The organism is uncultured Tenacibaculum sp. (assembly GCF_947499065.1).
In the GTDB taxonomy this organism is placed as follows: Bacteria; Bacteroidota; Bacteroidia; order Flavobacteriales; family Flavobacteriaceae; genus Polaribacter.
On the sequence record NZ_CANMMT010000008.1, the window covers coordinates 57672 to 114681 of the forward strand.

64 protein-coding genes and 1 pseudogene (2 of these 65 only partly in view) are annotated in these 57010 nt (G+C 31.1%); 24 read left to right on the forward strand and 41 right to left on the reverse strand.

Annotated elements, in window-relative coordinates:
* Positions 1–612, reverse strand: the 5' portion of a protein-coding gene (locus tag Q0958_RS15025) for an AAA family ATPase (protein WP_150899328.1). The gene continues 378 nt to the left of window position 1, outside the view; 612 of the gene's 990 nt are visible here — the first part of the coding sequence; the start codon lies at positions 610–612; the stop codon falls past the left edge of the window.
* A 263-nt stretch (positions 613–875) separates the two neighbouring features.
* Between Q0958_RS15025 and Q0958_RS15030 the strand changes: the two genes are divergently transcribed.
* From Q0958_RS15030 to Q0958_RS15040, 3 genes are read left to right on the forward strand one after another with little or no spacing between them, the layout of a single operon-like run.
* Entirely contained in the window at positions 876–3875 is a 3000-nt protein-coding gene (locus Q0958_RS15030) for a TonB-dependent receptor (protein WP_299124490.1), read from the forward strand.
* Positions 3876–3892: 17 nt separating this feature from the next.
* Complete coding sequence (locus tag Q0958_RS15035; RefSeq protein WP_299124492.1) at positions 3893–4765, forward strand: hypothetical protein; 873 nt, start codon at positions 3893–3895, stop codon at positions 4763–4765.
* 10 nt (positions 4766–4775) lie between these two features.
* Positions 4776–5573 carry a hypothetical protein gene (locus Q0958_RS15040; RefSeq protein WP_299124494.1) on the forward strand — a complete coding sequence of 266 codons (798 nt, stop codon included), beginning with the start codon at positions 4776–4778 and terminating at the stop codon, positions 5571–5573.
* A gap of 92 nt (positions 5574–5665) precedes the next feature.
* Here the strand turns inward: Q0958_RS15040 and Q0958_RS15045 are convergent, their stop codons facing one another.
* Positions 5666–6430: a UDP-2,3-diacylglucosamine diphosphatase gene (locus tag Q0958_RS15045; protein ID WP_299124496.1), complete on the reverse strand. Its 765-nt coding sequence runs from the start codon at positions 6428–6430 to the stop codon at positions 5666–5668.
* Between the two features lie 94 nt (positions 6431–6524).
* Between Q0958_RS15045 and Q0958_RS15050 the strand changes: the two genes are divergently transcribed.
* Positions 6525–6971, forward strand: a complete 447-nt coding sequence (locus Q0958_RS15050) for a nucleoside deaminase (RefSeq protein WP_299124498.1) — start codon at positions 6525–6527, stop codon at positions 6969–6971.
* On the opposite strand, the gene Q0958_RS15055 is transcribed toward Q0958_RS15050, so the two are convergent.
* Both Q0958_RS15055 and Q0958_RS15060 read right to left on the reverse strand, forming a co-directional pair.
* Positions 6968–7453 carry a methylated-DNA--[protein]-cysteine S-methyltransferase gene (locus tag Q0958_RS15055; RefSeq protein WP_299124500.1) on the reverse strand — a complete coding sequence of 162 codons (486 nt, stop codon included), beginning with the start codon at positions 7451–7453 and terminating at the stop codon, positions 6968–6970. The two genes, Q0958_RS15050 and Q0958_RS15055, sit on opposite strands and share 4 nt — an antisense overlap.
* On the reverse strand, positions 7446–8210 hold the full coding sequence (locus tag Q0958_RS15060) for a TatD family hydrolase (protein WP_299124502.1): 765 nt from the start codon (positions 8208–8210) through the stop codon (positions 7446–7448). The genes Q0958_RS15055 and Q0958_RS15060 overlap by 8 nt, the downstream gene beginning before the upstream one ends.
* A gap of 76 nt (positions 8211–8286) precedes the next feature.
* On the opposite strand from Q0958_RS15060, the gene Q0958_RS15065 reads away from it, so the two are divergent.
* Positions 8287–8769, forward strand: coding sequence for a retropepsin-like aspartic protease (locus Q0958_RS15065; RefSeq protein ID WP_150899318.1), 483 nt, complete (start codon positions 8287–8289; stop codon positions 8767–8769).
* A 212-nt stretch (positions 8770–8981) separates the two neighbouring features.
* On the forward strand, positions 8982–9197 hold the full coding sequence (locus Q0958_RS15070) for a hypothetical protein (RefSeq protein WP_150899317.1): 216 nt from the start codon (positions 8982–8984) through the stop codon (positions 9195–9197).
* Positions 9198–9260: 63 nt separating this feature from the next.
* Here Q0958_RS15070 and Q0958_RS15075 read toward each other — a convergent pair whose 3' ends face one another.
* Positions 9261–10448, reverse strand: a complete 1188-nt coding sequence (locus Q0958_RS15075) for a pyridoxal phosphate-dependent aminotransferase (protein WP_175578678.1) — start codon at positions 10446–10448, stop codon at positions 9261–9263.
* Between the two features lie 26 nt (positions 10449–10474).
* Complete coding sequence (locus tag Q0958_RS15080) at positions 10475–11566, reverse strand: acyl-CoA desaturase (protein ID WP_299124508.1); 1092 nt, start codon at positions 11564–11566, stop codon at positions 10475–10477.
* Positions 11567–11711: 145 nt separating this feature from the next.
* Between Q0958_RS15080 and rsmG the strand changes: the two genes are divergently transcribed.
* Positions 11712–12341 (forward strand): 16S rRNA (guanine(527)-N(7))-methyltransferase RsmG, encoded by a 630-nt coding sequence (gene rsmG, locus Q0958_RS15085; protein ID WP_150899315.1) that lies wholly within the window; start codon positions 11712–11714, stop codon positions 12339–12341.
* A 48-nt stretch (positions 12342–12389) separates the two neighbouring features.
* On the opposite strand, the gene Q0958_RS15090 is transcribed toward rsmG, so the two are convergent.
* The 5 genes from Q0958_RS15090 to chrA all read right to left on the reverse strand — a co-directional run bounded on the left by Q0958_RS15090 (position 12390) and on the right by chrA (position 16407).
* Positions 12390–13016: a protein-tyrosine-phosphatase gene (locus Q0958_RS15090; RefSeq protein ID WP_299124510.1), complete on the reverse strand. Its 627-nt coding sequence runs from the start codon at positions 13014–13016 to the stop codon at positions 12390–12392.
* An 11-nt stretch (positions 13017–13027) separates the two neighbouring features.
* Complete coding sequence (locus Q0958_RS15095; RefSeq protein WP_150899313.1) at positions 13028–13495, reverse strand: DUF6428 family protein; 468 nt, start codon at positions 13493–13495, stop codon at positions 13028–13030.
* Positions 13496–13544: 49 nt separating this feature from the next.
* Positions 13545–13874: a metalloregulator ArsR/SmtB family transcription factor gene (locus Q0958_RS15100; RefSeq protein WP_299124513.1), complete on the reverse strand. Its 330-nt coding sequence runs from the start codon at positions 13872–13874 to the stop codon at positions 13545–13547.
* A gap of 103 nt (positions 13875–13977) precedes the next feature.
* Complete coding sequence (locus Q0958_RS15105) at positions 13978–15210, reverse strand: DEAD/DEAH box helicase (protein WP_299124515.1); 1233 nt, start codon at positions 15208–15210, stop codon at positions 13978–13980.
* A 75-nt stretch (positions 15211–15285) separates the two neighbouring features.
* Complete coding sequence (gene chrA, locus Q0958_RS15110) at positions 15286–16407, reverse strand: chromate efflux transporter (protein WP_150899310.1); 1122 nt, start codon at positions 16405–16407, stop codon at positions 15286–15288.
* A gap of 309 nt (positions 16408–16716) precedes the next feature.
* Between chrA and Q0958_RS15115 the strand changes: the two genes are divergently transcribed.
* Positions 16717–17334, forward strand: coding sequence for a YceI family protein (locus Q0958_RS15115; protein WP_299124517.1), 618 nt, complete (start codon positions 16717–16719; stop codon positions 17332–17334).
* A 134-nt stretch (positions 17335–17468) separates the two neighbouring features.
* On the opposite strand, the gene Q0958_RS15120 is transcribed toward Q0958_RS15115, so the two are convergent.
* The 27 genes from Q0958_RS15120 to pruA all read right to left on the reverse strand — a co-directional run bounded on the left by Q0958_RS15120 (position 17469) and on the right by pruA (position 38605).
* Entirely contained in the window at positions 17469–18245 is a 777-nt protein-coding gene (locus Q0958_RS15120) for a hypothetical protein (protein ID WP_299124519.1), read from the reverse strand.
* A 115-nt stretch (positions 18246–18360) separates the two neighbouring features.
* Entirely contained in the window at positions 18361–18708 is a 348-nt protein-coding gene (locus tag Q0958_RS15125) for a hypothetical protein (protein ID WP_299124521.1), read from the reverse strand.
* Between the two features lie 56 nt (positions 18709–18764).
* A complete protein-coding gene (locus Q0958_RS15130) occupies positions 18765–19550 on the reverse strand; it encodes a hypothetical protein (RefSeq protein ID WP_299124523.1) in 786 nt (261 codons plus the stop codon).
* Positions 19551–19745: 195 nt separating this feature from the next.
* Positions 19746–20798: a nucleotide-binding protein gene (locus Q0958_RS15135; RefSeq protein WP_299124526.1), complete on the reverse strand. Its 1053-nt coding sequence runs from the start codon at positions 20796–20798 to the stop codon at positions 19746–19748.
* Positions 20799–21322: 524 nt separating this feature from the next.
* Complete coding sequence (locus Q0958_RS15140; protein WP_299124528.1) at positions 21323–21706, reverse strand: hypothetical protein; 384 nt, start codon at positions 21704–21706, stop codon at positions 21323–21325.
* A 193-nt stretch (positions 21707–21899) separates the two neighbouring features.
* Positions 21900–22922 carry a DUF4240 domain-containing protein gene (locus tag Q0958_RS15145; protein ID WP_299124530.1) on the reverse strand — a complete coding sequence of 341 codons (1023 nt, stop codon included), beginning with the start codon at positions 22920–22922 and terminating at the stop codon, positions 21900–21902.
* A gap of 160 nt (positions 22923–23082) precedes the next feature.
* Positions 23083–23487: a hypothetical protein gene (locus Q0958_RS15150; RefSeq protein WP_299124532.1), complete on the reverse strand. Its 405-nt coding sequence runs from the start codon at positions 23485–23487 to the stop codon at positions 23083–23085.
* Positions 23488–23593: 106 nt separating this feature from the next.
* Positions 23594–24025, reverse strand: a complete 432-nt coding sequence (locus Q0958_RS15155; protein WP_299124533.1) for a hypothetical protein — start codon at positions 24023–24025, stop codon at positions 23594–23596.
* Between the two features lie 134 nt (positions 24026–24159).
* Entirely contained in the window at positions 24160–24984 is an 825-nt protein-coding gene (locus Q0958_RS15160; protein ID WP_299124535.1) for a hypothetical protein, read from the reverse strand.
* Between the two features lie 143 nt (positions 24985–25127).
* Positions 25128–25535, reverse strand: a complete 408-nt coding sequence (locus Q0958_RS15165) for a hypothetical protein (RefSeq protein WP_299124537.1) — start codon at positions 25533–25535, stop codon at positions 25128–25130.
* A gap of 70 nt (positions 25536–25605) precedes the next feature.
* Complete coding sequence (locus Q0958_RS15170; protein ID WP_299124539.1) at positions 25606–26148, reverse strand: DUF2199 domain-containing protein; 543 nt, start codon at positions 26146–26148, stop codon at positions 25606–25608.
* 58 nt (positions 26149–26206) lie between these two features.
* A complete protein-coding gene (locus Q0958_RS15175) occupies positions 26207–26746 on the reverse strand; it encodes a hypothetical protein (RefSeq protein ID WP_299124541.1) in 540 nt (179 codons plus the stop codon).
* Between the two features lie 64 nt (positions 26747–26810).
* Positions 26811–27089, reverse strand: a complete 279-nt coding sequence (locus Q0958_RS15180; RefSeq protein ID WP_299124543.1) for a hypothetical protein — start codon at positions 27087–27089, stop codon at positions 26811–26813.
* A 185-nt stretch (positions 27090–27274) separates the two neighbouring features.
* Positions 27275–27697 (reverse strand): hypothetical protein, encoded by a 423-nt coding sequence (locus Q0958_RS15185; protein WP_299124545.1) that lies wholly within the window; start codon positions 27695–27697, stop codon positions 27275–27277.
* 31 nt (positions 27698–27728) lie between these two features.
* Complete coding sequence (locus Q0958_RS15190) at positions 27729–28214, reverse strand: RDD family protein (protein ID WP_299124547.1); 486 nt, start codon at positions 28212–28214, stop codon at positions 27729–27731.
* A 115-nt stretch (positions 28215–28329) separates the two neighbouring features.
* Positions 28330–28761, reverse strand: coding sequence for a hypothetical protein (locus tag Q0958_RS15195; protein ID WP_299124549.1), 432 nt, complete (start codon positions 28759–28761; stop codon positions 28330–28332).
* A 319-nt stretch (positions 28762–29080) separates the two neighbouring features.
* Positions 29081–29548: a hypothetical protein gene (locus Q0958_RS15200; RefSeq protein WP_299124551.1), complete on the reverse strand. Its 468-nt coding sequence runs from the start codon at positions 29546–29548 to the stop codon at positions 29081–29083.
* Between the two features lie 100 nt (positions 29549–29648).
* Complete coding sequence (locus tag Q0958_RS15205; protein WP_299124553.1) at positions 29649–30110, reverse strand: hypothetical protein; 462 nt, start codon at positions 30108–30110, stop codon at positions 29649–29651.
* A gap of 61 nt (positions 30111–30171) precedes the next feature.
* Positions 30172–30732: an RDD family protein gene (locus tag Q0958_RS15210; RefSeq protein ID WP_299124555.1), complete on the reverse strand. Its 561-nt coding sequence runs from the start codon at positions 30730–30732 to the stop codon at positions 30172–30174.
* A 110-nt stretch (positions 30733–30842) separates the two neighbouring features.
* Complete coding sequence (locus Q0958_RS15215; RefSeq protein WP_299124557.1) at positions 30843–31370, reverse strand: DMP19 family protein; 528 nt, start codon at positions 31368–31370, stop codon at positions 30843–30845.
* Positions 31371–31474: 104 nt separating this feature from the next.
* A complete protein-coding gene (locus tag Q0958_RS15220; protein WP_299124559.1) occupies positions 31475–32230 on the reverse strand; it encodes an alpha/beta hydrolase in 756 nt (251 codons plus the stop codon).
* A gap of 238 nt (positions 32231–32468) precedes the next feature.
* On the reverse strand, positions 32469–33602 hold the full coding sequence (locus Q0958_RS15225; protein ID WP_299124561.1) for an acyltransferase family protein: 1134 nt from the start codon (positions 33600–33602) through the stop codon (positions 32469–32471).
* Between the two features lie 90 nt (positions 33603–33692).
* The gene (locus Q0958_RS15230) at positions 33693–34568 is read right to left on the reverse strand and encodes a LytTR family DNA-binding domain-containing protein (RefSeq protein ID WP_299124563.1); all 876 of its coding nucleotides are present in this window, start codon (positions 34566–34568) and stop codon (positions 33693–33695) included.
* 181 nt (positions 34569–34749) lie between these two features.
* Complete coding sequence (locus Q0958_RS15235; RefSeq protein ID WP_299124565.1) at positions 34750–35304, reverse strand: hypothetical protein; 555 nt, start codon at positions 35302–35304, stop codon at positions 34750–34752.
* Positions 35305–35352: 48 nt separating this feature from the next.
* Positions 35353–35892 carry a hypothetical protein gene (locus Q0958_RS15240; RefSeq protein ID WP_299124567.1) on the reverse strand — a complete coding sequence of 180 codons (540 nt, stop codon included), beginning with the start codon at positions 35890–35892 and terminating at the stop codon, positions 35353–35355.
* Positions 35893–36040: 148 nt separating this feature from the next.
* Positions 36041–36838 carry a hypothetical protein gene (locus Q0958_RS15245; RefSeq protein ID WP_299124569.1) on the reverse strand — a complete coding sequence of 266 codons (798 nt, stop codon included), beginning with the start codon at positions 36836–36838 and terminating at the stop codon, positions 36041–36043.
* A gap of 141 nt (positions 36839–36979) precedes the next feature.
* Complete coding sequence (gene pruA, locus Q0958_RS15250) at positions 36980–38605, reverse strand: L-glutamate gamma-semialdehyde dehydrogenase (RefSeq protein WP_299124571.1); 1626 nt, start codon at positions 38603–38605, stop codon at positions 36980–36982.
* Positions 38606–38803: 198 nt separating this feature from the next.
* Between pruA and Q0958_RS15255 the strand changes: the two genes are divergently transcribed.
* Genes Q0958_RS15255 through Q0958_RS15270 form a run of 4 tightly spaced genes read left to right on the forward strand, consistent with a single transcriptional unit; the run spans position 38804 to position 43272 of the window.
* Complete coding sequence (locus tag Q0958_RS15255) at positions 38804–39490, forward strand: NRDE family protein (protein WP_299124573.1); 687 nt, start codon at positions 38804–38806, stop codon at positions 39488–39490.
* 54 nt (positions 39491–39544) lie between these two features.
* Complete coding sequence (locus tag Q0958_RS15260; RefSeq protein WP_299124575.1) at positions 39545–40216, forward strand: hypothetical protein; 672 nt, start codon at positions 39545–39547, stop codon at positions 40214–40216.
* Between the two features lie 4 nt (positions 40217–40220).
* Complete coding sequence (locus Q0958_RS15265) at positions 40221–41933, forward strand: hypothetical protein (RefSeq protein ID WP_299124577.1); 1713 nt, start codon at positions 40221–40223, stop codon at positions 41931–41933.
* 4 nt (positions 41934–41937) lie between these two features.
* Positions 41938–43272, forward strand: coding sequence for a hypothetical protein (locus Q0958_RS15270; protein ID WP_299124579.1), 1335 nt, complete (start codon positions 41938–41940; stop codon positions 43270–43272).
* 39 nt (positions 43273–43311) lie between these two features.
* Here the strand turns inward: Q0958_RS15270 and Q0958_RS15275 are convergent, their stop codons facing one another.
* The 3 genes from Q0958_RS15275 to Q0958_RS15285 are packed head-to-tail and all read right to left on the reverse strand — an operon-like array spanning position 43312 to position 46077.
* Complete coding sequence (locus tag Q0958_RS15275; RefSeq protein WP_299124581.1) at positions 43312–44412, reverse strand: DUF3667 domain-containing protein; 1101 nt, start codon at positions 44410–44412, stop codon at positions 43312–43314.
* A complete protein-coding gene (apaG, locus tag Q0958_RS15280; RefSeq protein WP_150900201.1) occupies positions 44412–44798 on the reverse strand; it encodes a Co2+/Mg2+ efflux protein ApaG in 387 nt (128 codons plus the stop codon). Before apaG ends, Q0958_RS15275 begins: the two co-directional genes overlap by 1 nt.
* A 52-nt stretch (positions 44799–44850) precedes the next feature.
* The gene (locus Q0958_RS15285) at positions 44851–46077 is read right to left on the reverse strand and encodes a DUF5103 domain-containing protein (protein WP_299124582.1); all 1227 of its coding nucleotides are present in this window, start codon (positions 46075–46077) and stop codon (positions 44851–44853) included.
* Positions 46078–46269: 192 nt separating this feature from the next.
* On the opposite strand from Q0958_RS15285, the gene Q0958_RS15290 reads away from it, so the two are divergent.
* The 12 genes and pseudogenes from Q0958_RS15290 to hflX all read left to right on the forward strand — a co-directional run.
* Positions 46270–46764 (forward strand): hypothetical protein, encoded by a 495-nt coding sequence (locus tag Q0958_RS15290; protein ID WP_299124584.1) that lies wholly within the window; start codon positions 46270–46272, stop codon positions 46762–46764.
* Positions 46765–46851: 87 nt separating this feature from the next.
* A pseudogene (locus tag Q0958_RS15295) lies at positions 46852–47144 on the forward strand (cytochrome-c peroxidase); the annotation flags it as partial.
* Between the two features lie 161 nt (positions 47145–47305).
* Positions 47306–48658 (forward strand): Na(+)-translocating NADH-quinone reductase subunit A, encoded by a 1353-nt coding sequence (locus tag Q0958_RS15300; protein WP_299124586.1) that lies wholly within the window; start codon positions 47306–47308, stop codon positions 48656–48658.
* 3 nt (positions 48659–48661) lie between these two features.
* Positions 48662–49867 (forward strand): NADH:ubiquinone reductase (Na(+)-transporting) subunit B, encoded by a 1206-nt coding sequence (locus Q0958_RS15305; RefSeq protein WP_150900198.1) that lies wholly within the window; start codon positions 48662–48664, stop codon positions 49865–49867.
* A gap of 2 nt (positions 49868–49869) precedes the next feature.
* Complete coding sequence (locus Q0958_RS15310; RefSeq protein ID WP_299124589.1) at positions 49870–50631, forward strand: Na(+)-translocating NADH-quinone reductase subunit C; 762 nt, start codon at positions 49870–49872, stop codon at positions 50629–50631.
* A 3-nt stretch (positions 50632–50634) separates the two neighbouring features.
* Positions 50635–51279, forward strand: a complete 645-nt coding sequence (locus Q0958_RS15315; protein WP_150900196.1) for an NADH:ubiquinone reductase (Na(+)-transporting) subunit D — start codon at positions 50635–50637, stop codon at positions 51277–51279.
* A gap of 31 nt (positions 51280–51310) precedes the next feature.
* Positions 51311–52048 carry an NADH:ubiquinone reductase (Na(+)-transporting) subunit E gene (gene nqrE / locus Q0958_RS15320; RefSeq protein WP_299124591.1) on the forward strand — a complete coding sequence of 246 codons (738 nt, stop codon included), beginning with the start codon at positions 51311–51313 and terminating at the stop codon, positions 52046–52048.
* 2 nt (positions 52049–52050) lie between these two features.
* The gene (nqrF, locus tag Q0958_RS15325; RefSeq protein WP_299124635.1) at positions 52051–53364 is read left to right on the forward strand and encodes an NADH:ubiquinone reductase (Na(+)-transporting) subunit F; all 1314 of its coding nucleotides are present in this window, start codon (positions 52051–52053) and stop codon (positions 53362–53364) included.
* Positions 53365–53769: 405 nt separating this feature from the next.
* Positions 53770–55125 (forward strand): DEAD/DEAH box helicase, encoded by a 1356-nt coding sequence (locus tag Q0958_RS15330; RefSeq protein ID WP_299124593.1) that lies wholly within the window; start codon positions 53770–53772, stop codon positions 55123–55125.
* The gene (locus Q0958_RS15335; protein WP_299124595.1) at positions 55125–55484 is read left to right on the forward strand and encodes a Na(+)-translocating NADH-quinone reductase subunit F; all 360 of its coding nucleotides are present in this window, start codon (positions 55125–55127) and stop codon (positions 55482–55484) included. The genes Q0958_RS15330 and Q0958_RS15335 overlap by 1 nt, the downstream gene beginning before the upstream one ends.
* A gap of 337 nt (positions 55485–55821) precedes the next feature.
* A complete protein-coding gene (locus Q0958_RS15340) occupies positions 55822–56394 on the forward strand; it encodes a uracil-DNA glycosylase family protein (RefSeq protein WP_299124597.1) in 573 nt (190 codons plus the stop codon).
* 27 nt (positions 56395–56421) lie between these two features.
* Positions 56422–57010, forward strand: partial view of a GTPase HflX gene (gene hflX / locus Q0958_RS15345; RefSeq protein ID WP_235275492.1) — the beginning only. Its footprint extends 611 nt past the window's final position; only the first 589 of its 1200 coding nucleotides appear in the window; the start codon lies at positions 56422–56424; the stop codon falls past the right edge of the window.

The window sequence follows — 57010 nt, forward strand, 5'->3', positions numbered from 1 at the left end:
TCCAAAGCTTCCATTTAAGTTTTGACGCATAATTATTTGTTCGTCTTGTAATTTAGGATAGTCAATTACAGTTTTCAACATAAAACGGTCAACTTGTGCTTCAGGAAGAGGATAAGTTCCTTCTTGTTCTACTGGGTTTTGAGTTGCCATTACTAAAAATGGTTCTTCTAATTTAAAAGTTTCATCTCCAATAGTAATTTGTCTTTCTTGCATTGCTTCAAGTAACGCAGATTGTACCTTAGCGGGAGCACGGTTAATCTCATCAGCTAAAACAAAATTGGCAAAAATTGGACCTTTTTTAATAGAAAAATCGTTTTCTTTTACATTGTATATCATGGTACCAACAACATCTGCAGGTAATAAGTCAGGTGTAAATTGTACACGGCTAAAACTTGCTTGAACAGCTTTTGATAATGTGTTTATTGCAAGTGTCTTCGCTAATCCAGGAACACCTTCTAATAAGATATGTCCGTTACCTAAAAGTCCAATAAGTAATCGTTCAATCATATATTTCTGACCTACGATAACTTTATTCATTTCTGTAGTTAGTAAATCTACAAAAGCACTCTCTCTTTCTATTTTTTCATTAATAGCTCTAACATCTATATCCATATGAATTGAAATATGTATTTTGAATTTTTGTGAAACAAAGCTACAATAATAAGAAAATAAGAGCTGTTAAAGTAAGGTTAAACCAAAAAAAAGGATTATGTAATAAAAACAGGGGTTTTATGTGTTTAGCTGTTAATGAAAGTTAATTTTATAAAGATAAAACATGTAATTTGTTATTTTTTTAAATAAAACGCACTAAAACATTGTTTTTCGTGTATTTAATTTAAATATTTGTTGAACTAATTAAATTTAAATAACAGTTCATGAAAAAAAACTCACTATTCAAAAAAATTCTAATTTTTAGTTTATTTTTTGTAACAATTTCTATGACAGCACAAACTGTGAAAGGCTTGGTCGTTGATGAAAACAAAGAGCCATTGCCCTTTTTTAATGTCTTAGAAAAAGGAACCACTAACGGTGTAACAACCGATGACAAAGGAGAATTTTCTATTAATGTAAAGAAAATTCCGACAACACTAGTAATCTCTTCTATAGGTTTTAAAACAGTAGAAAAACAAATTAGCTCGACTCAATATGTTACCATTGAAGTAAAAGAAGAGAGTGAAAACTTAGACGAAGTAGTTTTAGTAGGATCAAGAAACAAGTCAAGAACAGCGATAGATACCCCCGTACCAGTAGACATTATCGATGTAGCTGAATTAACAGCAACATCACCACAAGTTAACTTGAACCAAATCTTGAACTATGTAGCTCCTTCTTTTTCGTCAAATACACAAACAATTTCTGACGGTACAGATCACATTGATCCAGCTTCTTTAAGAGGATTAGGACCAGATCAAGTATTGGTATTAATTAATGGGAAAAGAAGGCATACTTCTTCTTTAGTAAATGTAAATGGAACATTTGGTAGAGGAAGTGTAGGTACTGATTTAAATGCTATTCCAGCAGCTGCAATTAAAAGAATTGAAGTTTTAAGAGACGGTGCTGCAGCACAATATGGTTCTGATGCAATTGCAGGAGTAATTAATATTGTACTTAACAACAAGACAAATGAGTTAAGTTTAGCTGTTACTTCTGGAGCGCATATTTCAAAAAATTCTGACAAGCAAACTGGAGGAATTGACGGAGAAAGTGTTAATGTATCTGCAAACTATGGAATTAAACTAGGAGATAAAGGAGGTTTTATAAACTTTACTGGAGATTTTGATTTTAGAAACCCATACAACCGTATGAAAGAGTATGAAGGTTCTATTTTTAATGCATATAATTCTGTAGAGTGGGTAGCGAATAACTCAGGGTTAGATATTTCTAATTTGTCTTTAGCAGATATCAAATTTGCTGCGCAAGGAGTAACACATTTTGATTTGGCTACTAAGAGTGCAATTAACAATGCTACTTCTTTAACAGAGATTTTTGGGGTTAATGCAGGGGCTAATTCAGTTAAAGGTATTTTATCTGAATTTACTAGAGATAGTGCTGGAAATGTTACAGGTATTGTAGGGATTAATACTACCGATGCAGAATTAGCTGTTCGTGGTTTAGATAGAACAGACTTTACAATGCGTGTAGGTCAATCGGCGCTTAGAGGAGGTCGTTTTTTTGCTAATATGTCTTTACCTATAGATGAAGAAGGTACTGAGTTATACTCTTTTGCAGGTATTAGTTCAAGAATAGGAAACTCAGCAGGTTTCTATCGTTTACCAAACCAATCAAGGACATATACGCCCTTTTATATCAATGGGTTTTTACCAGAGATTAATTCAAAAATAAGTGACATGTCATTTGCTGTTGGAATTAAGGGTAAAATCAAAGAATGGGATGTAGATTTAAGTAATACTTGGGGTAGAAACTCTTTCTTATTTGAGATTTCAAATACTTCAAATGCTTCAATGTTAAATAATTCACCAACTCGTTTTGATGCAGGAGGTTTTGCTTTTACTCAAAACACAACCAACTTAGATTTTTCGAATAATTACAAAGATATTTTTAATGGATTAAACGCTGCTTTTGGAGCAGAGTTTAGAAAGGAATTATACGAAATCGTAGCGGGAGAAGAAGAATCTTATACACAGTATGATGCAAATGGATTACCAGTAACAGCAACTACAACAGCTTCAGTTGATGTCTATGGAAATACAAGGCCGGGAGGAGCACAAGTTTTTCCAGGATTTAATGCAAAGAATGAATTGTCAAGAGACCGTAGTAGTTTTGCTGCTTATGCAGATTTAGAGGCAGATTTAACCGATAAGTTATTAGTAGGCTTAGCTGGACGTTTTGAAAACTATAGCGATTTTGGTTCAACATTTAATTATAAAGTTTCTGGTCGTTATAAGTTAAATGAAAATTTAAATATTAGATCGGCTTTTAATACAGGGTTTAGAGCACCATCGTTACACCAGTTAAACTTTAGTACTACATCAACCTTATTTGGTCAAAATGGAAATCCTGAAGAAGTAGGGACTTTCTCAAATGATAGTAGGGTAGCACAATTATTAGGGATTCCTAAGTTAAAGCAAGAAGAATCTGCAAGTATAAGTTTAGGTTTTACAGCTAAAATTCCATCGGCAAACTTAAAAATTACTGTAGATGGTTATTGGGTAGGAATTGAAGATAGAGTAGTTTATACTGGTCAATTCAGAACTAATGATAGTAACGCTAATCCAAATGATGATTCTGATTCTGAATTTGGTAAGTTGCTTAGAGAAGCAAATGCAACTGCAGCATCATTTTTTGCCAATGCAATTGATACAGAATCAAAAGGAATTGATATTGTTATTACACACAAAACAGCTTTAAATGATAAAATGAATTTAAAGTCAGACTTATCAGCAACGTTCTCAAAAACAAAGCAAGTAGATGATATTCATAGTTCAGAACAAATAGCGAATGCAGGATTAATAGATACTTATTTCCCAGAAGATAGTAGAGTGTACTTAGAGGAGGCAGTGCCAAGAACTAAGGTAAACTTATCAAATACTTTAAGTACTGAGAGATTTAATGTGTTTTTAAGAAACGTATACTTTGGTGAAGTAACTGAAGCAACAACTAATGTTAGTAGACAACAAGTGTTTGGAGGAAAAGTTGTAACAGATTTATCAGTAGGGTTTAAAGCTACGGAAGAATTAACATTTACTGTAGGGGCAAACAATATCTTAGACGTGTATCCAGATAGAGCAGCACAAGCTTTAGGAGATGGAGGAAACAACCGAAGTAGTGGACGTTTCGATTGGTCACGTAGAGCGCAACAGTTTGGAATTGGAGGTAGATTCGTATTTGCCCGTTTAAACTTTGTTATTAAGTAATATAATTTACAGAAGAAATGAAAAAAATAAAATTATCTATATATATATTGTTGCTTTCACTAGGGTTTGTTTCTTGTGAAAGTGAAACAACCGATCCTGTAGAGGGAATTGCTACGGCTACCGAACAAGTTGTTATCGGTTTTAGTGATACGAATTTAAAAACGAATGTACTGGAAAATGGAGGTACAGCTACTTATCAAATAAGTTTATCTAAACCATTACCAGTAGATGGAGTGGTTGTTTTTGATATTACATCATCAGATGGTTCTACAGAATCTACATCAGGTATAAATGAAGTGTCACATAATGAAGTAAGAATCGCTGCAGGAGAAACATCAGCGAGTGTAACTTTTACATTTTCGGATGATACTGTTGCAGATGCAGAGGAAATATACAGTGTTTCAATAAAAAACCTTAACGTTTCTAAAACTTTAATTAAGCACTTTATAACATTAAATGAAAAGAGTGGTGGAAGAAGTATTAATGTTTACGATACTTTACCTCTTGTAATAGAGGGACCAGTAGGTAATATGGATATTGTATTAGACTGGGCAGGTTCTGAAGATTTAGACTTGTATTTAAGGTCAGAAGCTAAAATTACTTCCACCGTAATTGCTAATAGTTGGTATTCACAACCAGAAAAGGTTACAATTACACAAGCGTTAGCTGATGGAGATTATTTTTTAGGGTTGGATAATTTTGATATTGCAACACCATATAATATTCCGTGTACTTTATCACTTAATTTCTCAGGAGGTAAAAGTGAAGTTCTTTTAACAAGTTTGGAAACCACTGCTACTGCACCAGCAAATGGAGAGCCAGATATTTGGTATAAGATTAAAAAAGAAACAGATGGTAGTAAAGTAACCTACACAGTAATCAAATTATAAGCTAATTAAAATGAAATATATATATAAAATAAGTTCTTTATTAATTTGTGCAATGCTTTTATTGAGTTCTTGTGCAGTTAATGATGATGATGCAATAGTCGTTAAGCAAGTAACGAATATTACAGCAAAAACAGAAGCGAAAATTAAACGTATAATGACTTCTGAAACAAGTTATGATGCGATAATTTCTTTTACCAGTCCAGTAACTAGTTTATCGAGGTTGATATATACATTAGATGGAGAAGAAATGTCTATTGATGCTATTCAAGGAAGTCAAAATGTAACGATTACTGTTGATATGTCAGACCCAGATGTTCATGTTAGAACATTGAAATTAGTAGATTTAAAAATCATAAATGCTAGCATAGATAGTGTAAAACCAGGGATATCTGAAGATTTAAATGAATTAAAGATAATCAAAGGAGAGAATACAGTTGTATTTACTTTTACTTGGAATGATGATAGTGATTTAGATTGTGGTACAATTACTAAAACTCCAGCTGTAACAGGAATAAATCTTTCTACAAGCACAACTTCTACTACTGAGGTAGCTGTTTTGCCTGATAATGTTGCTGATGGAGAATATTTCTTTGCAATTTTACCTTGGACAGTTAATAACAATTCTATTGAGTGTTATGTTAATGTATTAAATGGAACTACAGAAACAAATTATACAGGTAATTTGGTCGGGGCTACTCCTGGAGGGTTCTTTGGGTACACTACTGTTGCTGATTTTATTAAAATAACAAAATCAACAGATGCAGGTACTGGAGCAGTAACTATAAATTTAGAACAAGTTTTATTTTAATAAACAGAACTATGTTTTCATTAAGAAGTCGCCTAAAATTTTAGGCGGCTTTCTTTTTTGAGTATTGTTGTTATAATTAACTATATAACTTTTTATTTATACTCTTTTAAAGATAGTTTTTGATTTTCGAAAACTCCATAGGTAAAATACTTTACCCAATCGCCAGTGTTTATATACTCACTGTTTTCTTGTAGTTTAATTTCTAAAGGAAGATGACGGTGACCAAAAACAAAATAATCGTAATGTTTAGTTTCTAATTTACGTTTGCAGTATTGAACTAACCATTCATTGTCTTCTCCTAAAAATTTAGCGTCATCATCACCTGAAATCAATTTGTTTTTAACCGACATGTAATGACCTAAGCGTACACCTAAATCTGGGTGTAGCCATCTAAACATCCACTGAAAAGGTTTAAAAGTAAAAATCTTTTTCATTCGCTTGTAACCTTTATCACCTGGACCTAAACCATCTCCATGACCAATTAATAATAGTTTGCCGTTAATGGTAAATTCTTGTGGTTCGTGGTATACAGGAATGTCTAATTCTTTCTCAAAATAATCAGTCATCCATAAATCATGATTTCCAACAAAGAAATAAATAGGAATTCCACTGTCTTTAATTTCAGCAAGTTTACCCATAACACGAACAAAACCTTTAGGAACAACGGTTTTGTACTCGAACCAGAAGTCAAATAAATCACCTAATAAAAAAATAGCCTCAGCATCTTTTTTAACTTCATTTAACCAACGCACAAACCTTTGCTCACGTGGAAAGCTAGCCTCAGCTGTAGGGGCTCCTAAATGTTGATCGGATGCGAAATAAACTTTTGTATTCTCAGAAGTGTTAATTGATATCAAACTTGAAATTTTTGGTAAAAATAAGTATTTTAAGCAGAGTCTCTGCAATCAAATTTTATCTACATTTGTTTAAACATCCATTCAAATTATACTTATGAACCCATTTGACGACACTTACTTTATGAAAAAGGCCTTGCAAGAGGCTGAAAAAGCTTTTGATAAAGGTGAGGTTCCAGTGGGAGCAGTAATTGTATTTAAAGATCAAATAATAGCTAGAGCACATAACTTAACAGAGATGTTGAATGATGTTACTGCACATGCAGAAATGCAAGCTTTTACGGCTGCTGCCGATTTCTTAGGAGGAAAGTACTTAAAAGATTGTGTTTTATATGTAACCCTAGAACCTTGTCAGATGTGCGCAGGAGCAAGTTATTGGACACAGATAGGGAAAATTGTATACGGTGCTAGTGAACCTAAATTAGGTTTTAGTGTATTGAATACCAAAATTCATCCTAAAACCAATGTTGTTTCTGGAGTTTTAGAAGAAGAATGCAGCTTTTTATTGAAAAAGTTTTTTATAGAGAAAAGAAACTTAAACTAAAAAAGTGTCTGTTGTTTGCTACCGCTTTCATGTTCTAACAACCATTTTTTTCGCCAAACACCACCAGCATATCCAGTTAAAGAACCGTCGGAACCTATAACTCTGTGACAAGGAATCACAATCCAAATAGGATTTTTTCCATTGGCTGAAGCTACTGCTCTAATCGCTTTTGGATCGCCAATTTGTTTTGTTTGTTCTAAATAGGTTCTACTTTTTCCAAATGGGATGTTTAACAATTCTTCCCAAACCGATTGTTGAAATTCTGTTCCCTGAGGATTCAGTTTTAAATTAAACTCTTTTCTGTTTCCAGAGAAATACTCGTCCAATTGAGCTACGCAATCTTTTAAATGAATTGGAGTCTCAGTTGAGGTTTTTATAGTGTCGTCGTCCAATACAGAAATAGATTGGATTCCGTTTTCATCTCCAACAATTTTTGCTGTACCTATTGGTGTTTTATAATATGCGGTTTGTAAGTTAGACACTAAAAACTTCTTTAGAATTTTGAGTTGTAATTTCGGAAATTTCATCGAAAGTTAACCCGTAAATATCAACTAGTTTATCAATAACATTTGTTATGTAACTACTTTCATTGCGTTTTCCTCGGTAAGGAGTAGGAGCCAAATATGGAGAATCGGTTTCTAAAACAATATGCTTGATTTCAATTTCGTTTAAAAACTTATCAATTTTTCCATTTTTAAATGTAGCTACACCTCCAATTCCTAGTTTCATATTGTATGAAATAGCTTTTTGTGCCTGTTCTAAAGTACCAGTAAAACAGTGAAAAATTCCAAATAAATCATCACCTTTTTCAGTTTCTAATACTTCAAATATTTCATCAAAAGCATCGCGACAGTGAATTACAATAGGAAGCTTTTTTTCTTTCGCCCATTGTATTTGTGTTCTAAATGCTTCTTGCTGTTGTTTTAAAAAAGATTTGTCCCAATACAAGTCAATTCCTATTTCTCCAATAGCATAAAAGTCTCTTTTGTCTAACCATTCTTTTACATGGGCTAACTCTTCTTTGTAGTTTTCTTTAACAGATGTAGGGTGTAGTCCCATCATTAAAAACACATCGTTAGGATAGTTTTTTTCTAAGTCTAACATTCTTTCAGTATAGCTGCTGTCAATTGCAGGAATAAAGAATCGAGAAATACCAGCGTCTTTAGCACGTTGCATCATTTCGTTTCTGTCTTCATCAAATTGCTCTGAGTATAAATGGGTATGCGTGTCTGTAATCATAACTTGTTAAAGGACTTTTGAATAGTCTAAAGGTGATTTGTATTGTTGTATCTTTGTGGCGACAAAAGTACGAGAAATGGCAAGTTTGAAAAAAGTATTAAGAAAAAAGAAATATATCAAAGTAAAACTTAAGAAGATTGTAACCAATCACCTTGAGTTAAATGCTGAGATTAATGGTGTAAAGGGTAAATTTATTTTAGATACAGGAGCTTCTAATTCTTGTGTTGGATTAGACCTGATTGAGCATTTTAAACTAATTTCTGAAGAAAGCGAAGTGAAAGCTGCAGGTGCCGGTGCTACTGATATGGAGACACAAAAGTCTGATAATAATTCTTTAAAAATAGGGAAATGGCAAACCAATCAATGTAATTTGGTATTATTTGATTTAACCCATGTAAATACAGCTTTAACGCAACATGATGCTGAAAAGGTTGATGGAATTATTGGTGCCGATATTTTAGAAGCTGGAAAAGCTTTTATTGATTACGATAAGAAAGTACTTTATTTAAAAAAGTTGAAAAAAAAGAAAAGAAAAAAGCTAATTAAGGTTCCTTTTTAGTCACTGTTTTTTGTTAAAAAAGGTTAAAATTTAATTTTTTTTACGCGCTTTTTTTCGAGAATAGTATCGATTTCCGTAAACCATATTTACTGAGTTTTGATTAAAATTCACCCTTCATTTTTACGATTTTTAAATGTTAATGAATTTTAAACTGGTGTAACAAATGATTTTATTGACCGTCATATTTGTGTAATCAATTTAAATCAACAACCATGAAATCATCAGTAAATAATTTAGTTTTAGAAAGAGGAATTTTAACGTCCGCATACAAAAGAGAAATTCAACAAAACATCTGTACAATGAAGGCTCAGTCTTTATATGGAGTAAAAAGCCGATTAAAGTCTCGAGGAACAAAATTGTCAAGTGAAACAGGAGCTATTTTAAAAGTATCAATGTTTGTATTAGCTTTAGTAGTAATTGTTTTTTAATAAAAAAATCTCACCACATTGCTGTAGTGAGATTGTATATGAATAAATAGGATGTTTTAATTCTTAGCTTAAAACTTCTTTAATTCTTTTAATAGCTTCACGTAACTGTAATTCAGAAGCGGCATAAGATAAACGAATGCAATTTGGTGCACCAAAAGCTTCCCCCGTTACAGAGGCAACATTAGCTTCTTCTAATAATAACATAGAAAAGTCGTTAGCATTGTTAATTTGCTTTCCTCTAATAGTTTTTCCAAAGAAAGCAGAAATGTCTGGGAAAATATAAAAAGCACCTTCTGGTACATTTAATTTAAATCCTTCAATTTCACCTAATAAATCTAAAACCATATCTCTACGTGTTTTAAATTCATCAACCATGTATTGTACTTTGCTTGGTTCTGCTAAAACAGCTGTAATTGCAGCTCTCTGAGCTATACAGTTAGTTCCTGAAGTAATTTGCCCTTGCATTTTAGTACAAGCCTTAGCAATCCACTGAGGAGCTCCAATAAAACCAATTCTCCATCCTGTCATAGCAAATGCTTTTGCCAATCCGTTTACGGTAATAGTTCTATCGTACATGTTTTCTATAGCAGCAAAACTAAATGGTTTTGTACCGTAGTTAATGTGCTCATAAATTTCATCAGATAAGATATATATCTGAGGGTGTTTTTCTAAAACCTTAGCTAATGCTCTGTATTCTTCTTCGCTATAAATAGATCCACTAGGGTTATTTGGCGAGTTAAAGAAAATCATTTTAGTTTTAGGAGTAATAGCAGCTTCTAATTGCGCTGGTGTAATTTTAAAATCACTATCAATAGATGAAGGGATTTCAACAAATTTAGCTTCACATAAAGTAGCAATAGCAGAATAACTTACCCAGTATGGAGCTGGTAATAAAATCTCATCACCAGGATTTAATAATACCTGAGCAACATTGGCAATAGATTGCTTTGCTCCTGTAGATACTACAATCTGATTTGGAGCATAGGTTAAATTATTATCTCTCTTAAACTTTTCGCAAATAGCTTCTTTTAATTCAACATATCCATCAACAGGAGTGTATGAATTGTAATCTTGATTAATAGCTTCAATTGCTGCGTCTTTAATAAAGTCTGGAGTGTTAAAATCTGGTTCTCCTAAGCTTAAACTAATAATGTCTCTACCTTCGGCTTTTAACTCTCTTGCTTTAGCTGCCATGGCTAAAGTTTGTGAAACAGGTAAACTGTTAATTCTGTCTGATAATTGTTGTGACATTGGTGTGTTGTATAGTGTGTTGTTATTTACGCCAGTTGTGGTTTTTTTCCTAACTCAGCTAAGTGCTTAAAGTGTTCTATAATAGCTCTTCGCGTAGTTTTATACTCGTTATAAGGAAGGTTAAACTCTAAAGCGGTTTCCTTTACAATTTTTGCTAATTTATCATAGTGAATATGAGAAATGTGTGGAAAAATATGGTGCTCTACTTGGTGATTTAATCCTCCAGTGTAAAAGTTAATTAACCAGTTTTTTGGTGCAAAATTAGCCGTAGTGTATAACTGGTGAATTGCCCAAGTGTTTTTCATATTTCCATTCTCATCTGGTAATGGCATTTCTGTTTTTGGAACTACGTGTGCTAATTGGAATACAACACTTAAAATGATTCCTGCTGTATAATGCATTACAAAAAATCCTATTAATACTTTCCACCAAACAATGTTTAATACAGCAATTGGTAATACAATCCATAATGAATAGTATACAATCTTAGAAATTACCAATTTAGTCCATTCAGTAGCTGGATTTGGGAATTCTCCATAAGATAATTTTCTTTTTAAGTAATTGTGCATTTGCTTAATGTCGGTAGTAATTGCCCAGTTAATTGTTAATAATCCATAAAGGAAAATTGAATAATACTTTTGGAATTTATGAATCCATAACCACTGTGCGTGCTTTGAAAAACGAATAATTCTACCAGCATCAATATCTTCATCATGATCTTGAATGTTTGTATACGTATGGTGTAAAACATTGTGCTGTACTTTCCAATTGTATACGTTACCAGCTAAAATGTAAATACTGCTTCCCATTAATTTGTTTAACCACTTTTTGTTTGAAAAAGAGTCATGGTTTGCATCGTGCATTACATTCATTCCAACACCAGCCATACCAACTCCCATAAGAACGGTAAGGGCTAACTTAATCCACTGCGACATATCTACAGTTAAGATTAAAATAAATGGAATTAAGAAAATGGCGAACATTATAATTGCTTTCGAATATAATTTCCAGTTTCCGGTACGTTTAATATTATTTTCTTTGAAGTATGAATTCACACGCTTGTTTAGTGTCCTAAAAAACTTTGCGTTATCTATTCTTGAGAAGTTTATTGTCTTCATTTGTTGTTTGTTTGAACCGCAAAAATAAACGTTTTTACTAGATGGTTATTGCTCAAAGAGAACTTTTTAACAAGAAATATATCTTTTATGAGATAAATGACTATTAAGAATTAGTTTTTTATTTTTGCAGCGAAAAATTCACTTAATGGAGCTTATAAAAAAATATTTTAGCAATTTAACAGAAACGCAACTAGAACAGTTTTCGAAACTTCAAGAGTTATATGAAGATTGGAACTTGAAAATCAACGTGGTTTCTCGTAAAGATATTGATGAATTGTACTTACGTCACGTGTTGCATTCGTTAGGAATTGCTAAGGTGATGCAGTTTAAACCGGGTTCAAAGGTAATGGATGTTGGTACTGGAGGAGGTTTTCCAGGGGTACCTTTAGCTATTTTATTTCCAGAAACTCAGTTTCACTTAGTAGATTCTATCGGAAAAAAGATCAAAGTAGTTAATGAAGTTGTTGAAGGTTTAGGGCTGGAAAACGTAAAAACTACGCACGGTAGAGTGGAGGAAGTAAAAGATACTTACGATTTTATTGTAAGTAGAGCAGTGGCTCAAATGGAAACTTTTGTTGGTTGGACCAAAGGAAAGATTGCTAAAAAGCAAGAGCACGATTTAAAGAATGGAATCCTTTATTTAAAAGGAGGCGACTTAACTGAAGAGTTAAAAAAATATACTTCGGCAACTATTTACAATTTGCCTGACTACTTTGAAGAAGATTTCTTTGAAACTAAAAAAGTAGTACACTTACCTATGAAATACAAAGGATAGTAGTAACGCTATACCTAACAAAATATAAATCTATTAAATAGCTCAGGGCTATTTAATAGATTTAAAAATATATAGCATCTCCGAAGCTATTTCTAAACTTCTTTCAGCATATTTTTCTTTTTCTAAAGGTGTATTATCAAAGGCTTTAGGATCTTCATAAGTAACAGGAACTCTTTTGTTTGCTCCTGCAATAAAAGGACATCCTTCATCTGCTTGAGAACAAGTCATGATGGCACAGAATTCATTTACTGGATTAAACTCATGATCGTACTTTTTAGAAAAACCAATTACTGGCTGCGTGTTTTCTGAAAACTTTACCGCATAAACTGGATTTGCTGTTTCTGATAAACTTTGAATTTTAAATCCTTGCTGCTCCAATGTTGTTACCACATTCTTATTCATAGCCGTTGCTTCTGTTCCGCCCGAATAGCAATAAACATTTGGAATGTTTAGATAGTAAGCCATGGTTTGTGCCCATATTTGCGATAAATGACTTCTTCTAGAATTGTGTGTACAAATGAAGTTTAAATTAATCAGCTCGTTGTTGTTTACACCTTGTTGGATATAATCGATTAACGGTTGTAGCACTTCTTTTCTGTTGTCTGAAATAGTTTCAGATAAATTGACAATTGTTTCCTCTATTTGAGAAAATACGGTTGTTTTTGTTGCTTCCATATTCTTTTCTATTAGCAGCATCCAGAGTTAGGAGCGCATGCCGATTGACTTTGTAATTCTGATAATTTCATCTTTGGCTTTTCTTCAGGAATTCCGCAGTTGTCTTTAGCTAAACAATCGGTTTGTTTGGTCGTTAATAAGAAATTAGTTCCATCGAAATCCAATCCGTATTTTCCAATAGTAGCTCCTTGGTATTCAACTTCAATCTCTAAATCTGGAATGTTTAAAGCTTTTTCTGATAATTCAATAATATGAACCAATTTTTCTGGATGCAATCTATGATCGTAGTCATTGGCGTTCCATAGTTGGAAGTTAACCACTTCTTCGTTTCTAATAGTACCTCCACAATCAATAAAGTTCTTTGTTATTTTACCTACTTCAGTAACATGAAAGTGATTCGGTACTAATTCGCCATTTGGTAATTGAAAAGCGATGGTGTTTAGGTTTGCTAGATGGTTTTTAATTTCTGATAATTTCATATCTGTTATTTTTTAATTGTAATATTACGATGAATAGATGTAAATTTTTTTAGCAGCAACTGTCTAAATTGCTATTAAAGTCTAAAAAGTTATTCAGTAAGGATTTTACTTTTTTCCAGTGCTCCTGATTTATACAGTAGCATACACTAGTTCCTTCTATATTCCCTTTGATAAGGTTTAAGTTTTTTAATTCTTTTAAATGTTGTGATATTGTAGGTTGGGCTAAACCGATTACTTCTACCAAATCGCCACAAACACAAGAATTCATTTTAAACAAATGCTGTAAAATAGCAATACGAGCTGGATGCCCTAATGCTTTGGCTATTTTAGCAAGCTCATTTTGTTCGGCAGTGAATATTTCTGATTTGGTAAGTCCCATTCGTTTAATTATTATATTGCAATATTACGATTAATATTTAAAACGAACACATTTTTAATGATAATTTTTTGTTATCCGTAAGTTATTGTAATCTATAAGAGGTTTAGTACCAACGCTTTTTTCGTTTCTTAGACGCTTCAGATTTACGTCCTTTCTTGTGTTTACTAATGGTATTCGGCTGCTTTTTCTTTTTTGGTTTTTGTAAAGCAAAAGGATGATCTTCAACAATTTTTATAGATCGACCTATGAATTCTTGAATGGCTTTGATGTACGAAGTTTCATCTGCGCTACATAAAGAAAAGGCAATTCCCGATTTTCCAGCTCTACCTGTTCTACCAATTCTATGTACATAGGTTTCTGGAATGTTAGGTAGGTCGACATTAATCACAGCATCTATTTTGCTAATGTCAATACCACGTGCCGCAACATCTGTAGCAATTAAGATATTTACTTTGTTGTTTTTAAAGTTTTCGATGGCTTCGTTACGAAGTGCTTGCGATTTATCACCATGAACACTTGTTGCTTTGTATCCGTTCTTTAAAAGAGTTTTTTCAAGTTTATCTACTCCAAACTTTGTACGTCTGAAAATAATAATACGACCGTTGATAGTATTACGAAGCAGGTGCAAACATAAATCTACTTTGTTCTTTTTTGGCGTATAGTATAATAACTGACCAATGTTGTTTGAAGTACTTTCTGATGGCGTAACCGAAACCGTTTCTGGCTTGTATAACATTGAGGAAGCAAGCTGTGTAACTTTCTCTGGCATGGTTGCCGAAAATAATAAGGTTTGTTTTTTACGTGGACATAGTTCTTCAATCTTCTTCACATCGTGAATAAACCCCATGTCTAACATTAAATCAGCCTCATCTAATACAAAGGTTTTTAATACACGTAAATCAATATCGCCTTGTTTGTGCAAATCGATAAAACGACCCGGAGTAGCAATTAAAATATCGACTCCTTTTGCTAACAACTCTTTTTGAGGTTTAATTGAAACACCTCCATAAATAGCCGTGGTTCTTAAGTTGGTGTATTTGCTGTATGTTTTAAAGTTTTCTTCAATTTGTATGGCCAATTCACGGGTAGGACTTACAATTAATGCTTTAATTTTCTTCGCTCTTTTTTCAGCATCTGGTTCTTTCGCTAAATGATGAATAATAGGCAATGCAAAAGCCGCAGTTTTTCCCGTACCAGTTTGCGCTGCAACAATAACATCTTTCTTTTCTAAGATTATTGGAATCGCTTTTTCCTGTACCAAGGTTGGTTTGTGGTATCTTTCTTCTGTAAGTGCTTTTACAATAGATTTATTAAGCTGTAAGTCTGAAAACTGCATTGATTCTTTTTTGCAAAGGTAGTTTAAATGAAACAACGTTTGGTATTTAATTTACACGTATGTAATAAGGCGTTTTTAGAAAAAAGTTAGTAAGTAGCCTAGGAATGAACCCCCTAGTACTATAAATGCACTGTTTAGCTTTTTAAATCCAAAAACTGTAATTAAACTTAGCAAGGCTATAACAATTGTACGCCAATCGACCAAAGTGTCTTTTGCCATTTCTATACATACCGCAATAATTAAAGCAACTGCCGCCACGTTTACTGCATCTAAAACCGCACGAATGGTTTTAGACTTCCTCATTTTGGGCATTAATGGATTTAATAGCCATACAAACAAAAATGATGGTAAAAAGATTCCAAGTGTTGCCACAACTGCTCCCCATAGCCCATTCATTTGCCATCCTATAAAAGTAGCTGTAGATAAAACGGGCCCTGGTGTTATTTGTCCCACCGCTACGGCATCTATTAAGGCTTGTCTGGTTAACCAACCATTGGCGACTAATTCAGCATCTAAAAAAGCAAACAATACATAACCACTACCATATAAAATTGCGCCTATTTTTAAAAAAGTAAGGAATATTTTAAGGTTACTTAGATTCAATGTGTCGCTAGCTTGATACAGCAACAAAGGCATAATGCTTGGTAGGTTTGTAGCATTTTGTTTTACAAAATAGATGGCTAAGCCCAGCAATCCACAGCCTAGCAACGTAACTATTTCATTAATTCCCAATAAGCAAGCGCCTAATGCTATTGCTCCTATGATGGCTAGTTGGGTGTTTTTAATTGCTTTTTTTCCTAGCCTATAAGCAGCCATTACTATAATGGCTATTACTGCTGGTTTTATACCATAGATAAAGGGTTCTACTTTAGGTAGCTGTCCGTATTCTTGATACAACCAAGCAAAGATTGAAGTGATGACTACTGCAGGAAAAATAAAGCAAAAACCTGCCACTATTAATCCTTTCCATCCCGCTTTTTCATGTCCACAATGCATGGTCATTTCTGTAGAGTTAGGTCCCGGAATTAAATTGGTTGCGCCCATAAGATCTAAAAAGTGTTCTTGGGTCATCCATTTACGCTTTTTAACAACTTCATCTTCCATCATGGCAATATGAGCAGCTGGACCTCCAAAAGCAATGCTTCCTAGTTTAAAAAAGAGCTTTGCTATTTCTTTTAAATCGTTTTTTTGAGACATCTACAATGTTTTGTGCTGTAGTTTTTTTAATGTTCTTACAAATCTAAAGATTTATTATCCAACAATATAGTCGATTTTATATAGTCGCTTTATATTTCTGTGAGTAGGATGTTATTTTCAGTAGAATAAGGAAATTCATCTGTTAACCGACTCGCCAAAGGCTCTCGTTTTCCTGTTTTTCTGCGGTTTTTTAAGGTTTTATGCCTTGTTTTTAGCGTGTTGTAGACTTTACGGAGTCGTTTTTACATTTCATTTACAATAAATAGGGGAGGCTGTGTCTATATTCGTAACTATATAAAACGGATTATTATGAATTTAATTAAAAAGAGTATTGTTTTAGTAGCGGTATTAATTACGGTTTTTGTGATAAGTGGTTATACTAAAAGTACATTGACCGATAAGAAGACTGAAACTGCAAAAGCGGTAAGTCCAACGATTAATTTTTTTGTGACGCATGGGCATTGCAGTACGCCTTTTGCTGGTAAGGTAAACGATTTAAAGGTAGATTATCCTGTGCGATTGGATATGGGAAACCCTTTGGAAGATATGGTGATTTCGTTTGAGGTGGATCCAAATTCGTTTAATGTGTGTAGGGCAGAAGAGTTAACCCCGAAAATTAAAACACCTGGTTTGTTTGTTGGGATTAATAACGAGAAAATTACATTTAAATCTACCAATGTATATACAATGGGAGTAGACTGGTATCAGGTAAACGGTAAGATGTCTATTAAAGGTGTTGAAAAATATGTGAAGTTGTTTGTTACGGGGGTTAGAAAGCCAAACGAGCAAGTAGCAACAACCTTGGTATTAGATGGGCAAGTAAATTTGTTTGATTGGGGAATTGATTATGATTTGATTGTTAATGGAAAGTCGGACAATGTACCTACTAAATGGTTGTATTTGAATATGAAGATTGAGTTAGTATAGAAATATAAAAAAACACTCTTGAAAAAGAGTGTTTTTTGTTCTTTTGATGGTTAGTATAAAAAGCAATACTAAAAAATAAATTTTCATTTTTCAGATAATAGAATAGCTTACCTATGTGTTGGGAACGATTATTCTTATTTTTTATTCTTAATAGTTTTACTTTCTTTTAATAACTGTTTTTTTAATTGCATAATTGTTCCAGATTGAGCATTAACTTTTTTATTCAAAACATTTAAACTATCAATTAATTTTTCTTCCTTGGTAAGAAATTTTTGAATTTGAGTTTTATTTTCTAATTGATTGGATTGATTTGTACTTTTCTCTATTAGAGTACCACAATAAATTGCAAACCCAATTATTCCAATAAAAGTTGTAATAAGTCCGACACTTTGAACTAAAGGTAAATTGCCAATTAATTTTAACAATTTTGAAAGCGAAATATTAGATAGTTGAACAGTTTCGTTTTTCAATCTTTCTATTTCAGTATCTTGTTCTCTTAATTCATCTAAAAGGTTATTTTGGTCAATAATTAATTCATTCGCTTGAGTTATTATTCGTGATGTTTCCTTTGTTAATTTATTATATTCAGATTCGTAATACTTTTCACTTTTTTTGGACTTTAATTCTGCTATTTGAGAATATTCTTCAATTTGCTCAATAAAGGACTCCATTAGTTTTGTAGCTTGTATTTTTCCTTTTGCCATAGTAGATTCCTTAGCAGAAGTAACAGACGTTATAAATTTAATTTTTCCAATATCTAAACATCTGAAATCAACACCACCAAAAATTTCTCTACAATCGTTTTCAACTTTAGATTTCCAAATTAAAGGCTCAAAACCATATTGAGAGATTTCCTGTTTCCTTTTTTCGAAAATTTCTAATGCTTTTTTACTTGGTATTTTTAATTCCAAAATCTATTATTTTAAATTTATATTAGGTTTCGTTTTCCAGTGTTATCGAACTACGTTGATTCTAAAAAGGCTTTATATCATCATGATAAAAACTAAAAACACTCTCTTTGTCATTTCACTTTATTACGAACATTACAACGATTGTAATTAAAATTACTATTCCATAAAATGGTATTAACGTTTTAGACAGAATACCACTACCCCATGTATTTCTATCCTTATTAAAATCTGAGGCATCAAGTGAAAAATCTATATCAGTTTCTTTTGTTTGTGCAATTTTTGTATACAAATCCCTGTATTGTCTTTCCTGAGAAATGTAAAATCCATCTAAAATCCAAAAAATTGGAGTTGGTATGTATGTCAGTAGGACATATAAGCTATTTGAATCTTTTGCTGCTAAAGCAAAAAGTGCAGAAACTAAAGTTATTGTCCATCCTTTAATTAAGAATGAATTACTGTTCATTCTAGTTATGATATTCTGGACGAACTCGAGATGTTTTATTTTTTTTTGGTCCATACTTAAATAATAAATGCTTTGTTAATTGGTTTCATTTTATACAGATTGTCAAGTGCATCATGTGGTTTTTTTGATGTTAGTTTTTTCCATTTCTTAAGATCATTTAAGTTAAAATTAGCTAGATGTGATAGTTCAAGGTCATATTCTACTGTCAATAAGTTTGTGGCACTTTCATTTGTCTGGATACCTTTGGAAAACATCCTTGTTTTTGGTTTTAATCGTTCAGGTGTCTTCTTTCTTATAATTTGGGTAGTCGCTATTTCAGAAAAAATCCACGGAGATTTGGTTCGGCTAATTACTTCATTAGAAGAAATTGAATTTGGGGTATTAAGAAAGAAGATACATTCAGAGTTGTCAATCATTCGGTTTAGCGCGGTTGAAAGCATTAAATTAACATGACTGTTTGAATAATTTCTTTTAGTGTAGTTATATGATTCATCTTCTGTATTTAGGCAATAATTATCATCGATGTTTCGTAATAAATTTGCTGAATAACCCCAAATACAAGAGTCAATAAATGTTTTTATTCCGAACTTATTGAAAAGTATACCCGCTAGGATAATGGCTTTTTTTTTGTCGATGTGGGAATGAGAAAGAAATATATGTGCATCAATTTTAGGAAACCAATTTTCAAGGATTTTTGTGCCACTAAGAGACTGGTTATTCAACATGAATTCATCCAAAGTCTTTTTAGCTTTGGCTTTTGAATCATTATAAATGTTAAATCCATCTTTGTAAAATTTTTCTGGTAGGTCTTCTGGTATTTCAATATTGAATCCTCTATACATTCTTCTTTGGTTTAATTGTAGTTAACATGTTCGTGTATGATTTGTTGCGGTTGTATTTAGCGAAAAGTCAGCAAGTAAATGATACCTGTTAGAAGTTATCCGATGATTTTTTTAACAGGAAAATCAGTTAGCAATGAATTATATACATCGTTACCAAACTTTTTTTCTTGATTTCAAAATTCTGCTAGTATTTCGTTATTTATAGATTTCAGTGATTTCTTTCCCAAGTTTGTATTTCCAATCTGAAGAACTTATATACATTATACCTGAATAATCCGATGGAGTTTCAATTCCGTCTTCTAAAATCACAATAACTTTATCTCTACCTAATTTTCCAATAAAATACCCCGTTTCAAAAATTACATTTTGTCTTGCTCTCGGTTTTAACTTTTCACCGTCTTTATTTAGTTGACCTAAATCATCTTTACTCCAAATAGCAATTGCTAAATCTACAACTGCTTCGTCTTCAAATTTGCCTAAAATTTCTCTGCCTTTACTTGGTTGTTCATGTAGGATAACAGCTTCCTTTTTATAGTCAGTCTCAACAAATCTAGCAACCTCTAATTTCAGCTCATTATTATGTCCATGAACTATAAATATTTTATTCTTCATAATCTTTTTTTCTTTTATAACTATGTCTTTAACTTTTCTATTCTTTATTTTTTTTATTAAAATCTTAAATAATGCATAAGTTTCAGAAAATTTTGAAGAAAGAGTAAACCCATTTCCACTGGTATCAAATTTGCAAAAATTTTGATAAGCTAATTCTGTTTCATCAAAATGTTCACTAAATAATTCTCTTGATTCAAGAAACCAATCGATGTACAGTGCTATATTTTGAGATGAGTTAACTTCACCAGTCATAAAATCTCCTTCATCACTTATTTTTCTGTATTTTTCTGCCTTCTCGATTAATCCATTAATTGTTGAATTTATATCCATATTATTTTCTGAATCCATTCTTTTCGGCATTAAGTATTTATCCAGATACTTTGGGTCGTGTTCTTTATATACAAACTCACTTGGGTTTTTACGAACTTTTGGAAATATTGTGTGAGCAAAATCACTCATTATATAAGTTAGGTTGCCGTTTGATTGGTCAATGGAATAAAGATCATATATTTCTTCTACGTCATAAAACTCGTAATTCAAATACTTTTTATTTGGATAGTATTCTTTTTGCCAATGAGATAAAGTCATTGATGGATTTGAATTATTTTTTTCACCGTCTTTATGTTTTACTCTCATATATTTTCTCAAATGTTTGGTAACTTCTTTGTGTAAGTTTTTTCAGTTGTTTACTTAATGTATCTAGTTATAAAGAACTTTAGGTGTTTTTATACAACTCAAAAATATTCGTTAATTTTTTAAGCCTTCGAATGTAGTTTAAAAAAAGAAGCTAGTTTTACGGAAAACCCTACTTTAAGTAAGGTTTTTCCCTAATTCTTTATGTTTTTAAGTTAAAAATGTAGTTTTTTTCTTTCAGCGAAGTCCGCTGGTGGTTCTGCAGAGTTTCGAGAGTGTCAGCGAAGCTCGTTGGTGGTTTTGCAGGGTTTCGAAAGTGTCAGCGAAGCTCGCTGATGGTTCTGCAAGATTTCAAGAGTATCAGCGAAGCTCGCTGATGGTTTTGTATTGTTTTTATGGGATGTGTGTTATTCTGTGGATAAAGTCAAACTAAAAAACAACCTTGGTTGAGGTTGTTTTTGTTTTTTAATTATCATCAATGATTGGGTATAACTGTAAGTTGCTGTTATACATTGCTATGTGTGATTTTATCCTTGCCATGTTTTTATTTCAACAACTTTTTCTTTTTCAAATTTTAAAATTAAAGAACCTGTATTGATTCCATGCCCAGTTAACCCTAAATAGTAAATAAACTCTGTTTCTGATTCATTAGATGGATTACCAAGCAAGGTTTTTATTTCAATTTTTGATTTTCCTTGAAGATTGTTGTTTTCCGTTAAGTCATGTATCATATTCCATCTAACTCCAAAGGAAGACTCAGTTTCTTTCCAGTTTCTCCATTTAGTACTATTAAATTCAGTTCTGTTTAGATAGTCGTTAATATTAGGTTTTAGGACAAAAAAAGTCACAGTTAGAATATAAATTATTCCGATTCCAAATACAATTTTAACTATATTTTTCAATATTTTCATCTGAGTTTGTTTTCGATTGAAATTTTTAATTCAACCAGTCTTTCAGCAGCGTTCACTGATGGTTTTGTATTGTTTTTATGGGGTGTGTGTTATTCTGTAGATAAAGTCAAACTAAAAAAACAACCCTTTCGGATTTAGCACTAAATTTGACGGAATAGATGTATTGTTCTTTGGAGGTTCATGTTTGCCTGCATTACGTATAATTATTGTTTGGGGCAGTTGTTTTATACTCAAATATTTTCCAAATTTCTGGAAAGTCCTTCTCCAAGTTTTCTTCTTTCCATTGCTTTCCAGTTATTTTTTGTTTTTTAACTCTTATAGGAGTCATTAATTCACTAGTTTTATTTTCATAAACGTTTTCGCCAAGCGAAAACATTTCTTCGAATTGTGGGTCTTCATCAAAGTGTTTTTTTAACTCTGAAACGTTTAAGTTTTTAACATCCTCAAATGTTTCTGGTCCTTTCGAGATAACCCATGCCTTGAAGTAATTAAACGCATCACCTCCACAACCACGTCTTATTATATAAGCCAAAGCCCAAATTTCCCAACGATTTAATTCGTTGTACTTGCTTAAAAAAGTCTTTTGAAATCGTTTTATTTCGATTGGTTTGAACTCCTCCAATTGATTTGATAATTTTTCTATAAAATCAAACTTATCTTCTGACTTTTCACGATTAAGTTTGATTAATTCCCAAAACAGATTTTCGTCAATCTTTCTTTTATCGGTTGTCTTTTTTGGTTTTTGTTTTTCTAATTTATCAACTGTTTCTATCAACTTGTTAGTTTTCTCAATTTCTTGTTTAGCTCCAAGTTCGACAAGTCCTTGTTTGAATCTGTATAAGCCTTCTAAAGTTAGTTTTTGACATTCAAAAGTTTTTTTACTTCCATCCCAGTATTCGGTTATTCTGCCAAACTCTTTGTGCCAACCCCACAAATTTGAAAAACGATGTCTTAATATTCCTTTCCAAAACTTGATGAATTCCTTTTCCAGTTTATTTTCGATTAAATGCTTTTCCAGTGGTTCAAAAAATTCGTTCCATTGTCCAGAGTCCCAATTCTCATGTATGAATGCAATCAGTTCAGAATATCTTTTGTCTTTTATCCAAATGTCTCTTAAGTCCGCAAAAGTTTTCTCGTAATGTTGTTCAGGAAGATTGTTTTTTCTTCTCCATTCATTCAAGTCTCCAGATTCGTCTAAAAATTTTCCGTAACTCAATTTCGTTATGTTTTAATGGTATCCAACTTATTTATATGTGTAATATTATTCCTGTTATTTACCTAATATGTCTGGCTAAACATAGGTTTAGGTGTGTTGAGGAGTAATTATAATCGTCAGTTATGAGGTTAAAGTTATGCTTTTTCACTTGTACATTGTTTTATGTTGGCTTTTCATTTAGGAGTTCTATTATTTTGGGTTGAATTATCCATATTCCAATAGGAAAAAACCAAAACCCTAACATATACCAGCCATACCCTTCTTTTTTATTTCTCAATGTAGTAATGCATCTTGATAAAAAGTAAATTGTGTGAATCATTGTATACATTAAAATCAGATGCAAAGGAATAATTAACCAGACTTTCCAACCATATTGAGTCATGTTTTTAATATTTATTAGATACCCACCTATTGTTGAGAAAATAATTAATAGATATACAACCACAAAACCAATCTGAATTTTAAATCTTTTTAGATTCAATATGGATTTATCATTTAGTTTGTTGTACAATTTCTCTCCAACTTTTAAAGTCCAGTAGGTGAATAGGCATAACCAGATTATCATTAATGTAGGTCCGATTATTGTTTCAGAAAAGATTGATAGAGCGATTATAGACAGAAATATAATCCATGGCTTTATAGTTAGTAGTTTATTCATTTTTGTTTTTTTATTATCGATAACAAATCAATTTTATTCTCTCTTCATTGGTATCAAGAGCAAACTGTCCTACACTTTCTATTAACTCTTGAATTCTTATTAAGTATTGTTCATTTGAAGGTTCATTTGTTACCGCTTTTAGAAAAATCAAATATTCAATTTCTTTAAAAGTCAACCAACCTCCAAGCGAATTGATTCCCTCAAATCCATTTTGCCAATAATCAAATCCGTACGTTGTGCCTTCTTCAAGATAAAGTTCGCCTATCTTTTCATTTTGTACTTTCTTAAATTCAATTTTTTCAATCCAATTCGAATTGTCAACGAGTCTTTCAATCAAACGAACCCATTTTGAGTTTGACATTAGATACTCAGAGAAGCGAACTATTGATTTTTCAATCTCCCGTTCAAATTGCTTATCGTATCTTTTTGCTTTTTTTGTTCTCATTTTAATTGTAGGTAGCTTGTTTGTATGTGGAATATTGTTCCTGTTATTTACCTAATATGTCTGGTTGAGCTGAGCTTTAGGTGTTTTTATAGAATTTAAAATAGCAATTAGAATGGTATTGTATATCGTTATTTTTAATATTCGATTTTTCTTTCCCATACAAAACCTAATTCTCCATTCGAATACCTTTTTTTAGTTATCCAATTTCCTTGTTTGTCATAATTGTATTCCCAATTATTCCAATGTTTTTGTGTTCCATCTTTATCATACCAATATTGTGTTAAGATATTGTTTCGCTGATCATATGTAGAAATAAATTTTGTATAATTCCCATTAGATTTAAATAATTCAGATTCTACTTCATTTCCATTTGAATCATACTTATAAGTTCGAGTGTCTTTTACGGTTCCATCTGAATTATATTTTATTTTTTTAATCACCTCATTTTTAGAGTTGTATTTTAATTCTGTTTTAAAGACTTTATCTGATTTAGGGTTACTTCCAATTCTTGATATTATATTTCCGTTTATGTCGTATTCGTTTTTTTGTAAATAAACTAATTCATTTTTGTTGTTGTAATATTTAAACTCTGTAACGTTTCCGTTATTATCAATTGTTGTAGTATAATATTTCTTTAAGTTTCCTTTTGAATTGTAGATTGTCCCTTTTAATGGATTTCCACTTTTGTCTTTTTGAATTTTGGTAACTTCATAAATGTTACCTTCGCCATCATATTGACCGTATTCAATTATCTTTTCATTATCATCATATACGTAATATCTTTCGAGATGTTCATTTTTAAATGCAGAATCTCGTGGCATTTCTGCATTCCTTTTTGTGCTGTATGATGCCTGAATAGTTTTCTTAATTTTTGAACTCTTTTCCGTGCTTTGGGCACGAATAATAGAAGTTGAATAAATTAATGCTAATAAGAATAAAAATATGTTTTTCGTTTTCATTTTTTAATGTTGTACGTATCTATTAGGGGTTAAAAGTTATCGTTTTGCGTTTTAGAATTGATATTAGTAATTCTGATGGATTTAGAGATAGTTGAATCTGTTGCGATTGTATTTATACATTGGAAGCTTTTGTACTTTTATTTTCATTCATTAAGTAGTTTATCAAGTTTCCATTTCTCAACCTTTTTAATTCTAAGTATTCTTTCAGTAAGTTCAGAATTATAAGAGCATCTAGAGTTATTAAATCCAATCCAGTTAGGAAAGAGCTTTTTCGCCATTTTAAAAATCGATTTGTCGAATTTTTTTGAACGCATAACTCCGACATTATTATCAGGTCCTACAATTAAATTCATTCTATGGTTAAGAACGTATTTAAATGCGTTTTGTAAATGATAGTTTCGACAATGCCACAACCCTTCATCTTCCCAAATAAATGCTCCGGACATTGTTTCGTATTCCATTTTTGGGTTATCAATTCTAGATTCTGTTGGTAATGTTTCTTTATTCCTAATGAAAGTTATCCAAATCCAAATTTTTAAAATAATATTCATTGTAGTTTTTAGTTGGTGTATGAAAGCTAGCTTGTTTAATATGTCTAGTTGAGCAGAGCTTTAGGTGTTTTTATTTGTCGTTTGACTCAAGAACAAGCTTAACAATTTCCATAGCCTTTTGATATGTTATTCCATTCTTTTGGTCAATAGCTAATTGATGATTCTCTTCTGTAATTTCAATTTCAGGGATAACTCCAGCATCTTGTTCAATAGCAATTGACTTTATGTTAATCGTATTTTCGTAGGTTGGGATTTGATTTTGAATCCACCCAAAATATGGTCCGAAATCTTTCCTGTTTTCACTATTCCAACAATCCATTCTGATTTCAAAATTTTCTTGACTTATAGAAGTCCAAATATCAAAATAAAGATCTTCTTTAAAATCTATTATTGGAATAGTTACTCGACCTCTATGAAAGAAATGGGTTTTGTCAATAACACACAAGCTCTTATCCAATTCCACACGTTCTTTAATTTCATTGGGAGGAATAGCGTAGTAATAATCTGGGAACTCAGAACCAAAACATAAGGAGGTTCCGTTATTTTCGGTTTCGCAGCCATTACATTTTATGGGTTCTTCTTTTTCTTTTGTAAATATTTTAAATAGTTTCATTAGCTGTCTATGTCTAGCGTTTAATGGTTTTGTGTGTGGTTAGTTGCAATTTTTTTATCTAATTTTTTTTTAATTTTATAGTCTTTATAACTTCGATTAATTTCAAACTTTTCTCGTTATTCAGATTGTTTCCATAAATAGTAAGTTTGTTATTGTTTTTAAAGTTTTCAAAATAAACCCCGCCTAAGCCTTTTTTTCCTTTTTTTGGAAAAACAATTTTTGCTTTTTTTTCATTTATAGTTTCATAAAGTTCTATTCTGTCTTTATAAAATCCTCTATCCTTTTTAGTTATTGAATCTTTATCCAAAAAAATTACTTCAGATTCTTTTAAGCCAAAACTAAGAATCATTTTTTTCTTTTTCAGAGGAGCGATAATTGGTGGATAATATTTTAAACTATTTGAATACATTCCATAATCCATATAGATTGAATCGTTTTTTTCGGTTGTGATTAATCTTACATATGAATCAGTTCCTTTTAATTGATGAACAGTCCAATTTTTAGGTATTTCTAAACTAAAGTTTAAAAAATTCTCTGTTTTTGATTTAGAGCATGAAAAAAAAGAGTATAGAATTAACAATAATAATATTCTGTTCATTTTTTTATGATTGGTTATGTTAGCTTTATGTGCTTTTATATACTTGAAAACGGTTGTTAGTTTTTTAATTTATTTGAACTTTAAGTTTTGACTCAATTTGATAATCGATGAGTAATTCTATCTCAAATTCATTTTCTATTTTCATATAGGCGAAATTGGTTCGTCCGTATTCACAAATCCGTTTTACTATCTTTCCAATAATGAGAAGTAGTGCTTTTTGAATTTCTTTTTGATATGAGAAAAAATTAGAAGCAATAAGTTTGAATTCTCTATCCAAGTCGTAACTGAAGTTCTTACCTGTAGTGAATTCTATCTTTTCAATATCTTCTAAAAGTTTTTTCATTTTAATTGGAGGCAATTTATTTATATGAGGAGTATTGTTCCTGTTGTTTACCTAATGTGCCTGCTATGCAGAACTTTGGGTTAGTAAAATAGCAATTAAACTTTTTAAGCACTCGAATATAACTAAAAAAAAGGATTTGGCTCTATTTTTAGAAGTAGGCGAGAATGAGTAGTTGCTTGTGAATGTTATGCGTTCGTTTGCTTTTCTAAATAATGTTTGTAGCTCTCAAATGCTTCTTCGTCTGCTCCTTCTAAAAGATTCATTACAGCATAGGATATACAGTCTATCCAATCAGCCAAGAGTTCTACTTGTTTTTTGGTTATAAGATTGTTTTGTCTTAGCATTCCATCTTCCTCAACACCCCAGGCTTTACTTAAATGACAAATTCCCCAAAAGCTTGAAATTAATTCACGTTCAATATTTTCTTTATAAAAGCTGTTTTTTAAAACTTTTAAAATAGACATTAATTCATGAAAATTAGATTCAATTAATTCACCGTTGAAAGGTCTTAACATTCCTAAAAATCCATTTTCGCTTTTAGGATGAGAATAATTATCATGGGTAAAACTATGGTGTTTTAAAAGTTCTTTTGCTTCTTGTTCAGTCATTTTAATATTCTTTATCGAGTACTTTTTTAAGTTAGTTTTTTGTCTGCATCTTGTTGTGTTTATGCTTTTTTATTCGAACAACTATTGTATTTGCAGCTAAGTCCCCAATACGTTTATTTTCTTTATTAATTGATGCTATTATTACTCCAATTATAAAGAAATAATCAATAAATCCGAGAAAAAATCGACCGAATGCTTGTCCTATCCCAATAGGTTTAAATTCATTCGTAACTACTTTAAAGTTTAAAATTCTTTTCCCAATGGTTTGTCCCCAAATTCCTTCACTAATTGGCCATAAAAAAAGTCCAATTAACATGAACCCTAAGGCAGGTAAACCACTCATGTTATATCCAGCTTCATTTTCTAGTGGTGAACCAAAGAAAAAACCAAGGGTAAACCCGATAATAGTAAAAATGTAAAAATCAATTGTAAAAGCTAAAATCCGATATTGGACTTTTGCAATTTGGAATTCAGTTTTCTGTATTTCTGTATGATTTTTAATCGTAATTTCTGCCATATGGATTTCTTTTTTAGTTTGTTTACTACTGGTTTAAATATGGAATACTATTTATTTTAGATGTCTGGTTATGCAGAGCTTTGGGTATTTTGTGGTTATTGATATAAGTAGTGTTTTATTCAGTTTTATAATGCAACAATCCTTTTTCATAAAGCATATTTTTAAACTCTTTGGAATTACAGTTCACTTTATAAGTTGATATTTCACTTCCAATTCCATAAATAAAAGGTCCAGGTCGATTACTCCAACCTTTTCCAAATTCTCTCGGTTCATAACCAGCAATTCGCCCACTTATTAAAATCCGATTTTCATCTGTTACTTTTTCGACAATTAAGTCAACACAAGGATAAATTTTGTTTTCGCCGAGATAAACTTTTTCAGCAATCAATTCAGTCACATTATCTTTTCCCGTTGCTTTTGTTTTTTCAGCTAAATGCCATTCAAATTCAAAGTCGTTTGGAAATTCTTTTCCCGAATGTAATTCAGCATAAAGTTTTAGTTCAGAAAGTGTTTTTTCGATATGTTTTTTGAATTCGTTTCGGGTCATTTGTCAAATATTGCACAACTTGTTTGTATGCTGAGTATTGTTCTTTACCTAAATATGTCCAGCTATATATAGCTTTGGGGTAATAAAATAGCAATTAAATTTTTTTAAGTATTCGAATATAGTTAAAAAAAAGAATTTGGCTGTAGATACGGATAGCCCAATAAAAAAGGTAAGCTTTGTTGAGGTTGTTTTTTTGGGTGTTTTGTTGATGTTTGAGCTATGATTTAGCTATGGAGTCATTCGAAGGATTATTCAGCCTAAATTCAGTTATAAATTAAACTTTTCTATAATTCTTTGCCACAATGAATTATAGACATTGTTAGTTGCTGTTTTTTTTTTCTAATTCTTTGTAATTCAGTGATGTTTTTACATCAGTTATTAGTAGTGAAATGTTAAAGTTCAATTTATTCCGTTTTACTTTTGATTTTAGAAAACCAAGTTTTTCAACTATCGTTTCCGCAAAAAATAGTTGTTGGTCGGTTTCGGATAATTTAAAGAAATTATCTCTGTCAAGAATTATAGGTACTGCAATTGATTTTTCTTTTGGTTTATAATTTTCTATTTCTCTCAAGTTTTTTCTCAAATAGGGGGTTGGTTTTACGTAAACCTTAAATAAAATTATTTCCAATCCATGTCCATAATTATTCCATTTCAAATGAGCGAGTTTATTTTTCAGTCCGTTGTTGCCCCATAAGTAATTCTTGACTAACTCTTTGTCATTATCGCCAATGTCAAAACTCGCAAAAAATCCAATTATATTTTCGTCAATTTTTTTGTCATCTTTCATTATTATGAATTACAATTTATGTGTGTATTTACTTAGTGTGTTTAGTTAAGCGGAGTTTTAGGGTGTTTTGTGGTTATATATTGTTATTACTAGTACTTTTTTATCCATCTATTAATATTTCAGTCGAAATCAAGTTGTTCATTGTTAGTGTAAAAGTGTGGTTTGGGTCATGCTCTCTTTCAAAAGCTATTTCCCAAATTTTTGGTTCCTTTTCACAACGAGATAAGTACAAGTAGACAGCTTTAAACTCCTTATTAAAATCAGTTATTTTAAAATCTTCTTTCCAATTCCGAAATTCGTTTTCAATCATTGGCTTTATTGAAGAGGTGATTTCATTATAATCGGATTCTATTTTTCGGAAAAAGTTCTTTTGGATTACAGTCGGTCCAGTTACGTATCCCTCAATTCCGATTTCTATTATTTCGTTAGTCGGTTTGAAATGTCTTCTACATTCAAAATAATTCTTTTCAGGATTTTTTTTGAATTCAGAGAATACCATTCTTCCAAAGAATTCGTCTTCTATTTTAATGGTTTTTCCAAATATAAAATCAAATATTCCCATTTTGTTTTTCGTATTTGTAGTTATATGTTGATTTAAGACGTTTTTTAATTCATGTTTGGCATTATATTATTAAACTCAATCCATAAAAGTAAATCACTCCAATAATTAAAATTCCGATTAAGTTTAATTTCAACGTTTTGCTTTTAAGGTCGGTCCAAATTGTTTTTAATTTTTCCTTTTCACAAACCACAACTTTCGTATTTGCTAAAAAATCTCCAATTCTTCTTTCGGGATTAATTAGTCCAATAATAACTTCTAATGGCCAAGCAACAGCAATTGTCAAATTCCTTATGAAGCATTGTAATTCAGATGCAGGTTTCTCTGTTTTTCGATTGATAACTTGATATCCCAAAATTCGCTTTGCAGGACTTTTTGCGTTAAAAAAGTCTTTATTGATATAAATAAACATCATAAAAAAGAAAATTACAGAAGAAGTTCCATTGCTAATTTCTAATATTCCGTTTATGTCTAAAATAGTTAAAAGAATCATTGGTGGAACTATAACGATAGTCATAATTATATGGTCTAATAGCATACTAGAAATCCGATGAAACCTTGGATTAATTCCAGCAAGCTTATTAATCTCTATATGTAAAATTCCTTTGTATTTAGTATCGTTCATCAAATGTTTGTTAACTTGTTTATATGTGTAATATTGTTCCTGTTGTTACCTAATGTGTTTAGCTATGAGGAGGTTTTGGGTGTTTTGTGGTTATATATTGATGTAAAACGTTATTTTTCAAAATCCATTTTATTGTTAACCACAAATGCAATTAATAATTCGGTCAAATTATCTTGATATTTATAAAATTCCGAATCGCATTTATTCCAGCTTTTCTTAGCTTTTTGTTGAATCAATTCTAGTTCGTTTTGTCTTTCAGTTCTGTCTTTTGGTACAATTCCATTTTTAAATTCAGAGTTCGCTTTTTGTACAATTTTTGAGGTTTTTTTCGCTCCGATTTCTAATAAAGCATTTACTGTTTCTTGGCTAAAATCTCCGCTTGAATTAAAATAGTATTGGTTGAATCCGCCATTATTTATTTCTCGTTCTAAATTTTCAACATAAAGAAAACTCTTTTGTGAAGAATTCAGTTTCTCAATTTTTTCTCCGTATTCTGATTTTTTATTTAGGTATGAGTCAATTTCCATCACAACCATGTCTCGTCTTTTCTTTTTCAAAACTTTGTCCAAGTCAAACTCAGTTTGCGAACTTGCATTGGCTGAAAATAATGATGCTATGAATATTATTAGTTTTTTCAAAGATTCGTTTTTAATATTTTACAACTTGTTTATATGCGTAATATTGTTCCTGTTATTTACCTAATATATCTGGCTATACAGAATTTCAGATGTTGTATACAGCTTTATTTTTTAGATAAAAAAACTTTTGATTTTATTATGAATTCATCTTTGGTTTCACCTTCATGAGCACCATGAGATACATTTGGTAATATCCAAAGGTCAGATTTAGGTAGGTTTTTCTTAACACGAACTACCTCTTCTAAATCCATACCTTCATCATCATCACCTATCATGATTAATGTCTCAGGTTTTATACTTTGCAATTCTTCATTAGTTATCTCAACAGTATAATTTTTAAACTGATTCATTATTTCTTTTATGTGTTCATCTCCTTCATGTGAAGTCTTAAGCCAAGGAAAATTGTTTCGATTTTCAAAAGTAAAAGCTTTTAAATATTCAGGAAAGTCATTGATTGTCCATGTTCCAACTGCACCTATAGTTATCATAGATTTTATTAAAGAAGGATTGATTAAAGCTAATTGATAAAGCACATCTCCACCAAAACTAAATCCAATAGCTTTGATTTTTTTTAATTGCAAATATTGAATTAAGGAATTAAGGTCTTGAGCAACAGATTTTATAGATAAATCCTCTTTAAACGGCTCTGATTTCCCATGTCCTGTTAAATCAATTAAATATACTTCGTATTCTTTTTCATAATTTTTCACATAAGGTTTCCATGATTTAGATGATTGTGTGTAACCATGTAATAGGAATAAAGGCTTTCCTTTTCCGTAAATTTCGTAATAGAGGCTTTTTCCATTTATAGAAACGGATCCCTGTTTTTTAGGAGTTTGAGATAAAACGTTGGTTGACATTAAAAGAAGAGTTATTAGAGTAGTGATTTTATCATTTGTATTCAGTTATTGGTCTTTGGATATTGCTGCTAACGTATCTGTGTGTGATTTTGTTACGTGTTTCAATAACTAAATTAGCAATTAAATTTTTTTAGTATTCGAATATAGCTAAAAAAAAGAATTTGGTTATAGATTTTGGTTGTTATGTTAACGGTATTGTATTGGCGTAGTAGCGGATTTTCGATGCTAACTTTTCAATTTATAACTGGCTTTTCCCGATTTTTTTATATGTTTTTTTCATTCCGAAAAGTAATCTTATAGCATTAAATGGGTAAATGAAAAGGCGATAGATAAGCACTATTGTTATAAACGAACTAACTAAAAGGATAAGAAGTTTGGAAAGGATATTTAAATCAAGCTTAACTATATAGTAAGCAAAAATGACAATAACAGTTTGGTGTAAAATATAAAATGGATAAATAGCTTCATTCATTTGTTTAAGGTATACACTTGGTTTGTTAAAGTAAACCTGTCCGTACCCCAGTATGGTCATAACAAAACTCCAACCTAATATACAACACAGCCCATACCAAATATCCCAGCGAACGGAAATGCTTAAATAAGGTTCTACAAGATTATTCGGAATGAAATAGTAGCTATAGAATAAAAGTGAGGAGATTAAAAGAATGATTATGTGAAAATGTCTAAATTTTTTTAAGTTGTCCCAAAAGATTTGTGAAGACGCAAACAAAATACCGATAATAAAAAAATAGGTATAATAAAATGTTTCTGAAAAATTTGTTAGAGATGATGAACCTGTTGGATAGTACCTTTTAAGTATTATTGTTCCTAACATTAAAGGGAAGACTCCTAATAAAAGTCCAATTTTGTATGAGGATATTTTCTTAAGCCAATTCCTAAGAACCATAGATTTTTGAGACCTAAGAAAAAGTATTAGAGGTATTACAATTACAGAAATTACGTAAAGGTTTTCTATAAACCAGAGATGGTTTGTTTCAAAACGTCCTTGTGTGTAAATCTGCCAATAAGAATTAAATTCATTAATATATTGATAATACGTTTGTGGAGGTACGATAAAAATTACGCCAAAAAAAAGTGGAATTAGAAGTCTACCTGTACGCTCTTTAATGAATTGTTTCCAAGTTCGTTTTGAGAATGCAAGAACAGTTCCTGTACCTGATATCAAAAAAAGTAAGGGAAGTCTAAATTGCTCAAAATAAACCATAATATTATCCATTAGTTTGCTAGATTCAGCATTCATAATATGAAAGCCGTCTCCATTAAACGGCATTCCTATATGGTGAAAATAAACGGCCAAAATAGCAATAACTCTTAACCAATCTAAATCGTATCTTCTGTTTGTAGTATCCATTAATTTTGTTTTTGGGGCAATAATAAAAACAAAATCAGCTTGTTTTTTAGCTAAGTGATGAATGGCAATTGATAGTGATGAAATGCAAGCCTAATCATTTTTTAGGTTTATATAAGCTTGATTAAACTCTTCAATTTTTGAACGAGAAACAGGGATTGTTCTATTGGAATAGTTTTTTAAATGAAGTATATATCCTTGGGCATTTCCAGAAACAGATTCAATAGTGTTAAGATTTACAACATATGAACGATGAGTTTTAAAAATGAATGGATAAGAATTTAATTGGTTCAAAAACTCTTTAAGAGTTAGACGTTTCATTTTTTTTTCATAATCAGTTGAATGGTCATAATATATTTCTAGATAATTGCCATCCACTTTTGCATAAAGAAATGTTCGAATATTTAATTCAAAATTTTCTTCTTTTATTGGGGTAGTAATTTGAACGATTTCATCAGTAATATTGCTGTATTGTTGATTAATGGGAAGTTTTTTTAAATCATTCGAGCGTTTGTTAATTAAACGTTGTAGGTTTAACGGTAGAATAATTAGCAGCAATAAAATACCAACTAAAAAGGTATTTCTTATTTCTTCCCACAAATATCTAAAAGACCAGTTATCAGGATTTGTGTAAATAAAATCTCGAATTAAGAAACTTGCAATACCAATAAGAAATAAAACGATTGCTAAATGTAGAAACTCTTTGCCTAAAGTCCAATTTTCGGTGTTTTTTACCGACTTCTTGAGTAAGAAAAAATAGATGAAAGCAACTGGTATTGGTGTAACGGAATGCAATGTTATAATCCATAAGTAATCTATTTTATGTTCTTCAATATTTACAACAAAGGGGTCAAATAAATACGTAAAAAGAAAGCTAGCGATTGCGATAAAGCAAAGTAAGAATAATACTTTTTTTAATTCCTCATAGTAAAATGGATAAGGCTGTTTTATGTAGGTTTCAATATGCATTAATTTTATATGTTATTGTGATGTGGTCTTTATTTTTTTAATGACGTAAACTTGTTTAGATACTGTGCTAATTATAGTTTATTTATTCCATTTTATTCGCAACTATTTTATTATTTACAATAAAAAAGTCAAGCTGTTTGTTTTGTTTATGTACTTGGCTAAGTAAGAACTTTAGATGTTTTTAGTATCCAATATTAAAAATTCTAAATATTATAAATAATGCAATACCTATGTAAAAAACTACTAACCTCAATTTATCTGAAATGTTTAATCCTTTTAATATGCCTAATAAGCCAATGAACATGAACAATACTTTTATTCGATTTGAGTACTTTTTTCTATTAGAGTTATAGTCTTTAGTTTTTAGCAATGAATGGTTTTTTAATTTAATACTATATATATTAATATCATTATTTAAATCCAGTTTGTTTAGATTAGATTTACTAATTTTTATTTCTATAAATTGTCCTTCTTTTAAGTTTGAAATGTATTTACGATTCTTGCTGCTAATAGCACCATTTAAGATTTGAAATCTAGCATTGTATTTCTTAGCGTAAAATATATAATCAGCTTTATTTCTTTGTCCAGTTATGTTTTGAATGCCTCTCTTAAGTTGAATTTTTAAATTCACTAATTCAGAATACTCTAGATCATATTTATTAAATCTAATTAGACTCCATATCAAGATTGCTATTCCAATTAATAAATAGATCCATTTATTTTTTGATTTTATCATTAAATTAACATTATAACTTGTTTGTGTACAGAGTGTTAATTTTGTTGTTTACCATTTGATAGTGATAAAATATTCCAGAATTCTTAACACAAAAAATATTCCAAAAGCTATTAGGGTTTTTAGAAAGAATTTAGCTTTTTTTCGCTCTGTTTTTTCAGTTTTCAATAACATTTTTATGCTATTTATTAACTTTTCTTTATTTAACCATAAAATAATCAGAATCATTAACTGATATAGAATTGCGGCTTTCAAAGCTCCTAAATGAACTCCAAAGTATATATCTTGAAAGATAACATTTACAAGTATGGTTGAAGTAAATAAACAACCAATTATTCGAGTTTTTTTAATAAGAATTAAAATTCCACCAATAATTTCAAAAACTCCTAATGTGATAGCAAATGATTTTGAGTAACCATAAAAGGCCCACATCAATTCCATTCCAGTCATTTCATTGACGGCTTTGTCAATTTCTGTAGCGCCGTCAAATTGGAATAGTTTTGCGCCACCATAAATAAACATTGCTAAAACTACAATCCAACTGATTGCATTTTCAAATATTTCAATTCTATCCTTTTTATTAAAATTCATTTTAGAGTTCAGTTTTCTTAGCTTGTTTGTAGAGCATAATTTCTGCTATTTTCCTAATGCCTCAAAACAAGCAAAATTTTAGGTGTTTTATATAGCTTAAAAAAGCAACCTCAAATGAGATTGCTTTTTGGTTATATTTAAAAAAGGATTAAAATTTACTAAATATTCCTTTTTCTAAATTGATGGTTTTAGTTGGTGTATTAGTGCTTTTAGGAACACTATTAGCTATAGGTTGTAGCTTGTATGTTTTGTTGTCTTCAGTAAATACTAGTTTGTTTTCTGTTAATTCTACAATAGTAACAGAATTATCTCCTGTACAATTAGGTTCACCTTCCCAAGAATAACATAAAGAGTTTTCTTCTGCATTTTGCCATTTCCATTCGGCTAATCCACCTTGGTTAGATTGTGTTGGGTTTACTAATTCAACAAAATAAGTACCAGCTTGAGAGAAAATAACGGTAAGTTCATATTTTGTACCCACTACATCTTCTCCATTAACTTCTGTCATTTTCCAAGTTCTACAGAATAAATCAGTATTGGTAGAAGAACTGATTTTTTCAATCTTGGAAGAGCTAACTTCTATGCTTGTAGAGGTTTTGTTATCTACAATTGTAAAATCCATTTTAGTTCCATTAATACTTGAAATGATGATTTGACCAAAATCAATAAGATTAATGGTTTTGTCGTCAACAATTTCATACTGTCCTAAAAGAATATTTTTCTCATTTTTTTGAGATTTACTTTTGTTAGCAGAAGCGCTTTTTACAATAATATAATTACCATCTTTATTAAACTCAAAAGATTTGTAATTACTGTTTTCAATTTCCCATTTAGAGCTAATTTCCTCTTTCTTGATTTTGGTAGATGGGATTTCATCGTTTGAATTACAAGATATTGTTACTAAGGTAAGGAATAACAATGTTGCAATTTTTCCAATAGTTTTCATAGTGTTAAATGTTTAATAATGAGCAAAAATAAATTTATATCTGAAAAAATCAAAGAAGAGTTTTTTCTCTATTGGTTTTATGAAAAATAAAAAGCCAATCTAAAAAGATTGGCTTTTAAAATATGATTAGAATTTTAAGTATTATCCTAAGAAAGGGTACTTATAATCAGTTGGGCTAACGAAAGTTTCTTTAATTAAACGAACAGAAGTCCAACGTAATAAGTTTTGAGCAGAACCAGCTTTATCATTAGTTCCAGAAGCTCTAGCTCCTCCAAATGGTTGTTGTCCTACTACGGCACCAGTTGGCTTATCGTTAATATAGAAATTACCAGCAGCATTTTCTAAAGCTTTAGATGCTTTTTCTACAATATATCTATCTGTAGAGAAAATAGCTCCAGTTAAAGCGTACTCAGTAGATTCATCAACTAATTTTAATGAAGCTTCCCATTCAGCATCTTCGTATACGTAAACAGTCATCACAGGACCGAATAATTCAGTACACATAGTAGCATACTTTGGAGATTTACTTACAATTACTGTTGGCTCAATAAAGTATCCTACAGATTTATCATGACCACCACCAATAATGATATCAGCATCAGCATCTTCTTTAGCAGCATCAATATATTTAGCAATCTTATCGAAAGAACCTTCGTGAATTACTGCATTTACAAAATTAGATGGATCTTCTGGAGAACCCATTTTAATTTCACTAGTTTGAGCAACTAAATGCTTCTTAACATCTTCCCAAATAGAAGCAGGAATGTATGCACGAGAAGCTGCAGAACATTTCTGACCTTGGAATTCAAATGCTCCTCTAGTAATTGCTGTAGCAACTTGTAATGGACTAGCTGAGTTGTGCGCCCAGATAAAATCTTTACCTCCAGTTTCTCCAACAATTCTAGGGTATGTTTTATAGGTATGGATGTTGTTTCCTATTTGTTGCCATAAGTTTTTGAATACGTGCGTAGATCCTGTAAAGTGTAATCCAGAGAAATCAGGAGAAGCTAATACAGTATCAGTAATCATTACTGGGTCACCATATACAACGTTAATTACACCGTCAGGTAAACCAGCTTCTTTAAATAAGTCAACAATTACTTGAGCAGAATATGCTTGGTGATCAGATGGTTTCCAAACAACAACGTTCCCCATTAAAGCAGCAGCTGCAGGTAAGTTAGCAGCAATAGATGTAAAGTTAAATGGAGTAATTGCATATACAAAACCTTCTAATGGTCTGTACTCAACTCTGTTCCAAATTCCAGGAGCAGAAGCAGGCTGATCTTTGAAAATATCAGTCATGTACTCTACGTTGAAACGGAAAAAGTCAATCATTTCACAAGCAGCATCAATTTCTGCTTGGTGTACGTTTTTAGATTGAGCAATCATAGTAGCAGCGTTCATTTTTGCTCTATAAGGACCCGCTAATAATTCAGCAGCCTTTAAAAAGATAGAAGCACGCTCCATCCAGCTAACACTAGACCAAGCTTCTCTAGCAGCTAAAGCTGTAGAAATTGCAGTGTCTACATGAGATTTATCTGCTGTGTGGTACTGACCAACTACATGCTTATGATCATGTGGAGGCGTAATATTTTTAGTGTTTCCAGTTCTAACTTCTTCACCGTTAATGTGCATTGGTACATCAATGTTGCTATTGTACATTGCTTTGTAAGTAGCCAATAATTCTTCTCTTTCAGGAGAGCCAGGAGCGTATCCTTTTACAGGTTCATTTACTGCTTTAGGAACATTAAAAAATCCTCTTGCCATTTTTATTATGTTGTTTGTATGTTTAAAAATATTTTTCTCAAAAAAGCAAAAAACAAAATCTAATACTATTAATTTGCAAAGACTAAGTAGTTTACATTTTCAAACAATCTTTAGATTGATTCGAGGGACAAAGTTAACACTTATTTTTAGTAATAACTAAGTAGTTTTTACGTCTTAATTTACCAAAAGAGATACTATATGTGCACGGTAACTTATTTACCTTTAGGAAATAATGATTTTATATTAACGTCTAATAGAGATGAAGATCCTAAACGAAGAACAATACCACCTAAAGAATACAATGAAGATGGTGTAAAATTAAAGTACCCAAAAGACGAATTAGCAGGTGGTACTTGGATTGGTTTGTCTGAAAAAAACAGATTGATTTGTCTGTTAAATGGTGGTTTTACAAAGCATGTAAGAGCTGCTTCGTATAAAATGAGTAGAGGGATTATAGTTAAAGAGTTATTGAAAGTAAATAATCCTGTAGAAATTATTAATCAGTTCGATTTTAATGGAATTGAACCTTTTACTATTGTACTTGTTGATTGGGAAAAAACGTTAAATGCCTATGAGTTGGTTTGGGATGGTGAAGAAAAGCATTTTCAAGAACTAGGTAATCAACCTAAAATCTGGTCATCATCTACTTTGTATGACGAGGAGATGAAACAATTACGTAAAGACTGGTTTGCCGATTGGTTAAAAGAGAATATTGAGATTTCTCAAAATAATATAGTAGCATTTCATCAAGATGATACTAGAGGAGAGAAAGGAATTTCTTTAAAAATGAAACGTTCAAGGGTTGAGACAGTTAGTACAACTTCAGTGAAAAAAGAAAAGAACCATGTAACCATGGATTATTACGTAGTTGACGAAAATATATAGCTTAAAATAATTATTAGAAAATTGTAGTTTTTAGTACTTTCGCAAAAAAAAGTTATGTGTAAAAAACAGCTGTTCGTGGTAACTACAATGATTCTTTTTTTGTTTACCAGTTGTTTTGAATTTGTTGAAGAAATAAGTTTTAATAAAGACGGGTCGGGTAGTGCTACCTTTACCTTAAATTTAAGTAAGAATAAAACCAAACTAGCCTCAATAATGTTATTAGATAGCGTTAATGGTTATAAGGTTCCTTCTAAAAGTACTATCAGAAAAAAAGTTGCTGAGGTTGTTCAGAAAATAAAGAGAACTAAAGGAGTACATAATGTAAATAGTACGTTAGATTTGGATGAGTTTATACTCGCTATTTCATGTGATTTTGATAATGTTGAAGCTATAAACAATGTATTAGTAGCTTTTAGTTCTAAAAAACAAGCGCAAGCTATAAAGAAACAGCAGCACTTTACTTACAATAAAAAGAGTAAAACATTTGTTCGCAGTCATCATTTTGATATTGGAAGAGAATTTCAAAAAACCAAAATGAAAGATCGAAAAGTTTTCGAAACAGCTACGTATACAGGTGTATATCGTTTTGATGATTTAGTACAGTCAAGTGCCAATAAACAATCAAAGATTTCAAAAAGTAAAAAAGCAGTTATGTTACGAGTAAAGGCTCAAGACATAATAACCAATAAATACTCAATCAAAAATAAAATTCAACTACAGAACTAAAGTTATGATAAGAAAAATAATCACAGCATTATTATTAGTAAACACATTTGTTGTTTTACAAGCTCAAAAACTAGAAACCAAAATACCTAATAACGCAGATGTTGTTATCGCAGCAAACGCAGATAATCTGTTTAGTTTGATAGATGTTTCGGATATTGATAGTAGTTTTTTAGGAAAAGGAGCATTAAGAGGAGCAAATAAAAAAGCAAAAGTTAACTCGGTAAGTGATTTAGGAGTTGATATCAAGTCAAATTCATATTACTTTTTCAAGAATACAGATAGTATATCTTATCATACTATTTTGGTTGAGTTAACAGATAAAGCACAGTATGAAGCTACTTTAAAGGAAAGACAACAGAAAAAAATTAAAAGAGAAAAAGGTTATAGCTATATAGAAGGCTATAGTAGCTTAACTATTTGGAATGATAATATACTTGCTGTTGTTAATGGGAGTAAATCGTATAGTTATTTTAAAGAGCACAAAGAGCGTTTTAATAAATTAAAAAAAGAAGGAGAGTCGAGATATTCTTTTAAAAAGAGAATTGTTAAGTCATGGATTAAAGAAGAGGCATTAAAGACTTTAAATAGTAGTCCATCTAATTCAATCGCAACCAATAAGAATTTCCAAAAAGGGAAGAAAAAGAATGCGTCAGCAACATTGTGGGTTCGTAACTATGGAATGTTTATGTCTAGCTTTATTCAAGAGTTTGGGAAAAAAATGCGTTCAACAATGTCGTACTTAATGCCTTCAAAAGGTAAAAACATTTACGGAGTTGAAGAGGTAACTGCTAATTTGTTTTTTGAGAAAGCAAACATCCGAGTTTTATTAGAAATGTCGGTTAGCGATTACATGAAAAAATCTTTCAAAAAGATTTATAACAAAAGAATGAATTCAGCCCTTGTAAATAGCTTTGATCATGAAAAAGCATTGGCATTTTGGAGTATGTCTATTAATACAGAAGAAATGCTTGTACAGTATCCTGTAATGATGAATAATTTATACGGGTCTATTTTGCCAAAGTTTAAGCAAGAGTTTGAAATAGTTGGTGATGTATTATCATTAGTTATTGATGAGGAAGCTATTGCGAAATTGGTAACTGGTGATGCACTATTTGTATTAAATGAGTTTGGAAAAAAAGAAGTAGAGTATACAAAGTATGAATATGATGAGGATTATAAGCGTAAAGAGGTAACAAAGACAAAAGAAACTTTAGTTCCAGATTTTACTATTATGATAGGTTCTGAAGAAAAAGAATTGTTAACTAAAGTATTTAAGTTAGGAGAAAAATATAAAGCTGTTAAAGAAACAAACAACGTTTATGAGTTAATCTTAAAAGAAGCGAAATTACCGTTTGGTTTTTATGCGGTAGTTAAAAATGGAGTTTTATATTTTACTACTTCAAAAGCAAATGCTATAAGCATAGAGTCTGGTAAAACTAATTTTGCTAATAAAAAGCATAATAAACTTATAAGAAATAATTCTACCGTGTTATTTGCAGATGTAAACAAAATAATAAACAAATTGCCTACAGAATGGTTTGGGAAAACTGAAGATAAAATGGCTAGTTTATCTAATGAACATATTGAGAATCTTAATTTTACAGTTTCGAGAATGAAAGGGAATAAAATTTCATCAGAATTAAGATTGAATACAAAAGGTAAAGAAGAAAATACATTAAAGCTATTATTTAGATTAATAGATAATATGGCTAAATAAGCAGATGATAAAAAAGATAGGATTTTCTATTTTACTTATACTAAGTATCATATTTACAGTTGGATTTTTTAGGTATAATCCAACTGTAAATTTATCTAACATAATACCTACTTCGGCAGAAGCCATTATAAGAATTAACTTACGTGAAGCTGAATATAACGTTGTAAAAGATGTTGTGCTTCATCCATTATCATATATTGATTTTGAAGGAAGTTCAAAGTCAGGTTCTGAGAAAAGAATTTCTTTATTTGATCAAATAGAGATTCCTGATAATGTGTTTTTCTATACGAATTCAACTGTTTTAAAAGATTTATGGGTTAGCAGTTCTCTAGAAATAAAAAACAGAGCTAATCTTGTACGTTTTTTAAAGAAAGAAGGGAAGCAGATAGAGTATAAAAGCAATATTGATTGTTTTATCTACAAGAAGTTTCTTTTTCTTTTGAAGGAAAACAAACTTAGTGTTGTTTATAGTTTAAATGAAATAACTAATCTAAATCAGATTTTAACTACAGTTTTTGAAGGAGTAACCTATTTAAAAGAGAATGATGTAAAGCTTTTGAAGCTAAAAAATAGTAGTGGAGTTATTGCTTTTCAAAGTAAAGAGTTTGGTTTTTTTGAACTTGAAAAAGATCAAGAAAAATTGATTTTAAAAGGAGAGTTGAATGAGGGGAATAATCCTTTTTTAGCATACGATTCTCAAGAATTAAAAGAAGGAATTGCTTCTTTTTCGGGAAGGATAAATAAAGAGTTTCTTTTTTCTTTTATGAATACAAAGAAAAAAGAAAAGTTTAAGAAATTAACAAATCTGTCTTTAGATTCACTCAACAATTATTGGAATGGAGAAATAAATTTTTGTTTAGATTCTTTTCAAAGTAAAAACGATACCATTATTACCTATGAATATGATGATGATTTTAATAAGGTAGAAAAAAAATCAATTCATAAAAGTTTATTTCCTGTAGTGTGTCTTAAGATTGGAGGGAGTAACGTTTTTAAGTATTTGTATGAGAGTAAAGGAATTCAAAATGTAGAAGGAGAAGAGTTGTTGGTGTTAAACCCACTTTTTAAAACTTACGTTAATAATGAGGAGGGTGAGTTGCAGTTGTCTTCAACTCGTGATAATGTTTATGATTCTAGACTTAACAAAAAGAATAAGTTTTCAATGACTTTTAATATAAAGAGTCATTTAGAAGAAAACAGAGGTATTTATACGTTATCTAATAAATATTTAAAACAGGTACAAAAAATTAAAGCTACGGTTAATAACGATAATCAGCTAGAGTTGATTATTTCTTTAAAAAACACTTCATTAAAATCAATTTATCAAGAGTTGAAATAAAGCTAAAGTTTTATTTGGTTCTAGATAAATACTAACTTCTTAGATTAAGGCAAAGGATGCTGTTCCTACAAGAACTACCCCTATGGTAGCTAAGAATAAGTATACCATATTTATTAAAGAAAACTTTACAAAGGTTTTGAAATAGCCTTGTTTGTAAAAACTTTTCATAGCTATAAATAGATATAGTAAGAAAAGAAGGGTAAATATACCTTCATTAGCTGTTTTTGTAAAGAAATCTAAGATAATGTATAGTGTAATTAACAGAAAGAAAACTGTTTGGGTATGAAATACAAATATTAAATGCTCTACATAGGTATATCTTCTTCTTAAGTAAAATATTTTTAGGAAAAACGTAAAAATAGGTAGTAAAATAAATAGAGAAATAGAACCATAAGAAAGCATTTGATTTAAGAATTGCTCTCTCATTTCTTTTTTGTCTACGAAACTATTTGCTACTTCAGCTCTACTGTAAAAAAACCTGTTTAGAAAAGTTTTTTCGTATTTTAAGCTATCTAATGCATCATCAATATTAGCATCAGGATATTTACGGTTGTACACAATAAAATCGTCTAATCTAGTACCCCCACCAAAAGAAATTTTGCCAGGTATTTTACTATTTATAGAATCGTTAGCTTTTTTGTTTACCTCGTCTAGAATAGTTTTTTTAGTGATAGAATCTAGAGGGATTCTTTCTAGTCTTTTATTAGTTTCATTTCTTAGAGAATCAATATTAATGTCTTTTGGGATATCTGCCATTAAAGAAGTATCCTTCTTAATATTTCCTTTACTGAAATCTTGAAATTTATTGTAACTAGAAACTAAACCAAAAATTAAAAAGAAAATAATTGAAGTAGTTATATAAAAACGAAAAGGGTTAACGTATCGGGTACGTTTCCCTTCTATATAATCTCTAGAAACTTTACCGGGTCTAATAAGTAGCGGAATTAAAGTTTTCCAAAATTTGGCATCCCAAGAAATAAAACCAGCAAAAACTTCGCGAACAAAGCTTCTTAGAGTGATTCTTTTTCCTTTGTTTTTTTGGCCACATTCAGGGCAAAATTTTTCATTTTGAATAAAAGGATGTCCACAATTTAAGCAATTAGGGTCTTTTATAATTGCTACTTTATTTTTTTTACCCATTAGTTTAAAGTAGGAGTCGTCGTTAGTTGAAATGTTGGTATCGTCACAAGAAATTCTTCTGAAGTTTCAAAGTTAATCATTTTATAATTCCCTTTCATAGCTCCAAGAGAAGAAAGTAAAAAACAATTAGATTTGTAACTGTAAGACTCGTTAGGTTTTAAAGTAGGAGTTTCTCCAACAACTCCTCTTCCTTCAACATATTCAACATTGCTTAAGGCATCAAAAATAGTCCAAAAACGACCTAGAAGCTTTACAGTGTCTTTCGAAGTGTTTTCGATAGATATGTAATAGCTAAAAGCATTTCGGAACCGATTTGCATGATAAATCGGGCCATTGAATGTTGTTTTAACAGATATTTTTATCCCCCTAGTTATTTGCTGAAACATAGTATAAATATAAGGTTTTTTTAAGTCTTAAGTCGTTTAAGACACTTGCAAATTACCTATTTTGGTTAAAATACCCCATACCAACTCCGATTACACGGTCGTAAGTTTCGCCGAAAGGTTTATAATATACGATAACGGTGTATTCGTTTTCGGTTTGAAAGAAAGAGCCGTCAATTTCATTCAAATTGACCAAATTATTCTTGTCCAGAGTTACATAACTATAGTTATAAAAACCTTGTTTAAGTAAAATAGAAGTCTCGTAAATTCTATCTCTACTGTTGTATTTCATTTTGTTTTCATCAGTTAGTCTATAGTTGTTGTATGCACCGTAAACATAAATACTTTTGTTTTCTAGAGGTTCAAAGGCATCTAGTGAAAAATGGACTAAAGAATAATCAGCTTCCGTGTTTGGAAGATTGGAATCCATGGTTCTAATAATAAACTGACCATTAATATCTGGATTATAGGTGTATATTTTATCAGCTCTTTGCTCGTTGGTATATAAATAACTATTGTAAATATCTTTACGTTCAACTTTTGCAATATTTAAACTAGTTGTTCTTATGAATTTGCTGTCGAAGTTCAAAAATTCATTTCCACCCCAGAAATTAGTTGTAAGAGTATGGTTGTATAACAATTGTTGAGGTTTAATGAATTGAGGTTGAATATTATTTATTGCTGTGCTCCAGTTGTGGTTTTGAAATAAAGTAACGTTTATTTCTTGATTGGGATTGTTGATTTGTAAATCGGGGTGATTTACGGCAAATTGAACTGTTTGTTTTTGATTGTTAGATTTGGTATCTCTACTTCTAAATACAGCCACGCCAACCGTAGTAATATTTTCATAAAAAACACAGCGTCTAGTAAATACAACTTCATAGTCTTCGTCTAATACAGAAATTAGATAATTACCACTTTTAGTAATTATAGTGTTTTGATTTGGTAAATCAACTGAATAATGAGTATAAGGTTGTAGTGTGTTAAAAGAATTACTAAAGTTAACTATTTCAATTTGATCAAATCCATCAATGTATTGATTGGTAGTAATATTACTAGGTTTCCAATCATGAGTCATGTGCTGTATTTTATATTGATACTCCTTGCTGTCAGCATCTAAATCATCAAATGATAATGTAAGTACGCTACCTAAAGGAACAATAGCGGAAAATTGATTGTTGCTATTTTTTGGACGTAACTGAACTGTTTTTATGTTTTGTCCTAGAATATTTAGGCTGAATAATGACAATAAAATAGATAGAAAACTGTTTTTTACTTTCATTTTTAACTTTTTTGATTTTTTTTCAACACTTTTTTTGCTACAATTTGTTACTTTTTATGTTGTTAAGTTACAAAGATGCTACTTTTTCTGTTAAAAATATTCTATGTCAAAAATAACGCCAAACATATTTGTTTTTATTTAGAATAAATAAAAACAAATATTTAAATTTGTATAGATTTAAATTATGAAATTATGAAAATTATGAAAACTATGAAAATTTTATCATTTTTTACTTTTATCCTTTTTTTTACATCTTGTCAAGATAATCAAGGAGATGGGTTGATTAAAAAGCCAGAGGTACTCAAAGAGATGGTTCTTGGGAAATTTAAAATTAAAGGTGAAAACTTAATATATAATAAAAGTAATAAAACGTTATCAGGAGATAAATTGATTTTAGAAATAAGTAGTGAAGATCAAGCTAAAGGGAAAGAATGTATATTGATTTTTGATGTGAGTAAAGGTTCATCAACATATCTTGCTGAAGCTAAATGTTTTAATAGTTATTTAGGTAAAATAACGGGTTTACATATGGAAGCGGATGGTTCTATCACTGCAGGTAATGTACATCTTATACCTCAAACCACATTTGCTGTACCAGGGTTGGTTTGTCCTTTAGCAGCAAAAGTAGTTAAATGTTCTCCTACTCAAGCTTTTAGGTTGATTATTGATCCGAAATCATTAGATTAATATCTAAAATTATAGAGTAAATATTTAAACCGTCTTAATTGTGAAGGCGGTTTTTTTAGTTTATTATATTGCGTGGTTAAAAAAGCCGAAGATGTCGGTCGTTTTTTAACACCATCTTTAAGAGATTTGTTAAATACTAGACCATGGATGCATAATGGTTTTTTGATGATCTAACAGGGATTGTTAATGTTTACAATAGTGGGATGCAAATGATTAACCCTTCTTTAGAAGAAAAGAAAAAAGATTCTTTATACCCAATAACAGATTCTTTGATGGGGCCTTTGAATTTAACAAATGGAGAGATAGAAGATTTAGTGCCGTTCTTAAAAGCCTTAAATGGAACTAAATATAAAATGGAAATGCCAAGTGTTCCAAATTAGAATTTGTTTCACGTAGTTATAGGTATTAGATGAATTATTCTAATTTAGAATTGATATAAATAGAGGGGTGTTTAGGAGATAAAAAACCAAATGCCTACTTAAAAAAAGTCAAAATCAGTAAATTTGCATGTTTTTTAAGAAAATCAAATTAATCAGTTCCTATGTCAAAAGACATCCGTATTAAGAAAGGCTTGGACATCAAGCTAGTTGGCGAGGCAGAACAAGTTACTACCGAACTTCCATTGGGTAGTACATTTGCAGTAAAGCCAGATGATTTTCACGGCGTTATTCCTAAAATTTTAGCTAAAGAAGGCACAGAAGTAAAAGCAGGTCAAGCACTTTTTCATGCAAAAAGTGATGAGCGTATTTTATTTGCTAGTCCAGTTAGTGGTAAAATTACAGAAATCGTTCGTGGAGCACGAAGAAAAGTTTTAGCAATTAAAATCACTGCTGATGCACAGCAGGAATACAAAGATTTTGGTAAAAAAGATGTTGATGCAATGTCTGAAGAAGAAGTGAAGAATCACTTGTTTGCTTCAGGTTGCTGGCCATTTGTAAAGCAACGTCCTTATGATGTTGTTGCAAATCCAAATCAAGCACCAAAAGCAATTTTTGTATCAGCCTACGCAAGTGCACCTTTAGCAGCAGATTATGATTATGCATTAAAAGGTAAGGAAGCTGAATTACAGGCGGCTTTAACTGCGTTAACAAAGTTAACAGAAGGTAAAGTACACGTGTCAGTAGCAAAAGGTTCAACATTGTCTCCATTTAAAGAGATGAAAGGTGTTGAGTTGCATAATGTATCGGGTCCGCACCCAGTAGGTAATGTAAGTACACAAATAGCACAAATCGATCCGATTAATAAAGGAGAAGTTGTGTGGGTAGTTACTCCACAAGACTTAGTAGTAATAGGTGAACTATTATTAACTGGTAAATTTAATGCAAAACGTACCGTTGCTTTGGCTGGTTCTAAGTTTAATAAGCCACAATACGTTAGTGTTTTAGCTGGAGCACAAATAGCTGATGTAGTTAAAGGAAATTTAGATGCAGATAATGCACGTGTAGTTTCAGGAAACATATTAAGTGGATTGCAAGTTGATGAAAGCGGTTTCTTAGGATACTATGATAATCAGGTAACTGCAATTCCAGAAGGAGATGACTATGAATTCTTTGGTTGGAATAAGCCTGTTTTTGATAAGGTTTCTACTTCTAGAGCATTAACTTTTTCTTGGTTAAACCCAAAGAAAAAATACGATTTAAATACAAATACTAATGGAGAGCATAGAGCCTTTGTAGTAACAGGGTCTTACGAAGAAGTGTTTCCATTAGATATCTATCCGTTGCAATTATTAAAAGCTTGTATGTATAAAGATCTTGACGAAATGGAAGGATTAGGAGCATACGAAATTGCACCAGAAGATTTTGCGTTAACAGAATTTATTTGTGTATCTAAACAACCTCACCAGAAAATAATTCGTGAAGGATTAGATTTAATGAGAGAAGAATTAGGATAAGATATGGGCTTAAAACAAAATTTACATAATTTAAAAGAAAAGTATAAAGGAACTAAAATGGCTCCGCTATTTAATGGTTTCCATACTTTCTTATACTTGCCAAATGAGACAACTCACGGAGGAACTCATATCAAGGCAGCAGATGATTTAAAACGTACAATGAATATAGTAATTATGGCATTAGTTCCATGTTTACTATTTGGTATGTTTAATGCAGGATATCAACACCACGCAGCTATCAATGGATTTACAGAAGGAATGTCTTTCTTCAGTGGAGAATTTTGGAACTTAGACAATTTATTAGTCGGAGCAGCTAAAATATTACCATTAGTAATTGTTTCTTATGTTGTTGGTTTAGCAATAGAATTTGTGTTCTGTATCATTAAAGGACACGAAATAGAAGAAGGATACTTAGTAACAGGAATGTTAGTTCCGTTAATTGTACCAATAGATTTACCATTATGGATGTTAGCAGTTGCAGTTGCATTTGGAGTTGTAATTGGTAAAGAAGTATTTGGAGGAACAGGAATGAATATCTTAAATCCAGCATTAACAATCCGTGCATTTTTATTCTTCGCATATCCAACTTGGATGTCAGGAGATAAAGTATGGGTAGCTGGAGCAAGAGAATTAGCTGGAACTGCTGATGCTATTTCAGGAGAAACAATGTTAGGAAGTTTAGCTCAAAATGCTACAACTAATTTCTCAGTTTCAGATATGTTCTTTGGATTTATTCCAGGTTCAGTAGGAGAAACATCAACTTTCTTAATTTTATTAGGAGGTTTATTCTTAATCTTTACAAAAATTGGTAGCTGGAGAATTATGTTATCTTCAGTAATTGGAGCCTTAGTAATGGGATTCATCTTTAACCAAGTTGTAGAAATGGGATGGATTGGTGAAACAAGCAAGTTTTACGGATTAATGAGTTTAGACTTCTGGAAACATTTATTAATTGGTGGTTTTGCATTTGGAGCAGTTTATATGGCTACAGATCCAGTATCGGCTGCACAAACAAACAAAGGGAAATGGATTTACGGTTTCTTCATTGGATTTATTTCAATCATGATCCGTGTATTTAACCCAGCTTATCCAGAAGGAGTAATGTTAGCTATTTTATTAATGAACGTATTTGCTCCAACAATTGATCACTATGTGGTTCAAGGAAATGTTAAGAGAAGATTAAAACGTGCTAAAGTTAAAACTGCCTAATTATGAGTAAGAAAACAGAAAGCAATGGATATACACTACTTTTTGCCATAGGTATGGTATTAGTAGTAGGGGCTTTGTTAGCGTTTACAGCATCATCGCTTCGACCAATGATTGACGGAAATAAACGTATAGAAAAGCAACAAAATATTTTATACGCAATGGGTGTAAATGAAAACGATGAAAGCAGTGCAATCTTTGTTTCAAAAGACAAAGTAGCTGATGAGTTTTCAAAATACATCAAAAAACAATTAGTTATTGAAGGAGACAAAGTAACTGAAGATGATAAAGCGTATTTAATTGATGTTAAAAAACAACAAACTTCTGCAAAAGCAGGAAATGTAAGAAAGTTACCATTATTTGTTGGTGAAAAAGACGGTAAAACGTTTTATATAGCACCAATTAGAGGTAAAGGTCTTTGGGATGCTATTTGGGGATATGTTGCAATGGATGCAAATATGGTAGTTCAAGGAGCTTTCTTCGATCACAAAGGAGAAACACCAGGATTAGGAGCTAACATTAAGCAACGTTATTTTATGGACGATTTTATCGGTGAAAATTTAATGAGCAATGGTGTTTTTAAAGGAATTACTGTTTCTAAATCGAATAACGACCCGAAGAATGAAGATAAAAATGATAATGAAGTAGATGCAATTGCAGGAGCTACAATTACTGGAGACGGTGTTGCTGCTATGATTAAGTCAGAGTTAGGATTATACTTACCTTTCTTCAAGTCATTAAAAGAATCTAATAAAATAAAATTATAAGATATGGGACTTTTATCAAAGAAAGACGCAGCGTTAATTACTGACCCATTAGCAGATAATAACCCAATTACAATTCAAGTATTAGGTATTTGTTCTGCATTAGCAATTACAGCAGAGTTAAAGGCATCTATTGTAATGTCTATTTCTGTATTATTTGTATTAGGAATAGGAAATGTAGTAATCTCTTTAATGAGAAACATTATACCATCAAAAATTAGAATTATTGTACAGTTAGTAGTAGTAGCTGCTTTAGTAATTATCGTAGATCAGGTATTAAAGGCTTTTGCTTATGAATTAAGTAAAACTTTATCTGTATTCGTAGGATTAATTATTACCAACTGTATTATCATGGGGCGTTTTGAAGCATTTGCTTTAGGAAATGGGCCATGGAGATCATTTTTAGATGGAATTGGAAATGCTTTAGGATATGCTGTAATTTTAATTGCAGTAGGTTTCTTTAGAGAATTGTTAGGTTCTGGTACTTTATTAGGATTTAAAGTATTAGGAGACCCAATTGAAAAGACTGGATTATATTCTATTGGATATGAGAATAACGGATTCATGTTATTATCACCAATGGCATTAATCGTTGTAGGTATTATTATTTGGGTACAACGTAGTAGAAACAAAGCATTAATTGAAGACTAACATAGTTAGGATTCATTAAAAAATATAGAAAATGGAACATATAGAATTATTTTTCAAGTCGATATTTATAGATAACATGGTTTTTGCTACGTTCTTAGGAATGTGTTCTTACTTAGCAGTATCTAAAAAAGTATCAACAGCTGTAGGTTTAGGAGCTGCTGTAATATTCGTATTAGCAGTAACTGTACCAATTAACTGGTTGTTAGATCAATATTTATTACAGCCAGGAGCTTTATCTTGGTTGGGAGCAGAGTATGCAGACTATGATTTAAGTTTCTTATCATTTATCATGTTTATTGCAACAATTGCAACCATGGTACAATTAGTAGAAATTATTGTAGAGAAATTTGCACCAGCTTTATACAACTCTTTAGGTATTTTCTTACCATTAATTGCAGTAAACTGTGCAATTTTAGGAGGATCTTTATTTATGCAATCTCGTGAAATTCCAACATTAGGTTTATCATTAACTTATGGAATTGGATCAGGAATTGGATGGTTTTTAGCAATTTTAGCTATTGCTGCGATTCGTGAAAAAATTAGATATTCATCTGTACCACCAGCGTTAAGAGGATTAGGAATCACTTTTATCATCACTGGTTTAATGGCTATCGGATTCATGAGTTTTGGTGGAATGTTAACAGGAGGAGATGACGAAGGAAAAAAAGAAGAAGCTCCTAAAGCAGAAATCAAAATAGAAGAGAAGAAGCAAGAGGTAAAAGAGGATGCTAAAGAATTAGCTGATAACACTAAAAAAATTACAGAATAATGATGTTTTTAGAAGTAAGTACTGGAGGAACAGTAGCTGTAACTGTAGTAGCATTCTTAGCAATTGTATTAGTTTTAGTAGGATTGTTATTATTTGTAAAACAAAAATTAGCACCATCGGGACCTGTAAAGATTACGATTAACGGTGATAAAACAATTGAAGTAGCTTCAGGAGGTACCTTATTATCTACCTTAGGAAACGAAAAAATCTTCTTACCATCAGCATGTGGTGGAGGTGGATCATGTGTACAATGTGAGTGTCACGTAAATTCAGGTGGAGGTGAAGCTTTACCAACAGAAACTCCTCACTTTACACGTAAAGAATTACAACACGGTATCCGTTTAGCATGTCAAGTAAAAGTAAAACAAGACATGGATATTTCTATTCCTGAAGAAATTTTTGGAATTAAGAAATGGGAAGCAACAGTAGTACGTAACTATAACGTAGCAACTTTTATTAAGGAATTCGTAGTTGAAATTCCTGAAGAAATGGACTATAAAGCTGGAGGGTATATTCAGATTGAAATTCCGGAGTGTGAGATTAAATATTCAGATATGGATATTACAGCACATCCACAAGATCATCCAGGTGAACCAAATAAATTTGAGGCTGATTGGGATAAGTTTAATCTTAGACCATTAGTAATGAAGAATACTGAAATAGTAGAAAGAGCATATTCTATGGCTTCTTACCCTGCAGAAGGGCGTGAAATCATGTTAAATGTTCGTGTTGCAACACCTCCTTTCGACCGCGCTAAAGGTGGATGGATGGATGTTAATCCAGGTGTAGCATCATCTTATATTTTCAACCAAAAACCAGGAGATAAAGTAACTATTTCAGGACCTTATGGTGAGTTCTTTATCAATGAATCTGAAGCAGAAATGTTATATGTAGGTGGAGGAGCTGGTATGGCACCAATGCGTTCGCACATTTATCACTTATTTAAAACTTTAAAAACTGGTAGAAAAGTAACATATTGGTATGGAGGTCGTTCTAAAGCAGAATTATTCTACATTCACTACTTTAGAGCATTAGAAAAAGATTTTCCAAACTTTAAGTTCTACTTAGCTTTATCAGAGCCTTTAGAACAAGATAACTGGAAAGTTAAGGCAGATATTCATGATGAGGCTGGAGATGGTTTCGTTGGGTTTATTCACCAAGTTGTGATAGACCAATATTTATCTAAACATGATGCACCAGAAGATTTAGAATTATACTTCTGTGGACCACCATTAATGAACAAAGCAGTACAAAAAATGGGAGAAGATTTTGGTCTTGATGACGAAAACATCCGATTTGATGACTTTGGAGGATAGAATTAATTTTTTCTTATATAATAAAAAACCAACGCTTAAGCGTTGGTTTTTTGCTTTTTAGAAGTAATTTGAAGCTATTCGGAAAGTATCTAGGTTGTAATTCTATGTTTTTAATGAAACTTGCTCTTAAAATCACCCATTACGGGTAATTTTAAGGGGGTAATTAATTAATACTTTGGAACAAAAATAATCATGAGTTGTCCGAGATGTAATTCAAAATATTTAAGGGTAAAGAAAAAAACAGTTATTCAAAAACTATTTTCATCTAGTAGAAAATATAAATGCTTTCATTGTAAGTGTATTTTTATGAGGGTGTTTTTGATGAATAAAGTTTATTTTTTTTCAAAATAATATAGATGTTGTACTTGGTGATAGAAACCGTACCTTTGCACAAATTTTGCATAAATGATTTCTTTTCAGGATTTAGACTTATCAAACGCGTTACGCAATTCAATAGAAGACCTTGGTTTTGTTAATCCAACACCAATACAAGAACAAGCTTATCCTATTATAAGATCGGGTAAAGATGTTGTAGGTATAGCACAAACAGGTACAGGTAAAACATTTGCTTACATGTTGCCAATACTTAGAGATTTAAAGTTCTCTAAACAGCAGCATCCTAGAGTACTTGTTTTAGTACCAACACGTGAGTTAGTAGTTCAGGTAGTTGAAGAAATAGAGAAATTAGCAAAATACATGACATTGCGAACAATAGGTGTTTATGGAGGAGTAAACTTAAATCGCCATAAGGAAGCTGTTATGCAAGGAGCAGATATTATAGTAGCTACACCTGGACGTTTATATGATTTAGCATTGAGTAATGTGTTAAAGTTGAAATCAATTCAGAAGCTAGTAATTGATGAAGTAGATGTAATGTTAGATTTAGGGTTTAGATTTCAATTGCTAAACATTTTTGATATACTTCCTCCAAGACGTCAAAATATTATGTTTTCAGCAACAATGACTGAAGATGTAGAGGCTTTAATTGATGATTTCTTTATAGCTCCTAAGAAAATAGCAATAGCAGTAAGTGGTACGCCATTAGACAACATAAAACAAGTATGCTATGATGTTCCAAACTTTTATACAAAGGTTAATTTATTAAACGAATTATTATTAGATAAATCAGAGTTTAGTAAAGTATTAATTTTTGCGCCTAATAAACGAAATGCTGATAGATTATTTGAATGTGTAAAAGAGGAGTATCCTTCACAATCATGTGTAATCCATTCAAATAAGACTCAAAACTATCGTTTACGATCAATTGAGCAGTTTAATAAAGGAGAAAAGAGAATTTTAATAGCTACAGACGTTATTGCACGTGGTTTAGACTTAGAAGAAGTTACACATGTAATAAATTTTAACACACCACATTTCCCAGAAAACTACATGCATAGAATTGGTCGTACAGGACGAGCAGAGCATGAGGGAAAAACAATATTATTTTCAACAGAAAAAGAACAAGAGGCTAAAAAGAGAATCGAAGAATTAATGAATTATGAGATTCCTAAGTTAGAGATTCCAGAGCAAGTTGAAATAACGAAACAATTAACTGAAGAAGAGCGACCGAAAGAAGAGAGAGAAATCTCTAAAAATAGAACATCACAAGAGTATGTTCCTGGTCCAGCTTTTCATGAAAAGAAAGAGAAAAATAAAAAAACAAACCAAGGAGGTTCTTATAGAAGAGAAATTGCTAAAAAGTATAAAAAGCCTAAGACAAGAGGAGATAAAAACTATAATAAAAGAAACAAAAGAAAGTAATGAGAGCACTTACAGAGCAAGAACTTCATAATTTAGGAATGAATATTGTGGGGAAAGAACTGCAAGAAAAAGGCTTTGAATTTGTTGCAATTAATAGTGAGCTTAAAAGGCACCCTCAGTTTGTTTTATTTAAAAAAGGAGAGCCTACAATCTTTGTTATTGTGAAAACTACTAATAATATTCAATCACCAGAGGAATATGATGTTTTATGGATGGAGACATTTAAAGAGCATGCTAAAAAGCAAAATGCCAAAGTTTGGTTTGCAGGTGTAGGTATAGCAAATGCAGAAAGTGTAGATCTGCCAGTTTTTAAGGATCAGCCATACTATGTGGCGTTTAATGACTTCATAAAGTTTTAAAAATATTGTTTTTATAGATTGTGTTTAACAAATTATAAAACACTCAATACCATTTATACATAATAATTTACCATTCATACATGGTTTTGTATTTAACTGGTATACAGTGTTTTAAATCCTTATATTTGCATAAGGGGAATTAATAAATACAATCATGAAAAAAAGATTACTTAAGGGGATTCAAAATTTTTTTAAAAACATTTTAGCTCGGTTAGCTGAGTTTGGAAAAGCTGCTGGTTACGCAATTAACCATTAAGCGATAACAAATTTTGAAAAAGAAACACTCGTTTTATAGTAAGACGAGTGTTTTTTTGTGCTTTAATGTTAACTTTATAAAATGGAAGAGTTACTATTAGAAATACAAGAATGTAAAATATGTGAAAATTTTATTAAGCCAAGACCAGTTGTGTTTGCAAGTAAAGACTCAAAAATCATTATAATAGGGCAAGCGCCAGGAACTAAAGTTCATAAATCAGGTATACCTTGGGATGATGCTAGTGGAAAGCAATTAAGAACTTGGCTAGGAGTTACCAATGAACAATTTTATAACGTTACTAATTTCGGGATTATTCCAATGGGGTTTTGTTATCCGGGAAAAGGAAAATCAGGAGATTTACCACCAAGAAAAGAATGTGCCCCCAAATGGCATAAGCTATTGATGAATAAGATGAAAAAGGTAGAATTGGTATTGTTAATTGGGATGTATGCACAGAAATATTATTTAAAAGAAGAAGCTAAAAGAACATTAACAGATACAGTAAATCATTACGAAGAATATTTACCAAAGTATTTTGCTTTGCCACATCCATCTCCAAGAAATAGATTTTGGTTAACTAAAAATCCATGGTTTGAAAAGAATATTTTACCAGAATTAAAGAAAAAAGTAACAAAAATAATATCGAGGAGCTAAGTCGATAAATTTGTACTTTTGCAGCCTATGATAGAAACACGTGAAGCCATATCTGAAAAAGCGGTTTTAATTGGTATTATAACCCAACATCAAGACGAAAAACAGTCAGAGGAGTATTTAGATGAATTAGAGTTTTTAACTTTAACAGCAGGAGGAGTAGCAGTTAAACGTTTTGTACAAAAGTTAGATAAGCCTAACCCAAAAACTTTTCTAGGAACAGGAAAGTTAGAAGAGGTAAGAGCTTATATAGAGTCACACAATATAGGAACAGCAATTTTTGACGATGAATTGTCTCCAGCCCAGTTAAGAAATATAGAGAATTTTTTAAATTGTAAAATATTAGATAGAACAAATTTAATTCTAGATATTTTTGCAAATAGAGCACAAACAAGTTCAGCCAAAGCACAAGTAGAACTAGCACAATATCAATATTTATTACCAAGGTTAACAAGGATGTGGACACACCTTGATAAACAAAAAGGAGGTATTGGTATGCGTGGACCTGGTGAAACTGAAATAGAAACAGACCGTCGTATAATTCGTGATAAGATATCATTGCTTAAAAAGAAGTTAGTTACTATTGATAAGCAAATGGCTGTTCAGAGGAAGAACAGAG

What these genes read in the sequence shown, in the direction of transcription:
- Q0958_RS15030 (WP_299124490.1), top strand. Translation starts at nt 876, where the DNA reads ATGAAAAAAAACTCACTATTCAAAAAAATTCTAATTTTTAGTTTATTT.
- Q0958_RS15035 (WP_299124492.1), top strand. Translation starts at nt 3,893, where the DNA reads ATGAAAAAAATAAAATTATCTATATATATATTGTTGCTTTCACTAGGG.
- Q0958_RS15040 (WP_299124494.1), top strand. Translation starts at nt 4,776, where the DNA reads ATGAAATATATATATAAAATAAGTTCTTTATTAATTTGTGCAATGCTT.
- Q0958_RS15050 (WP_299124498.1), top strand. Translation starts at nt 6,525, where the DNA reads ATGAACCCATTTGACGACACTTACTTTATGAAAAAGGCCTTGCAAGAG.
- Q0958_RS15060 (WP_299124502.1), bottom strand. Translation starts at nt 8,210, where the DNA reads ATGATTACAGACACGCATACCCATTTATACTCAGAGCAATTTGATGAA.
- Q0958_RS15065 (WP_150899318.1), top strand. Translation starts at nt 8,287, where the DNA reads ATGGCAAGTTTGAAAAAAGTATTAAGAAAAAAGAAATATATCAAAGTA.
- Q0958_RS15070 (WP_150899317.1), top strand. Translation starts at nt 8,982, where the DNA reads ATGAAATCATCAGTAAATAATTTAGTTTTAGAAAGAGGAATTTTAACG.
- Q0958_RS15075 (WP_175578678.1), bottom strand. Translation starts at nt 10,448, where the DNA reads ATGTCACAACAATTATCAGACAGAATTAACAGTTTACCTGTTTCACAA.
- Q0958_RS15080 (WP_299124508.1), bottom strand. Translation starts at nt 11,566, where the DNA reads ATGAAGACAATAAACTTCTCAAGAATAGATAACGCAAAGTTTTTTAGG.
- rsmG (WP_150899315.1), top strand. Translation starts at nt 11,712, where the DNA reads ATGGAGCTTATAAAAAAATATTTTAGCAATTTAACAGAAACGCAACTA.
- Q0958_RS15090 (WP_299124510.1), bottom strand. Translation starts at nt 13,016, where the DNA reads ATGGAAGCAACAAAAACAACCGTATTTTCTCAAATAGAGGAAACAATT.
- Q0958_RS15095 (WP_150899313.1), bottom strand. Translation starts at nt 13,495, where the DNA reads ATGAAATTATCAGAAATTAAAAACCATCTAGCAAACCTAAACACCATC.
- Q0958_RS15100 (WP_299124513.1), bottom strand. Translation starts at nt 13,874, where the DNA reads ATGGGACTTACCAAATCAGAAATATTCACTGCCGAACAAAATGAGCTT.
- Q0958_RS15105 (WP_299124515.1), bottom strand. Translation starts at nt 15,210, where the DNA reads ATGCAGTTTTCAGACTTACAGCTTAATAAATCTATTGTAAAAGCACTT.
- chrA (WP_150899310.1), bottom strand. Translation starts at nt 16,407, where the DNA reads ATGTCTCAAAAAAACGATTTAAAAGAAATAGCAAAGCTCTTTTTTAAA.
- Q0958_RS15115 (WP_299124517.1), top strand. Translation starts at nt 16,717, where the DNA reads ATGAATTTAATTAAAAAGAGTATTGTTTTAGTAGCGGTATTAATTACG.
- Q0958_RS15125 (WP_299124521.1), bottom strand. Translation starts at nt 18,708, where the DNA reads ATGAACAGTAATTCATTCTTAATTAAAGGATGGACAATAACTTTAGTT.
- Q0958_RS15130 (WP_299124523.1), bottom strand. Translation starts at nt 19,550, where the DNA reads ATGTATAGAGGATTCAATATTGAAATACCAGAAGACCTACCAGAAAAA.
- Q0958_RS15135 (WP_299124526.1), bottom strand. Translation starts at nt 20,798, where the DNA reads ATGAGAGTAAAACATAAAGACGGTGAAAAAAATAATTCAAATCCATCA.
- Q0958_RS15140 (WP_299124528.1), bottom strand. Translation starts at nt 21,706, where the DNA reads ATGAAAATATTGAAAAATATAGTTAAAATTGTATTTGGAATCGGAATA.
- Q0958_RS15150 (WP_299124532.1), bottom strand. Translation starts at nt 23,487, where the DNA reads ATGATAATCTGGTTATGCCTATTCACCTACTGGACTTTAAAAGTTGGA.
- Q0958_RS15155 (WP_299124533.1), bottom strand. Translation starts at nt 24,025, where the DNA reads ATGAGAACAAAAAAAGCAAAAAGATACGATAAGCAATTTGAACGGGAG.
- Q0958_RS15160 (WP_299124535.1), bottom strand. Translation starts at nt 24,984, where the DNA reads ATGAAAACGAAAAACATATTTTTATTCTTATTAGCATTAATTTATTCA.
- Q0958_RS15165 (WP_299124537.1), bottom strand. Translation starts at nt 25,535, where the DNA reads ATGAATATTATTTTAAAAATTTGGATTTGGATAACTTTCATTAGGAAT.
- Q0958_RS15170 (WP_299124539.1), bottom strand. Translation starts at nt 26,148, where the DNA reads ATGAAACTATTTAAAATATTTACAAAAGAAAAAGAAGAACCCATAAAA.
- Q0958_RS15175 (WP_299124541.1), bottom strand. Translation starts at nt 26,746, where the DNA reads ATGAACAGAATATTATTATTGTTAATTCTATACTCTTTTTTTTCATGC.
- Q0958_RS15180 (WP_299124543.1), bottom strand. Translation starts at nt 27,089, where the DNA reads ATGAAAAAACTTTTAGAAGATATTGAAAAGATAGAATTCACTACAGGT.
- Q0958_RS15185 (WP_299124545.1), bottom strand. Translation starts at nt 27,697, where the DNA reads ATGACTGAACAAGAAGCAAAAGAACTTTTAAAACACCATAGTTTTACC.
- Q0958_RS15190 (WP_299124547.1), bottom strand. Translation starts at nt 28,214, where the DNA reads ATGGCAGAAATTACGATTAAAAATCATACAGAAATACAGAAAACTGAA.
- Q0958_RS15195 (WP_299124549.1), bottom strand. Translation starts at nt 28,761, where the DNA reads ATGACCCGAAACGAATTCAAAAAACATATCGAAAAAACACTTTCTGAA.
- Q0958_RS15200 (WP_299124551.1), bottom strand. Translation starts at nt 29,548, where the DNA reads ATGAAAGATGACAAAAAAATTGACGAAAATATAATTGGATTTTTTGCG.
- Q0958_RS15205 (WP_299124553.1), bottom strand. Translation starts at nt 30,110, where the DNA reads ATGGGAATATTTGATTTTATATTTGGAAAAACCATTAAAATAGAAGAC.
- Q0958_RS15210 (WP_299124555.1), bottom strand. Translation starts at nt 30,732, where the DNA reads ATGAACGATACTAAATACAAAGGAATTTTACATATAGAGATTAATAAG.
- Q0958_RS15220 (WP_299124559.1), bottom strand. Translation starts at nt 32,230, where the DNA reads ATGTCAACCAACGTTTTATCTCAAACTCCTAAAAAACAGGGATCCGTT.
- Q0958_RS15225 (WP_299124561.1), bottom strand. Translation starts at nt 33,602, where the DNA reads ATGGATACTACAAACAGAAGATACGATTTAGATTGGTTAAGAGTTATT.
- Q0958_RS15230 (WP_299124563.1), bottom strand. Translation starts at nt 34,568, where the DNA reads ATGCATATTGAAACCTACATAAAACAGCCTTATCCATTTTACTATGAG.
- Q0958_RS15235 (WP_299124565.1), bottom strand. Translation starts at nt 35,304, where the DNA reads ATGATAAAATCAAAAAATAAATGGATCTATTTATTAATTGGAATAGCA.
- Q0958_RS15240 (WP_299124567.1), bottom strand. Translation starts at nt 35,892, where the DNA reads ATGAATTTTAATAAAAAGGATAGAATTGAAATATTTGAAAATGCAATC.
- Q0958_RS15245 (WP_299124569.1), bottom strand. Translation starts at nt 36,838, where the DNA reads ATGAAAACTATTGGAAAAATTGCAACATTGTTATTCCTTACCTTAGTA.
- pruA (WP_299124571.1), bottom strand. Translation starts at nt 38,605, where the DNA reads ATGGCAAGAGGATTTTTTAATGTTCCTAAAGCAGTAAATGAACCTGTA.
- Q0958_RS15255 (WP_299124573.1), top strand. Translation starts at nt 38,804, where the DNA reads ATGTGCACGGTAACTTATTTACCTTTAGGAAATAATGATTTTATATTA.
- Q0958_RS15260 (WP_299124575.1), top strand. Translation starts at nt 39,545, where the DNA reads ATGTGTAAAAAACAGCTGTTCGTGGTAACTACAATGATTCTTTTTTTG.
- Q0958_RS15265 (WP_299124577.1), top strand. Translation starts at nt 40,221, where the DNA reads ATGATAAGAAAAATAATCACAGCATTATTATTAGTAAACACATTTGTT.
- Q0958_RS15270 (WP_299124579.1), top strand. Translation starts at nt 41,938, where the DNA reads ATGATAAAAAAGATAGGATTTTCTATTTTACTTATACTAAGTATCATA.
- Q0958_RS15275 (WP_299124581.1), bottom strand. Translation starts at nt 44,412, where the DNA reads ATGGGTAAAAAAAATAAAGTAGCAATTATAAAAGACCCTAATTGCTTA.
- apaG (WP_150900201.1), bottom strand. Translation starts at nt 44,798, where the DNA reads ATGTTTCAGCAAATAACTAGGGGGATAAAAATATCTGTTAAAACAACA.
- Q0958_RS15285 (WP_299124582.1), bottom strand. Translation starts at nt 46,077, where the DNA reads ATGAAAGTAAAAAACAGTTTTCTATCTATTTTATTGTCATTATTCAGC.
- Q0958_RS15290 (WP_299124584.1), top strand. Translation starts at nt 46,270, where the DNA reads ATGAAAATTATGAAAACTATGAAAATTTTATCATTTTTTACTTTTATC.
- Q0958_RS15300 (WP_299124586.1), top strand. Translation starts at nt 47,306, where the DNA reads ATGTCAAAAGACATCCGTATTAAGAAAGGCTTGGACATCAAGCTAGTT.
- Q0958_RS15305 (WP_150900198.1), top strand. Translation starts at nt 48,662, where the DNA reads ATGGGCTTAAAACAAAATTTACATAATTTAAAAGAAAAGTATAAAGGA.
- Q0958_RS15310 (WP_299124589.1), top strand. Translation starts at nt 49,870, where the DNA reads ATGAGTAAGAAAACAGAAAGCAATGGATATACACTACTTTTTGCCATA.
- Q0958_RS15315 (WP_150900196.1), top strand. Translation starts at nt 50,635, where the DNA reads ATGGGACTTTTATCAAAGAAAGACGCAGCGTTAATTACTGACCCATTA.
- nqrE (WP_299124591.1), top strand. Translation starts at nt 51,311, where the DNA reads ATGGAACATATAGAATTATTTTTCAAGTCGATATTTATAGATAACATG.
- nqrF (WP_299124635.1), top strand. Translation starts at nt 52,051, where the DNA reads ATGTTTTTAGAAGTAAGTACTGGAGGAACAGTAGCTGTAACTGTAGTA.
- Q0958_RS15330 (WP_299124593.1), top strand. Translation starts at nt 53,770, where the DNA reads ATGATTTCTTTTCAGGATTTAGACTTATCAAACGCGTTACGCAATTCA.
- Q0958_RS15335 (WP_299124595.1), top strand. Translation starts at nt 55,125, where the DNA reads ATGAGAGCACTTACAGAGCAAGAACTTCATAATTTAGGAATGAATATT.
- Q0958_RS15340 (WP_299124597.1), top strand. Translation starts at nt 55,822, where the DNA reads ATGGAAGAGTTACTATTAGAAATACAAGAATGTAAAATATGTGAAAAT.